At 64.3% G+C, this 41359-nt stretch carries 43 protein-coding genes, 1 tRNA gene and 1 pseudogene; 20 read left to right on the top strand and 25 right to left on the bottom strand.

Annotated features, from left to right (window positions below):
• Positions 1-40 precede the first annotated feature (40 nt).
• On the top strand, positions 41-1453 hold the full coding sequence (gene lpdA, locus RSO01_RS33890) for a dihydrolipoyl dehydrogenase (RefSeq protein ID WP_147155017.1): 1413 nt from the start codon (positions 41-43) through the stop codon (positions 1451-1453).
• A gap of 59 nt (positions 1454-1512) precedes the next feature.
• A complete protein-coding gene (locus RSO01_RS33885) occupies positions 1513-1779 on the top strand; it encodes a hypothetical protein (protein ID WP_147155016.1) in 267 nt (88 codons plus the stop codon).
• A gap of 33 nt (positions 1780-1812) precedes the next feature.
• Here RSO01_RS33885 and RSO01_RS33880 read toward each other — a convergent pair whose 3' ends face one another.
• A complete protein-coding gene (locus tag RSO01_RS33880) occupies positions 1813-2790 on the bottom strand; it encodes a LysR family transcriptional regulator (RefSeq protein WP_170303555.1) in 978 nt (325 codons plus the stop codon).
• Between the two features lie 106 nt (positions 2791-2896).
• Here RSO01_RS33880 and RSO01_RS33875 point away from each other — a divergent pair, with 106 nt between their 5' ends.
• Together RSO01_RS33875 and RSO01_RS33870 are read left to right on the top strand one after the other, a co-directional pair.
• Positions 2897-4441, top strand: a complete 1545-nt coding sequence (locus RSO01_RS33875) for a 4-hydroxyphenylacetate 3-hydroxylase N-terminal domain-containing protein (RefSeq protein WP_170303554.1) — start codon at positions 2897-2899, stop codon at positions 4439-4441.
• Positions 4442-4512: 71 nt separating this feature from the next.
• Positions 4513-5088: a VOC family protein gene (locus RSO01_RS33870; RefSeq protein ID WP_147155013.1), complete on the top strand. Its 576-nt coding sequence runs from the start codon at positions 4513-4515 to the stop codon at positions 5086-5088.
• Between the two features lie 87 nt (positions 5089-5175).
• On the opposite strand, the gene RSO01_RS33865 is transcribed toward RSO01_RS33870, so the two are convergent.
• The 3 genes from RSO01_RS33865 to RSO01_RS33855 all read right to left on the bottom strand — a co-directional run bounded on the left by RSO01_RS33865 (position 5176) and on the right by RSO01_RS33855 (position 6907).
• Positions 5176-5961: an anti-sigma factor family protein gene (locus RSO01_RS33865; RefSeq protein ID WP_147155012.1), complete on the bottom strand. Its 786-nt coding sequence runs from the start codon at positions 5959-5961 to the stop codon at positions 5176-5178.
• Positions 5958-6464, bottom strand: coding sequence for an RNA polymerase sigma factor (locus tag RSO01_RS33860; RefSeq protein WP_147155011.1), 507 nt, complete (start codon positions 6462-6464; stop codon positions 5958-5960). Before RSO01_RS33860 ends, RSO01_RS33865 begins: the two co-directional genes overlap by 4 nt.
• A 62-nt stretch (positions 6465-6526) precedes the next feature.
• On the bottom strand, positions 6527-6907 hold the full coding sequence (locus RSO01_RS33855; protein WP_147155010.1) for a COG4315 family predicted lipoprotein: 381 nt from the start codon (positions 6905-6907) through the stop codon (positions 6527-6529).
• A 105-nt stretch (positions 6908-7012) separates the two neighbouring features.
• On the opposite strand from RSO01_RS33855, the gene RSO01_RS33850 reads away from it, so the two are divergent.
• The 4 genes from RSO01_RS33850 to RSO01_RS33835 all read left to right on the top strand — a co-directional run bounded on the left by RSO01_RS33850 (position 7013) and on the right by RSO01_RS33835 (position 9078).
• Positions 7013-7843 (top strand): dienelactone hydrolase family protein, encoded by an 831-nt coding sequence (locus RSO01_RS33850; protein WP_147155009.1) that lies wholly within the window; start codon positions 7013-7015, stop codon positions 7841-7843.
• Complete coding sequence (locus tag RSO01_RS33845; protein WP_147155008.1) at positions 7840-8364, top strand: dihydrofolate reductase family protein; 525 nt, start codon at positions 7840-7842, stop codon at positions 8362-8364. Before RSO01_RS33850 ends, RSO01_RS33845 begins: the two co-directional genes overlap by 4 nt.
• A 77-nt stretch (positions 8365-8441) precedes the next feature.
• Entirely contained in the window at positions 8442-8627 is a 186-nt protein-coding gene (locus RSO01_RS33840; RefSeq protein WP_147155007.1) for a hypothetical protein, read from the top strand.
• A gap of 142 nt (positions 8628-8769) precedes the next feature.
• Positions 8770-9078, top strand: coding sequence for a hypothetical protein (locus RSO01_RS33835; RefSeq protein WP_147155006.1), 309 nt, complete (start codon positions 8770-8772; stop codon positions 9076-9078).
• Between the two features lie 33 nt (positions 9079-9111).
• Here the strand turns inward: RSO01_RS33835 and RSO01_RS33830 are convergent, their stop codons facing one another.
• The 3 genes from RSO01_RS33830 to fsa are packed head-to-tail and all read right to left on the bottom strand — an operon-like array spanning position 9112 to position 11454.
• Complete coding sequence (locus RSO01_RS33830; RefSeq protein ID WP_147155005.1) at positions 9112-10053, bottom strand: tyrosine recombinase XerC; 942 nt, start codon at positions 10051-10053, stop codon at positions 9112-9114.
• Entirely contained in the window at positions 10053-10784 is a 732-nt protein-coding gene (locus RSO01_RS33825) for a DUF484 family protein (RefSeq protein WP_147155004.1), read from the bottom strand. Before RSO01_RS33825 ends, RSO01_RS33830 begins: the two co-directional genes overlap by 1 nt.
• A 13-nt stretch (positions 10785-10797) precedes the next feature.
• The gene (fsa, locus tag RSO01_RS33820; RefSeq protein WP_147155003.1) at positions 10798-11454 is read right to left on the bottom strand and encodes a fructose-6-phosphate aldolase; all 657 of its coding nucleotides are present in this window, start codon (positions 11452-11454) and stop codon (positions 10798-10800) included.
• Between the two features lie 109 nt (positions 11455-11563).
• Here fsa and RSO01_RS33815 point away from each other — a divergent pair, with 109 nt between their 5' ends.
• From RSO01_RS33815 to RSO01_RS33785, 7 genes are all read left to right on the top strand, one after another.
• On the top strand, positions 11564-13744 hold the full coding sequence (locus RSO01_RS33815) for a primosomal protein N' (RefSeq protein ID WP_246158997.1): 2181 nt from the start codon (positions 11564-11566) through the stop codon (positions 13742-13744).
• A 173-nt stretch (positions 13745-13917) separates the two neighbouring features.
• Positions 13918-14475 (top strand): F0F1 ATP synthase subunit delta, encoded by a 558-nt coding sequence (locus RSO01_RS33810; RefSeq protein ID WP_147155001.1) that lies wholly within the window; start codon positions 13918-13920, stop codon positions 14473-14475.
• 1 nt (position 14476) lies between these two features.
• A complete protein-coding gene (gene atpA, locus RSO01_RS33805; RefSeq protein ID WP_147155000.1) occupies positions 14477-16003 on the top strand; it encodes a F0F1 ATP synthase subunit alpha in 1527 nt (508 codons plus the stop codon).
• 18 nt (positions 16004-16021) lie between these two features.
• Positions 16022-16912: a F0F1 ATP synthase subunit gamma gene (locus RSO01_RS33800; RefSeq protein ID WP_147154999.1), complete on the top strand. Its 891-nt coding sequence runs from the start codon at positions 16022-16024 to the stop codon at positions 16910-16912.
• A gap of 36 nt (positions 16913-16948) precedes the next feature.
• Positions 16949-18373: a F0F1 ATP synthase subunit beta gene (gene atpD / locus RSO01_RS33795; protein ID WP_147154998.1), complete on the top strand. Its 1425-nt coding sequence runs from the start codon at positions 16949-16951 to the stop codon at positions 18371-18373.
• A 4-nt stretch (positions 18374-18377) separates the two neighbouring features.
• Positions 18378-18791 (top strand): F0F1 ATP synthase subunit epsilon, encoded by a 414-nt coding sequence (locus RSO01_RS33790; protein WP_147154997.1) that lies wholly within the window; start codon positions 18378-18380, stop codon positions 18789-18791.
• 143 nt (positions 18792-18934) lie between these two features.
• Positions 18935-19753 (top strand): ferritin-like domain-containing protein, encoded by an 819-nt coding sequence (locus RSO01_RS33785; RefSeq protein WP_147154996.1) that lies wholly within the window; start codon positions 18935-18937, stop codon positions 19751-19753.
• A 41-nt stretch (positions 19754-19794) separates the two neighbouring features.
• Here the strand turns inward: RSO01_RS33785 and RSO01_RS33780 are convergent, their stop codons facing one another.
• The 11 genes and pseudogenes from RSO01_RS33780 to rplU form a co-directional block, all read right to left on the bottom strand.
• Positions 19795-20271, bottom strand: coding sequence for an RNA pyrophosphohydrolase (locus RSO01_RS33780; RefSeq protein WP_246158996.1), 477 nt, complete (start codon positions 20269-20271; stop codon positions 19795-19797).
• Positions 20272-20446: 175 nt separating this feature from the next.
• Positions 20447-21859, bottom strand: a complete 1413-nt coding sequence (locus RSO01_RS33775; RefSeq protein ID WP_147154995.1) for a S41 family peptidase — start codon at positions 21857-21859, stop codon at positions 20447-20449.
• A gap of 133 nt (positions 21860-21992) precedes the next feature.
• Positions 21993-23585: a 2,3-bisphosphoglycerate-independent phosphoglycerate mutase gene (gpmI, locus tag RSO01_RS33770; RefSeq protein ID WP_147154994.1), complete on the bottom strand. Its 1593-nt coding sequence runs from the start codon at positions 23583-23585 to the stop codon at positions 21993-21995.
• The gene (locus tag RSO01_RS33765) at positions 23585-24172 is read right to left on the bottom strand and encodes a PM0630 family protein (RefSeq protein ID WP_147154993.1); all 588 of its coding nucleotides are present in this window, start codon (positions 24170-24172) and stop codon (positions 23585-23587) included. Before RSO01_RS33765 ends, gpmI begins: the two co-directional genes overlap by 1 nt.
• Before the next feature lie 67 nt (positions 24173-24239).
• Entirely contained in the window at positions 24240-24698 is a 459-nt protein-coding gene (gene rlmH, locus RSO01_RS33760) for a 23S rRNA (pseudouridine(1915)-N(3))-methyltransferase RlmH (RefSeq protein WP_147154992.1), read from the bottom strand.
• A 7-nt stretch (positions 24699-24705) separates the two neighbouring features.
• Positions 24706-25761, bottom strand: coding sequence for a nicotinate-nucleotide adenylyltransferase (locus RSO01_RS48530; RefSeq protein ID WP_147154991.1), 1056 nt, complete (start codon positions 25759-25761; stop codon positions 24706-24708).
• Positions 25762-25876: 115 nt separating this feature from the next.
• On the bottom strand, positions 25877-27154 hold the full coding sequence (locus RSO01_RS33750; RefSeq protein WP_147154990.1) for a glutamate-5-semialdehyde dehydrogenase: 1278 nt from the start codon (positions 27152-27154) through the stop codon (positions 25877-25879).
• Positions 27155-27173: 19 nt separating this feature from the next.
• Positions 27174-28289, bottom strand: coding sequence for a glutamate 5-kinase (gene proB, locus RSO01_RS33745; protein WP_147154989.1), 1116 nt, complete (start codon positions 28287-28289; stop codon positions 27174-27176).
• Positions 28286-29299 (bottom strand): GTPase ObgE, encoded by a 1014-nt coding sequence (obgE, locus tag RSO01_RS33740; RefSeq protein ID WP_147154988.1) that lies wholly within the window; start codon positions 29297-29299, stop codon positions 28286-28288. The genes proB and obgE overlap by 4 nt, the downstream gene beginning before the upstream one ends.
• 72 nt (positions 29300-29371) lie before the next feature.
• On the bottom strand, positions 29372-29641 hold the full coding sequence (rpmA, locus tag RSO01_RS33735) for a 50S ribosomal protein L27 (protein WP_147154987.1): 270 nt from the start codon (positions 29639-29641) through the stop codon (positions 29372-29374).
• A gap of 28 nt (positions 29642-29669) precedes the next feature.
• Positions 29670-29963: pseudogene (rplU, locus tag RSO01_RS33730) on the bottom strand (50S ribosomal protein L21); the annotation flags it as partial.
• Positions 29964-30223: 260 nt separating this feature from the next.
• On the opposite strand from rplU, the gene RSO01_RS33725 reads away from it, so the two are divergent.
• Positions 30224-30313: transfer RNA gene (locus RSO01_RS33725), tRNA-Ser, on the top strand.
• Between the two features lie 151 nt (positions 30314-30464).
• Positions 30465-31706, top strand: a complete 1242-nt coding sequence (locus RSO01_RS33720) for a tyrosine-type recombinase/integrase (RefSeq protein WP_147154985.1) — start codon at positions 30465-30467, stop codon at positions 31704-31706.
• A gap of 903 nt (positions 31707-32609) precedes the next feature.
• On the opposite strand, the gene RSO01_RS33715 is transcribed toward RSO01_RS33720, so the two are convergent.
• The 5 genes from RSO01_RS33715 to RSO01_RS33695 all read right to left on the bottom strand — a co-directional run bounded on the left by RSO01_RS33715 (position 32610) and on the right by RSO01_RS33695 (position 35916).
• Positions 32610-32873 carry a pentapeptide repeat-containing protein gene (locus RSO01_RS33715; protein ID WP_147155019.1) on the bottom strand — a complete coding sequence of 88 codons (264 nt, stop codon included), beginning with the start codon at positions 32871-32873 and terminating at the stop codon, positions 32610-32612.
• Positions 32834-32941: a pentapeptide repeat-containing protein gene (locus tag RSO01_RS50275; protein WP_170303553.1), complete on the bottom strand. Its 108-nt coding sequence runs from the start codon at positions 32939-32941 to the stop codon at positions 32834-32836. The genes RSO01_RS33715 and RSO01_RS50275 overlap by 40 nt, the downstream gene beginning before the upstream one ends.
• A 5-nt stretch (positions 32942-32946) precedes the next feature.
• Positions 32947-33384, bottom strand: a complete 438-nt coding sequence (locus tag RSO01_RS33705) for a pentapeptide repeat-containing protein (RefSeq protein ID WP_246158998.1) — start codon at positions 33382-33384, stop codon at positions 32947-32949.
• A gap of 603 nt (positions 33385-33987) precedes the next feature.
• Positions 33988-35124, bottom strand: a complete 1137-nt coding sequence (locus tag RSO01_RS33700) for an MFS transporter (RefSeq protein ID WP_246158995.1) — start codon at positions 35122-35124, stop codon at positions 33988-33990.
• A 180-nt stretch (positions 35125-35304) separates the two neighbouring features.
• Positions 35305-35916, bottom strand: coding sequence for a hypothetical protein (locus tag RSO01_RS33695; protein ID WP_147154981.1), 612 nt, complete (start codon positions 35914-35916; stop codon positions 35305-35307).
• Between the two features lie 509 nt (positions 35917-36425).
• On the opposite strand from RSO01_RS33695, the gene RSO01_RS33690 reads away from it, so the two are divergent.
• Positions 36426-37586 (top strand): T6SS phospholipase effector Tle1-like catalytic domain-containing protein, encoded by a 1161-nt coding sequence (locus tag RSO01_RS33690; RefSeq protein ID WP_170303552.1) that lies wholly within the window; start codon positions 36426-36428, stop codon positions 37584-37586.
• A 549-nt stretch (positions 37587-38135) separates the two neighbouring features.
• On the opposite strand, the gene RSO01_RS50015 is transcribed toward RSO01_RS33690, so the two are convergent.
• The gene (locus tag RSO01_RS50015; RefSeq protein ID WP_373867972.1) at positions 38136-38264 is read right to left on the bottom strand and encodes an ATP dependent DNA ligase; all 129 of its coding nucleotides are present in this window, start codon (positions 38262-38264) and stop codon (positions 38136-38138) included.
• Positions 38261-38407 (bottom strand): helix-turn-helix domain-containing protein, encoded by a 147-nt coding sequence (locus RSO01_RS50010; protein WP_170303551.1) that lies wholly within the window; start codon positions 38405-38407, stop codon positions 38261-38263. The genes RSO01_RS50015 and RSO01_RS50010 overlap by 4 nt, the downstream gene beginning before the upstream one ends.
• A gap of 463 nt (positions 38408-38870) precedes the next feature.
• Here RSO01_RS50010 and RSO01_RS33680 point away from each other — a divergent pair, with 463 nt between their 5' ends.
• Complete coding sequence (locus RSO01_RS33680) at positions 38871-39698, top strand: hypothetical protein (protein WP_147154979.1); 828 nt, start codon at positions 38871-38873, stop codon at positions 39696-39698.
• Complete coding sequence (locus tag RSO01_RS33675) at positions 39673-41232, top strand: phage exclusion protein Lit family protein (protein WP_147154978.1); 1560 nt, start codon at positions 39673-39675, stop codon at positions 41230-41232. Before RSO01_RS33680 ends, RSO01_RS33675 begins: the two co-directional genes overlap by 26 nt.
• Positions 41233-41359 lie beyond the last annotated feature (127 nt).

The raw sequence follows: 41359 nt of genomic DNA, 5'->3' as shown, positions 1-41359 counted from the left end.
GGTCCGGAAGAGCATGAGCGGAAAGAGTGGGTAACAGACCATGGCAAACGAAACCTTCGATCTCGTCGTGATCGGCGCCGGCCCGGGCGGGTATGTGGCGGCGATCCGCGCCGCGCAGCTCGGCATGAAGGTCGCCATGGTCGAGAAGCGCACGACCTTCGGCGGGACCTGTCTCAATGTCGGCTGCATCCCGTCCAAGGCGTTGCTGCAGTCCTCGCACCTGTTCGAGGAAGCGGGCCACGATCTCGCCCAGCACGGCATCCTGCTCGAGCCGCCCAAGCTCGACTTCGCGCAGCTCATGAAGCGCAAGGGCGAGGTCGTCGACGCCACCACCAAGGGCGTCGCCTTCCTGTTCCGGAAGAACAAGATCACCTCGGTCCAGGGCACCGGCCGCATCGACAAGGCGGGCGCGGTGTCGGTGCTGGGCGACGACGGCGCGGTGAAGGACACGCTTGCGACCAAGAACATCCTGATCGCTTCCGGCTCGGAAGTGATGCCGTTGCCCGGCGTCACCGTCGACGAGAAGAAGATCGTGTCGTCGACCGGCGCGCTGGAGCTCGCCGAGGTGCCGAAGCACCTGGTCGTGGTCGGCGCCGGGATCATCGGGCTCGAGCTCGGCTCGGTGTGGCGCAGGCTGGGCGCGGACGTGACGGTGATCGAGTTCCTCGACCGCATCACGCCCGGCGTCGACGACGAGGTCACCAAGCATTTCCAGCGCGCGCTCGCCAAGCAGGGCCTGAAGTTCAAGCTCGGCTCGAAGGTGACCAAGGCCGATGCCTCGGGGCAGGGCGTGACGCTGACCGTCGAGCCGGCCAAGGGCGGTGCGGCCGAGACCGTGCAGGCCGACATCGTGCTGGTATCCATCGGTCGGCGGCCGTTCGTCGAGGGGCTCGGCATCGACAAGGTGGGTGTGAAGCTGACCGAGCGCGGCCGCATCGCCGTCGATGCGCATTTCCAGACGTCGGTGCGGGGCATCTACGCCATTGGCGACGTGATCGACGGGCCGATGCTGGCGCACAAGGCGAGCGAGGATGGTATCGCCTGCGTGGAAACCATCGCCGGCCAGAAGGGCCACGTGAACTGGGATCTCGTGCCCTCGATCATCTACACTCAGCCCGAGGTGGCCTGGGTCGGCAAGACCGAGGAACAACTCAAGGCAGCGGGCGTTGCCTACAAGATCGGCAAGTATCCGTTCACTGCCGATCCGCGCAGCCGCGCGAATGGCGCGACGGAGGGGTTCGTGAAGGTCCTGGCCGACAAGGCGACCGACAAGGTCTTGGGCGTCCACATCATCGGCGCCGAGGCCGGCACGATGATCGCCGAAGCCGGCATGGCCATGGAGTTCTCGGCCTCGGCCGAGGATATCGGCCGCGTCTGCCATGCCCACCCGACCGTCAACGAGGCGATGAAGGAAGCCGCGCTGGCGGCGTGGGACAAGCCGATACATCTTTAGGCTCGGCGCGGGAGGCAAAGATCCCTCGCTGCGCTCGGGATGACAGCGAAGGGAGTCTGATGCGCAAGCCCTTGATGGCCGTCGCAATCGTCGCCTGTCTCATCATGTCGGTGATCGGCGGCCTGGTGCCGATCCTTCAGGGCTGGATCTTCTTTGTGATCGCCCTCTATCTGCTGGCCACCGAGTTCGAGACCGGCCGCCTGTGGGTCAAGGCCGCGCGCCGCCGCTGGCCGTGGCTCAACCGGTGGATCGAGCGCGCCCGCGACCATCGTTGGGCGCCGAGACATCTCAAGGAATTCGAGGATCTGACCGATCCGAAGCGGTGAGGACGACAGATGGGCCGGAGGCCCGCGCTCCCATCAAGGCAGCTCCGCCACCGCCCTTGCTAAAAGCTCGCGGAACCAGGCGCGGCCGCGGCGGCCGTTGGTGGCGAGGCTCCAGTAGGCGTCGATGTGGAGCTGCTTGCGCGGATAGGCGATTTCGACGATGCGCAGGCGCTCGGCGCGGGCCAGTGCGCGTGCCACCTTGCGTGGCACCAGGGCGACGCAGTCGGACTGGGCGACGATCGCGCCCAGCACCAGGAAGTTGGGAACGGTGCAGACCGGCGCGATTTCGAGCGGCGAGGTCGGCTGGACCAGGGTCTGCACGTCCTGCGACATGCGCAGGCCGCGGCGGAAGGCGACGTAGCGCATCGCCTGGAACTGCGCGGGCGTCAGCCGTGCCGGCACCGCGCGATTGGCGGCGGACGCCACGCACACCATCTCGTCGCGCCACAGCGGCAGCGAGCCGATGCGCTTGCCCAGGGTCTGGCCGAAAGCGCGCGGCCCGATCATGAAATCGACGACCGTCAGGTCGTCGGCATTGCGCGTCGGCAGCCAGGTGAACTCGAGCACGACATGCGGCGCCTCGCGGGCACAGATGCCGGTCAGCACCGGCGCCAGGAGCTGGGCGACATAGTCGGCAGTGTTGATGACGAAATGCACCGCTTCGGTCGCCGGATCGAACGGGCCAGCGGGTGTCAGGAGCAGGTCGAGCTCGCCGAGCGTACGGGCCAGCGGCCCAGCCAGGGTCTCGGCCCGATCGGTGAGGCGCGCGTTGCGCCCGGAGGACACCAGGATCTGGTCGTCCAAAGCACCGCGCAATTGCCGCAAGGCCCGGCTCACCGCGGGCTGCGTCATGTTGAAGGACTGCGCCGTGCGCGTGACGCTTCGGGTGCGCAACAGCTCGTGCAGCACCGGCAGCAGGTCGAGATTGACCTTGCGCAGCCGCGCCGCGAGCTCGCGCTCGCCCGTCATCGGCGCCGTCATCGGCTCGTTCGTTTCCGCCATTGTCGCCATCGGCCGCTCCATAACGACTGGTTATGCATCTTATGCTCCCTTTGATTGTTTCGTTATGTCAATGGCGGGCATACGCTTTTGCCCGACGCCGAAAGGGAGGCGGGACATGTCGTCGATGCGAACCGGGGCCGACTACCGGAAGAGCCTGCGCGACGGGCGGCGCGTCTTCATCCTGGGCGAGGGCCCGGTCGAGGACGTGACGACCCATCCGGCGACCCGGGCGATGGTCGAGGAATACGTCGCCTGGTACGACCGGCACTTCGATCCGAAGTGGCAGGACACGCTGTTCACGCCGCCGGACAAGGACGGTTGTCGCTCGCCCGTCGGCTACATGGTGCCGCGCAGCCCCGACGATCTCGCGCGCATGGGGCGGTGCTTCTCCGCCACCACTTTCCTCAGCGCCGGCAACATCACCCACACCCCGGCCTACGGCCATCTGATCGCGATGGGCGTGCAGACCGTGGTCAACCTGCGCAACGCCTCGCCCGAGCAGCGCGCCAATGCCGAGGCCTATCGCGCCCTGATCGCCCGCACCGGCCGCTTCCTCACCTTCGCCGCCGGTGCCGCGACCATCGGCTATCGCCTGCGCGAGGATCCGGCCGAGCGGGCGGCGCTCAAGATCGTCAAGGAGACCGACAAGGGCCTGGTGATCCGCGGCAAGATCGGCATGCACACCAGCCCGGCCTACGCCCACGACGTCTATATCGGCGCCCACAACGGCGCGGACTACAAGGGCCATCGCGCCACCTTCGTCGTCGCGGTCAACGCCCCCGGCGTCACCGTGGTCTGCCGCAAGCCCGCGGCGCGCGACAGCAACCCGTTCTCCGCGCCGCTCAGCGCCCGCTTCGACGAGCTCGATGGCCAGATGTGGCTCGACGATGTGCTGATCCCGTGGGATCGCGTCTTCCTCACCGATCCGTTTCCCGATCCGGTGGCGCGCTGGCTGTTCTGGCATCAGCTCTATTGCTGGCTCAGCAAGGCCGAGTTCACCTTGGGCGTGGCGCTCGCCTGCACGCACGCCATGGGCCTCGCCGCGCATGACGCCACCGTCGACTACCTGCTCGACCTGCTCACCGACGTGCAGACCGTGCGCAGCTGCCAGACGGCCGCCGAGCTCGATCCGGAGTTCACGCCCGAAGGCTATTGCTCGCCGAACGTCTGCCATGTCGCGGCCGGCAGCATCGCCATGCTGAAGGCGCGACCGCGCATGAGTGAGATCCTGCGCACGCTACCGGGCTCATCGCTGGTCGTGGCGCCGACCGACCACGATCTGGCCGATCCGGCGTTGGCCCAGGGGCTGGAGGAATCGTTCGCCGGCGGCGGCTATACCGCCCGGCAGCGCGCGGCGCTGCTGCAGATGGCCTGGGATCATGCCGGCTCTCAGCTCGACCATCGCGAATCGGTCTACGAGCTGCACTCCAACGGCGGCATCCCGTCGTGGCGCGGGCGCCTGCGGCGCGGTTTCAACCGCTATGAGGAGCTGGCCAACGGCGTGCTCCAGCAGCTCGGCCTGCCGATGCCGAAGGTCGACCTGCAGTCGATCCGAAACGCGCCGCTGGGCGCACGCCGGCCGGTGAACCCGACGGTTCCGCCGCCGCCGCCCGCGGCGGAACCGGCAAGAAACCCTGTTACGGCCGGGAAAGTGGCCTGATCACAGGTGGGCCAACGGTTCATTTGAGGGTAGTATCCAATCCAACAACAGATCACTCCGGGAGTGTAGCGATGGACAAGCCGGTAACTCCGCGTGGCGTAAATCACTTGGTGCTCAATGTGCGCGACATCGAGGAGTCGCATCTCTTCTGGACCGAGGTCGTCGGCTTCAAGCAGGTCGGGCAGCTCACGCCGACCAAGGACCGGCCGAACCCGCCGAAGATGCGCTTCTACTCGGGCGTGCGCGAGGACGGCACCAGCCATCATCACGACGTCGCCTTGGTCGAGAACCGCGACCTGCCCAAGCCGCCCGAGAACTGGTCGATGTTCGGCATGCCCTGCGCGGTGAACCACATCGCCATCACCATGCCGAGCCGCGAAGCCTGGCTGGAGCATCTGGAGTACCTGCAGAAGAAGGGCGTGAAGTTCGACCGCCGCGTCGAGCACGGCATGACCCACAGCCTCTACATCCATGATCCCAACGGCTACGGCGTGGAGTTCGTCTACGACCTGCCCAAGGAGGTCTGGAAGGACGACATCAACGCCGCGCTGAATTACGTGAAGGTGCTGCCGACCGAAGGCGCCGAAGCGCTCGACGATCGCACCGACGGTATCCCGCACTTCAAGACGCCGGCGCCGGCTGAGTAGGTCGCGGCGCACCGTCGTCTATCCCCTCAGGCTCCTCTCCCCCTTTGGGGGAGAGGAGCCTGTGGAAGAGGTGTCGCTGCAATTCCCTCACCCCTTCGGCGTCAGCCCCTTGTAGATTGCCTCGGCGATCGGCAGCAGCTCCTCGCGGCTTGCCATGGCCGTCACGGCGAAACCGAACCCCTGGTCGATCCACGCGAAGGTCGCGGCATCGCCGTCCTTCTGGAAACGGAAAGCCGTCTCCGTGCCGTCGGCGGCGCGCACATAGAGCGTGAGGCGCCGTCCCGTCGAATCCTCGTACATGAGCTGCGCAGCCGCGCCGCTGCCGCCCGGCAGCAGCCGTCCGCCGATCAGCCGGTAGCCGAACGGCGTCAGGTCGGGCGCCTCGAGCTTGCGGCCAAGCCGCTTGGACAGCCACTGCAGCAGATGCGCTTCCTGCGCCACGCCGACCTCGACGGGATGGGCAACCTCGACCACGAAGGTGCGGTAGGCCGCCGTAGCCCCCTGGGCGATGCTGGTGGTCGGTGCGGACATCGCAATGCTTGGCCGCTGCTCGTTGGCCAACCAGCCCGCGCCCACGCCGACCACGAAGATCGCCAGCGCCGCTGCGGCGAGTCCGGCCCGTCGCGTGAGGCGGGTACGCCGCGCCGTCTGGATGTTGGCAATGCGCAGGCGCGCCGGAATTGGCTCGTCGGCCTTGTCCTGCAGCTGGCTGCGCAAGGACGCGCGATGGCGGCGCTCGGCCTGGATCCGGTCGCGCAGCTCGGGCGAGCGCGCGAGCTGCGCCTCGACGGCCGCGCGCTGCGGCCCGTCGAGCCGCTCGTCGACATAGGCCTGCAACTCGTCTTCCCCGGGGGCAACGTTGTCGCTGCTCATTTCACTCTCCGCAGCAAGGTAACGCGATCGCCATCGACGATCGAGCGCAGTCGCCGGCGCGCCCTCGACAATCGCGACATCACGGTGCCGATCGGCACGTCGAGGACCTTGGCCGCCTCCTCGTAGGAGAAGTCCTCCACGCCGACGAGCAGCAGCAGCGACTTCTGCTCTTCCGGCAACTGGTCGACCGCCGCCAGCACGTCGCGCGTTTCCAGGACGATGTCCTGACCGGCGGTGATTTCGGGAAGCTCCTCCTCGTCGATGCCCACGACGGTGCCGCGCCGCAGGGCTTGCCGGTGCCGGCTGACATGGAGGTTACGCAGGATGGCGAACAGCCACGCCCGCAAGTCGCCGTCGTTCCGGCGTGACGACCAGTGCAGCAGCGCACGCTCGAGCGTGTCCTGCACGAGATCGTCGGCTGCCGTGTGGTCGCGCAGGAGCGCGTAGGCATAACGGCGCAGCGCCGGGATCAGCGGTTCGATGAGGGGGCCCGGATCGGCCATGGCGTCAGTCTACGCGATCGGGCGCCGGGACGTACTCGGCCGGCGCCCTCCTCGCGAAACCGTCAGGGCTTGGCGATGTGCCAGGCGCCGTTCAGGAAGCCGTCGCCGGTCGTGTCGCCGGGCTTGGTGTCCTTGACCCAGCCGTAGACGGGCTTGCCCTTGTAGGCCCACTGCTTCAGCCCGTCGTCGCGCACGACGATGGTCCAGTCGCCCGCGGCCTTGCCGCCGTCGGCGACGAGCATCGGCGGCCAGTTGGTGGCGCATTGGCCGTTGCATACCGACTTGCCGGAGGTGTCCTTGTCGAAGGTGTAGAGCGTCATGCCCTTGGCATTGACGAACATGCCGTTCTTGGCGGCGGGCGGCGTGGCCGACGAATCGGCGGCGAAGGAAGCGGCGGCGAGCGCCACGGTGGCGATGGCGGAAAACGACACAAACTTCAGCATGATTTCTCCTCGGCAGACATGGACTGCAACAGGGAGACGCCCGCCATTCGGCTTTATTCCCACCAGTGCCGAATATTTCCGAGGGCCGTCTGATAGACTGCCCGCATGATCGCGCGCGTCCTGGTTCTGCTTGCCCTGTTCTGCACTGCGCCGGCGCTGGCGCAGCAGAATGTTCGGGTGCGGGTGGAGCAGGGCGGACGGACGGTCCAACTCGCCGCGCAGCTCTTCCGACCGGCAGGAACCGGTGCCGTGCCAGCCGTCGCAATCTTCCATGGCTGCGGCGGGCCGGGCCAAAATACCGCGCGCATGGCGGGCCTTCTCATGTCGTGGGGTTATGTCGCGCTGGTCGTCGACAGTTTTTCCGCGCGTGGCCTGAAGGATGTCTGCGGCAAGAACTGGCCGACCCAAGCCGACGCCGAGGCGCGTGCGCATGACATCGACGCTGCCCTGGCGTGGCTCGGCAAGCAGAGCTTCGTCGACCCGCGCCGGCTCGTCTTCATGGGGTATTCCTACGGCGGCGGCGTGGCGATGCTACGGGCGCTGTCGCCGCGGCTCGATGATCGCAGTCCCACGGCGCGCGCGGCGATCCTGCTCTATCCCGACTGCGCGCTGGCCGATGCGCTGGGGCGCAAGCTTGCCGTGCGCCAGCCGACGCTTTTCGCCATGGGTGCGCTCGACGACTGGACGCCGGTGTCCCAATGCCAGGTGGTGATCGACAGGGTCGTGCAAGGCCGCGACCTCGTCGAGACGCGCGTCTATGACGGTGCACATCACAGCTTTGATGCGCTGGGCTTGCCGGTCCGCTATCTGTCGGGCGTCGGCAATCGCAGCAAGCCCGGCGGCTGCTGCGGTGCGCATTACGGCGCTAACGAGGCGGCGTGGAAGGCGTTCGTAGCCGACGTGAAGACGTTCCTGGCAAAGGTGTTCGCGACGTGACCGACCCCATTTGGCATTGCCATATCGCCATGTCGCTCGACGGCAAGATCGCGCGGTCCGATGGCTCGTTCGACTGGCTGATGCCCTATCCGCCGCAGGAATTCGACATCGACGCCTACCACGCCGAGATCGATGCGGTGGTGATGGGGCGCGATACCTACGAGATCGAGCGCGCCATGCCGGAGTGGCCGCACGCCAAGCCCGTCTTCGTCGTGACCAGCCGGCCGATCGAGGCTGCGCCGCCGCTGGTCGAGGCACGGTCGGGCGATCTTCTCGCCATCGCCGATGGGCTTTCAGCGCGCGGCTATCGCAAGGTCGGCGTCGAAGGCGGCGGCCAGCTCATTCGTGGGCTGATCGCGATCGGCCGGCTCGACGTGCTGGAGATGGCGATCATTCCGCTGGTGCTGGGTGACGGTATCCCGCTGTTTCCGGCAGGTACGCCCGAATTGCCGCTGCGGATGGTGAAATGCGCACCCAAGAGCGAAGGCGCGCTGCATGTAGTCTATGAGAAGGCGAAATAGGGGCAGCGGGTGCGGCGGATGCGACTGTCTGTGATGATCGGAGTCGCCGTGGCTCGGCAGAACCTCTATGGTCGTTCATGACAAACGAAGTATTCGGTAAGCATATGGTGTGGACCGAGCACCCGACGACCAAACTGCAACTCGGTATCGGCTATTCCAGCTTCAAGGAAGCGGTACACGAATCGGTTAAGCTCGAGCAGGCTGGCTACAAGATCCTGAAGATCACCCCGACGACGTTGCCGGTTCCCAATATTCGAAACTGACGCGTCGCGCGCTCTCGGGAAATCGCGCGGTATCGTCGGCAGCGAGGCGTGGCCCAACGGCGACGTCGCGGACGCTTGCCCATAGTCTGTCGACGCCAAATCAAGTACCACAGGCTCCGCGTGTACAAGCAGGGAGTGAAATATGGCGGAGTTCGAGAAGCGGCTGGCGTGCGTCATTGCGGCAGACGGTTCAATTGCCCGGGGCTACATGATCGAGAGCTGCGAGCTGGTCGGCGCGAACGAGTACGTCATCACCTGGAAGGTGCCGCTGCAGAAGGAAGCGAAGACCAACTTCTCCTGCGTGATCGGCAGCGTCGCCCACGAAGACGTCGAGCCCGGCTTCTGCACCGTCGGCCTTCTGGCCGATCCGCTGAAGATGCGCGTGCGCACGTATGACGTGACGGGCAAGCCCGCCAAGCGGCCGTTCCATCTGGCCGCATTCCGCGATTAGTCTGGGAGCGCGGGCCGGAGGCCCGCGCTCCCATTACCGCTTCGCGCGCGGATGGGCGGCGCGGTAGACGGCGGTGAGTCGGGCGGTGTCGACGTCGGTGTAGCGTTGGGTCGTCGACAGCGAGGCGTGGCCTAGAAGCTCCTGGATGGTCCGCAGATCGCCGCCGGCGCCCAGCAGATGGGTGGCGAAGGAATGGCGCAGCGCGTGCGGCGTCACGCTTTCGGCGAGGCCGAGGCCGCGCCGGATGTCGCGCACGCGCTTCTGCACGATGGCGGGATCGAGAGCGCCGCCGCGAGCGCCGATGAAGAAGGCCTCGTTCGGACCGCGGGCGGCGAGCCACGGACAGGCGTCGCGATAGGCGCGCAGCGCATCGAGCGCCTGCGGCAGCAGCGGCACCAGGCGCGTCTTGTTGCCCTTGCCGGTGACGGAGAGCGTGTCGCGGCCGGTTTTAAGCAGATCCTCGACGACACCCTTGGTTAGGCCGAGCGCTTCGCCGATGCGCAGACCCGCGCCGTAGAGCAGCATCAGGACGGCGGCGTCGCGCAGGTCGAGCCAGGCCTCGCGCTCCTGTTCGGCCGGCGCCTCGAGCAATTCCTCCATGTCGCGTTCGGAGAGCGCCTTGGGCACCGAGCGCGGCAGCTTGGGCGTCTGGATGGCGCCGATGCTGGCGTTGTGGGCGAGTCCGCGCTTGTCGAGGAACTGGAAGAAGGAGCGGACCGACGAGAAAGCGCGGGCCGTCGAGGTGCGGGCCAGCCCCTGGCGGGCGCGCTCAGCCAGCCAGGCACGGAACTCCGCGGGCTTGAGCTTGCTGAGCGACGTGAGCGTAGGAGGACCACCCAGGTAGTCCGTCATGAAGCCGAGAAAGGTGGCGACGTCGTGCTCGTAGGCGATCAGGGTGTGTTGGGCGAGCCGGCGCTCGCTCTTCAGCCAATCGCGCCAGGCCTGCCGTGCTGCCTCGACGCTTGACGCGGCCATCACTCAGGCAGGTCGAGCCAGGCGCGAATGGTGTTCTCCAGCACCTTGGACAGGAAGAACAGGAGCTCGGTCGCCTGCTCGGGCCCGAAGGCCTGCGGATCGCGCGAGCCGAAGCACATCACACCGTCGGGCGAGCCCGACGACACGCGCAGCCGCATCAGCACGTCCGACTTCACGAAGCGGGCGATGTCGCCGAAGAAGGCCTCTTCGCCCGCGATGTCGGCGCGCAGGCGGGCATGCTTGTCGGGGCCGATCGCCGCATCGATGGCGCCTGGCGCCAGTACGTAGACGCCGCGCACCGGCACGCGCTTGGGCGCATCGGCATTGGCCTCGATGGCCAAGGTGATGAAGTCGACGTCCAGAAGCTCGGGCAGCTCGTGGGTGACGACGTGGATCATCTTCTCGAAGGTCGAGGCCTGGATGATGCTGATGACCGCCGCCTGGATGCGGTTCTGGACAATCTGGTTCTGCTTGGAATTGGCGATGATCTCGGTGCGCTCGGTCTTCAGCCGCTCGATCTCGCTGCGCAGGCGCTTCAGGATCGCCTGCTGCATGTCGATCACGCCCGGCCCCTGCACGCGCGGCACCAGGGCCATCGCTTCGGCGAGCTCAGCGTGCTTCTCGAAGAAGTCGGGATGCGCCTTGAGATAGGCGACGACGTCGTCGGCGGTGATCACCTTGACCTGCCGGCCCGAACCGTCGGGCGCCGTCACCGTGCCGTCGCTGCCCATATGTTGCTCCGGGTCAGAGGATGGATTGGCCGGTCTTGGCCCAGTCGTCGAGGAAGGCTTTTAGGCCATTGTCGGTCAGCACGTGCTTGAAGCACTGACGCAGGACGTTGGGCGGCACCGTGGCGACATGGGCGCCCATCTTGGCGGCCTGCACGACGTGCTGCGTATGACGCACGGAAGCGACCAGCACCTCGGTCTTGAAGTGGGGATACTGGCGATAGATCGTCATGATCTCGCCGATCAGATGCATGCCGTCCTGGCCGATATCGTCCAACCGGCCGACAAAGGGCGAGACAAAAGTGGCGCCGGCCTTGGCTGCCAGCAGTGCCTGCGCCGCCGAGAAGCACAGGGTGACGTTCACCATCGTGCCTTCCGAGGCGAGCGCCTTGCAGGTCTTCAGGCCGTCCGGCGTCAGCGGCACTTTCACGGCGACGTTCCTGGCGAGCTTGGCGAGCTTCCTGCCCTCTTCGAGCATCTTCTTGTGCTCGGTCGCGACGGTCTCGGCACTGACCGGGCCGGGCACGATGGCGCAGATCTCCTGGATCACCTCCAGCATCGGCCGGCCGGACTTCATGATCAGGGAGGGGTTGGTCGTTACGCCGTCGAGCAGACCCGAAGCCGCCAGATCCTTGATTTCGGCGACGTCGGCGGTATCGACGAAGAACTTCATATAAACTACCCCAATGGCCAGTGGTACGGACTCGCCTGCCGCCACAATTTCTAGCGATTCCCCCTCGGAGCTACAAGCCGAGGGGCCGGCGTCGTCGCGGCCGGAATCGGTGGAAAACATCAAGCGCACCGTCCGCGTCCTGCTGCCACTGCCTCTGGCCGACGCCTACGACTACAGCGTTCCGGAGGGATTGGAGGTTGCCGCCGGTCACTTCGTCGTCGTGCCGCTCGGCAAACGGCTGACGATCGGCGTAGTGTGGGGCGAAGGCTCAGGCGAGGTCGCGCCCGAGAAGCTGCGTGATATCGAAGAGGTCATGCCGGCCCTGCCGATGGCTGACGCATTGCGTCGCTTCGTCGACTGGGTATCGGCCTACACGCTGGCACCGCCGGGCGCGGTGTTGCGCATGGCGATGAGCGTGCCGTCGGCGCTCGAGGCGCCCAAGACGGAGATCGTCTATCGCGCTGCCGCGACGAGTGATGACGCAGCGCTCAAGCTCACCAACGCACGACGTCGCGTGCTCGAGCAGCTGAAGGATGGGCCGGCGCTGCCGGCGGCAGAGCTGGCGCACATCGCCGGCGTCGGTACGTCGGTGATCAAGACCATGGCCTCGATCGGCCTGCTCGAACCCGTCGAGCGCACGATGCGGCGCTCGTTCGCGCATCCCGACGGCCAGCGGCAGGGACCTGAACTGTCGCCCGAGCAGGCCATCGCAGCGCAAGGCCTGGTCGACAAGGTGCTGGCACACGCTTTCTCGGCGACGCTGCTCGACGGCGTGCCGGGCTCCGGCAAGACCGAGGTCTATTTCGAGGCGATTGCCGCGGCGCTGGCGTCGGGCCGGCAGGTATTGGTGCTGCTGCCCGAGATCGCCCTGACGGCGCAGTGGCTGAAACGCTTCGAAGACCGCTTCGGCGCCATGCCGGCGTCGTGGCATTCCGGCCTTACCAGCCTGGAGCGGCGCGAGACCTGGCGGGCGATCGCCGAGGGCAGGGTGGGCGTGGTGGTGGGTGCGCGCTCGGCGCTGTTCCTGCCCTTCGCCAATCTCGGCCTGATCGTGGTCGACGAGGAGCACGACGGTTCGTTCAAGCAGGATGACGGCGTCTCCTACAATGCGCGCGACATGGCGGTGGTGCGGGCGCGCCTGGTGTCGGCGCCCGTCGTGCTCGCGTCGGCGACGCCGTCGCTGGAAAGCGTCGTCAATGTCTCGACCGGCCGCTACGGCTCGGTGCACCTGCCGGATCGGCATGGCGGGCGCGAGCTTGCGACGCTGTCGGCGATCGACCTCAGGCGCCAGCAGCCGGCGCGCGGCCGCTGGCTGTCGCCGCCGGTCGTCGAGGCGATGAAGCGGACCTTCGAGGCCAAGGAGCAGACGCTGCTGTTCCTCAATCGTCGTGGCTACGCGCCAATGACGCTGTGCCGCGCCTGCGGCCATGGCATCGAATGCCCGCAATGCTCGGCCTGGCTGGTCGAGCATCGCTTCCGCCGTACGCTTGTCTGCCATCACTGCGGCCATGCCGAGCCGCCGGCGCGTGAGTGCAAGTATTGCGGCACTCCCGACCAGTTCGTTGCCTGCGGTCCCGGTGTCGAGCGGCTGGCGGAGGAGGCGCTGGAATTGTTTCCCGAGGCGCGGCTGGAGCTGTTCACCTCCGATAGCCTGATGAACCGCACCGAGGCCACCGCCGCGGTCGAGCGCATGATCGCGGGCGAGATCGACATCCTGATCGGCACCCAGATGGCCGCCAAAGGCCATCATTTCCCCAACCTCACCTTGGTCGCCGTGGTCGACGCCGACCTCGGCCTGAACGGGGGCGACCTGCGCGCCGCCGAGCGCACCTTCCAGCTGCTCTATCAGGTGGCTGGCCGCGCCGGCCGCGAGGACCGGCCGGGTCGGGCGCTGGTGCAGACGCACGCGCCGGAGCATCCGGTGATGCAGGCGCTGGTGTCCGGTGACCGCGATCGGTTCGTGGCCGCGGAACTGGCCGATCGCCGCGCCGCCGGCATGCCGCCCTTTGGCCGACTGGCGTCGCTGATCATCTCGGGGCCGGATCCGGCCGCCGTCGACAATGTCTGCAGCGCCCTGGCCCGTCGCGCGCCGCACCAGGACGGCGTCACCATCCTCGGTCCCTCGACCGCGCCGCTCGCCCTGCTGCGCGGCCGCCATCGCCGGCGGTTTTTGTTGAAAACCTCGCGCGATATCGCAGTGCAACCCTTGCTCCGGGCTTGGTTGGAAAGGATTGGACTGCCCGGCTCAGTGCGTCTGCAGATCGATGTCGATCCCTACTCCTTCATGTGACGATCCGCGCTGAAAAATCGCGGTAATACAGGGCTTTGGCAATCTTGCGCCCCGGAAAACCGCATGGTAGCAACGCGCGCTTTTCCGGGGTTGTGCAGTTGCGCGCTTCGCGAAAATCAAGGGGATTCAACCACTTGCCGGACCGCTAAGGCGGCCTGGGAGAGGCGTTCGACGTGTCAACTTCCGCCACATCAGGCGTTGCTGGGCGCTATGCCAGCGCTCTTTTCGAGTTGGCCGACAATGCCAAGTCGCTTGACCAGGTGGCTCAGGACCTGACGTCCTTCCGCAAGATGGCGAACGAGAGCCACGAGCTCTCCCGGCTGCTCGCCAGCCCGGTGATCGGCCGTGACCTCCAGAGCAAGGCGCTGCTCGCCGTCCTCGATGCCGCCGACATCAAGGGGCTGACCCGCAGCTTCGTCGGCACGGTGGCTGCAAATGGCCGCGCCCGTGAGCTGATCGCCATGGCCACGGCGTTCCTCGCCGAGCTCGCCAGCCGTCGCGGCGAGACCACCGCGTCGGTCACGTCAGCCGTTCCGCTGTCGCCTCAGCAGCTCCAGCAGCTCAGCGATTCGCTGCGCTCGGTGCTGGGTGGCGCCAAAGTTTCCATCGATGCGCGCGTCGAGCCTGAGATCCTGGGCGGTCTTGTCGTCAAGGTCGGCTCGCGCCTGTTCGATTCGTCTATCCGCAGCAAGCTGCAGCGTCTGCAGCTCGCCATGAAGGGGGTTGCCTAAAATGGATATCCGCGCCGCTGAAATCTCGGCCATTCTCAAGCAGCAGATCGCCAACTTCGGCACCGAGGCCGAAGTGGCCGAGGTCGGCCAGGTCCTCTCCGTCGGTGACGGCATCGCGCGCGTCTACGGCCTCGACAGCGTCAAGGCCGGCGAGATGGTCGAGTTCCCCGGCGGCATCAAGGGCATGGCGCTGAACCTCGAGAGCGACAATGTCGGCGTCGTGATCTTCGGCGAGGACCGCACGATCCGCGAAGGCGACACGGTCAAGCGCACCGGCACCATCGTCGACGTGCCGGTCGGCAAGGGCTTGCTCGGCCGCGTGGTCGACGGCCTCGGCAATCCGATCGACGGCAAGGGCCCGATCGCCTCGACCGAGCGCCGCCTCGTCGAAGTGAAGGCGCCCGGCATCATTCCGCGCAAGTCGGTGACCGAGCCGATGCAGACCGGCCTGAAGGCCCTCGATTCGCTGGTGCCGGTCGGCCGCGGCCAGCGCGAGCTGATCATCGGCGACCGCCAGACCGGCAAGACCGCCGTGGCGATCGACACCTTCCTGAACCAGAAGCCGATCAACAAGGGCACCGACGAGAGCCGCAAGCTCTACTGCATCTACGTCGCCATCGGCCAGAAGCGCTCGACCGTGGCGCAGATCGTCAAGACGCTCGAGGACAACGGCGCGATGGAATACTCCATCGTCGTCGCCGCCACCGCGTCGGATCCGGCGCCCATGCAGTTCCTGGCGCCCTATACCGGCTGCGCCATGGGCGAGTACTTCCGCGACAACGGCATGCACGCCGTGATCGTGTACGACGACCTGTCCAAGCAGGCCGTTTCCTACCGCCAGATGTCGCTGCTGCTGCGCCGCCCGCCGGGCCGCGAAGCGTACCCCGGCGACGTGTTCTATCTCCACTCGCGGCTCCTCGAGCGCGCCGCCAAGCTGAACGAGAAGAACGGCTCAGGCTCGCTGACGGCGCTGCCGATCATCGAGACGCAGGCCGGCGACGTCTCGGCCTACATCCCGACCAACGTGATCTCGATCACGGATGGCCAGATCTTCCTCGAGGCCGAGCTGTTCTATGCAGGCATCAAGCCCGCGATCAACGTCGGCCTGTCGGTGAGCCGCGTCGGCTCGGCGGCCCAGATCAAGGCGATGAAGCAGGTCGCCGGCACCATGAAGCTCGAGCTCGCGCAGTATCGCGAGATGGCAGCGTTCGCGCAGTTCGCCTCGGACCTCGACGCCTCGACCCAGCGCCTTCTGTCGCGTGGCCAGCGGCTCACCGAGCTCCTGAAGCAGGGCCAATACCAGCCCATGCCGGTCGAAGAGCAGGTCGCCTCGATCTACTCCGGCACCCGCGGCTTCCTCGACAACCTGCCGGTCAACCGCATCGGCGAGTTCGAGCGCCAGATGCTCGACGCGCTGCGCGCCGAGGGCTCGATGCTGACCTCGATCCGCGACAAGCGCGAGATCGTCAAGGAGACCGACGACAAGCTGAAGGCGTTCCTGACCGACTTCACCAAGAAGTTCGCGTAAGGGGGTCGTCGGCTTCCCATGCCCAGTCTCAAAACCTACCGGCTGCGAATCCGAAGCGTCCAGTCGACGCAGAAGATCACCAAGGCCATGAAGATGGTGGCCGCGGCCAAGCTGCGCCGGGCGCAGGAGCAGGCCACCGCGGCCCGCCCCTATGCCGAGGCCATGGACAACCTGATGGCCTCGCTGGGCGCCTCCTTCAAGGGCGGCACCGGGCCCAAGCTCCTAGCCGGCACCGGCTCCGACCGGGTCCATCTGCTGATCGTCGCCACCGCCGACCGCGGCCTGTGCGGCGCCTTCAACAGCTCGATCGTGCGCGAGGCGCGCCGCGCCATCCGCTCGCTGATGGCCGAGGGCAAGACGGTCAAGGTACTGGCGGTCGGCCGCAAGGGCCGTGACCAGCTGCGCCGCGACTTCGCCGGCAACATCGTCGAGACCATCACCGATCTCGGCCGCCCGCGGATTGGCTTCACCGATGCCCAGAAGGTCGCCAAGCGCGTCATGGAGATGTTCGAGGCCGGCGAGTTCGACGTCGCCTCGGTGGTCTTCAACCGCTTCAAGTCGGCGATGACCCAGATCGTCACCCGTCAGCAGCTCATTCCGCCGCCGGCCCCCGAAGCCGGCGCCGCCGCGACCCCGGCGCCGTCCATGGGCGGCGCAATCTACGAGTTCGAGCCCGACGAGGGCGAGATCCTGACCGACCTGCTGCCGCGCAACCTCACCGTCCAGATCTTCCGCGTGCTGCTGGAGAACGCCGCGAGCTTCTACGGCTCGCAGATGACGGCGATGGACAGTGCCTCGCGCAACGCCGGCGAGGTGATCAAGAAACTGACGCTGCAGATGAACCGCTCGCGTCAGGCCTCCATCACCAAGGAACTCATCGAGATCATCTCGGGCGCCGAGGCCCTCTAGCCCGCGCCGACTGCAATCGAAGGAAGGGATACCGTCATGGCCACCAACAATATCGGCACGATCACCCAGATCACGGGCGCGGTCGTCGACGTGCGCTTCGACGCCGATCTGCCGAACATCCTGAACGCGCTCCATGTGAACGCCGACAACCGCCTGATCGTGCTCGAGGTGGCGCAGCATCTGGGCGAGTCCGAGGTCCGCACCATCGCCATGGACACGACCGACGGCCTGGTGCGCGGCGAGAAGGCGGTCGACACCGGCAGCCCGATCGCCATGCCGGTCGGCCCCGAGACGCTCGGCCGCATCCTGAATGTCATCGGCGAGCCGGTCGACGAGCGCGGCCCGGTCAACAACAAGCAGACCCTGCCGATCCATCGCAGCGCGCCGGCGTTCGTCGAGCAGTCGACGGAAGCCGAGATCCTGGTCACCGGCATCAAGGTCATCGACCTGCTGGCGCCCTACGCCAAGGGCGGCAAGATCGGCCTGTTCGGTGGCGCCGGCGTCGGCAAGACCGTGACGATCATGGAGCTGATCAACAACGTCGCCAAGGCGCACGGCGGCGTGTCGGTGTTCGCCGGCGTGGGTGAGCGCACCCGCGAGGGCAACGACCTCTATCACGAGATGATCGAATCGGGCGTCATCAAGCTCGACGGTCCGGGCTCGAAGGTGGCGCTGGTGTATGGCCAGATGAACGAGCCGCCGGGCGCCCGCGCCCGCGTCGGCCTGTCGGGCCTGACCGTCGCCGAGTACTTCCGCGACGCCGAAGGCCAGGACGTGCTGTTCTTCGTCGACAACATCTTCCGCTTCACCCAGGCCGGCTCGGAAGTGTCGGCGTTGCTCGGCCGCATTCCCTCGGCGGTGGGCTATCAGCCGACGCTGTCGACCGACATGGGCGCGCTGCAGGAGCGCATCACCTCGACCAAGAAGGGTTCGATCACCTCCGTGCAGGCCATTTACGTGCCCGCCGACGACTTGACCGATCCGGCGCCCGCGACCTCGTTCGCCCACTTGGACGCGACCACGGTGCTGTCGCGCTCGATCGCCGAGCAGGCGATCTTCCCGGCCGTCGACCCGCTCGACTCGACCTCGCGCATGCTCGATCCCCGCGTCGTCGGCGAAGAGCACTACACCGTGGCGCTGTCCGTGCAGCGCGTGCTGCAGCAGTACAAGTCGCTGCAGGACATCATCGCCATCCTGGGCATGGACGAGCTGTCGGAAGAGGACAAGCTGGTCGTAGCGCGCGCGCGCAAGATCCAGAAGTTCCTCAGCCAGCCGTTCCACGTCGCCGAGGTCTTCACCGGCACGCCGGGCGTGTTCGTGAAGCTCGAGGACACGATCAAGGCCTTCAAGGGCATCGTCGCCGGCGACTACGACGACCTGCCCGAGCAGGCCTTCTACATGGTCGGCACGATCGACGAGGCCGTCACCAAGGCCAAGAAGCTCGCAGCCGAGGCGGCCTAAGCAGATGGCCAAGGTTGCTTTCCGCCTGGTCATGCCCGAGCGCGAGGTTCTCGCGACCGAGGCTGACATGGTCGTGGTGCCGGGCAGCGAAGGCGACTTCGGCGTCCTGCACGGCCATGCGCCTTTGATCTCGACCGTCCGTCCGGGCGTGCTGGAAGTGCTCCAGGGCAACAAGGTCGAGCAGCGTTTCATCGTCGTCGGCGGTTTTGCCGAGGTGACGCCGGAGCGCTGCACGGTGCTGGCCGACGAGGCCATGCCGTTCGACGAGGTGACGGCCGAGCAGCTCGCCGAGCGCGAGCGGCAGGCCCAGAACGAGGTCACCGACGCCGGCAACGACGCCGAGAAGGCGGCCGCGGAGAAGGCCCTGGCCGTCGCCAAGGACCTGCGCCGGGCCCAGGCGTACTACGCCAGCCGCTGAGCTGGCCGCTGAATTTGGCGGCTCTTTTCAGCGGCAACGCGAAATTATTTCTGTTCACTTTTGCACGGTCCGGCCATTGCAAGCCGGGCCGTGGCTCGCTTTAGTATTACGCCTGAGCGACACGTCGCCGAGGGTTTTCGCCTATGGCTAGCTGGACACTCGAAACGATCTCGTGGGATCGCTTCGATGCGTCGAAGGTCGATCCGGAGATCCTGCGTAACATCAAGGCTGCGGCCCTGGTGGAACGTAATGGCGGGGATTACCGCATCTACCTGAATCGCGTCTTCGCCGACGATCCTGCGTTCATGCAGGCGGTCGACACCTGGGCGAACGAAGAGGTCCAGCACGGCTTGGCGCTCGGGCGTTGGGCGCAGCTCGCCGATCCATCGTGGGACTTCGAAGCGGCGTTCGCGCGCTTCCGTGCCGGCTACAAGCTGCCGCTCGAGGCATCGGAGTCGGTGCGCGGCAGCCAGGCCGGCGAGATGATGGCACGCTGCATCGTCGAGACCGGCACCAGCTCCTATTACAGTGCGCTTAAGGACGCGACCGAGGAGCCGGTCCTGAAGCAGATCTGCGGCCGCATCGCGGGCGATGAGTTCCGTCACTACAAGCTGTTCTACGACCATCTGCAGCGCTGCCTGGGGCGCGATCGGCTGAGCCGCTGGGGTCGGCTGCGCATCGGCTGGGGCCGCCTGGCCGAGAGCGAGGACGACGAGCTCGCCTACGCCTACTTCGCCGCCAACGAGCCCGAGGGCACGGTCTACGACCGCAAGCGCAGCATGCAGGCTTATGCCCGGCGCGCCTATCCGCTCTACCGCCGCTTCCACGTCCAGCGCGCCATGGCCATGGTACTGAAGGCGATCGGGCTCCACTCGACCGGCCGCCTCAACGGCTGGCTGACCAGGGTCGGCCTCTGGTTCCTCCGCCGCCGCGTCGCCAAGCTCGCCAATCAAGGCGCTTAGCGAAGCGCGGACCGCGGGCGGGACGCCCGCGGCCCGCGCTTCTACTTCACCAGATCCCGGAATTCCTCGACGACCGCGACATAGGTTGCGCGCTTGAAGGGGATGATGCGCTCCAGCATCTCGCCGGCGCTCATCCACTGCCAGGCGTCGAACTCCTGGTCGTGCGCGGCGATGTCGATATCGGCATCGCGGCCGGTGAAGGCGAGCGCGAACCAGCGCTGCGCTTGGCCGTGCCAGCGGCCCTTCCAGTGGGCCGGCCGCATGCTTTCGGGCACCTCGTAGGTCAGCCACTGCGCGCTTTCGCGCAGCAGCAGCGCATTGCTGGTTCCGACCTCTTCCCACAGCTCGCGGCAGGCCGCCTCGACAGGCGTCTCGCCGTCATCGACGCCGCCCTGCGGCATCTGCCAGGAATCCCTCGGCTTGATGCGCCGACCGACGAAGATCCGCCGGTCGGGCGAGATCAGCATGAGGCCGACATTGCGGCGGTAGAGATTCGGGCTGTCCGCTGCGGTCTTCACGCCGGCCTCGCAAAAACATCACCTCCCCCGTCACACGGGGGAGGCAGGGAGGGGGAGAGTCTCACAGAGGGTTGGGGAAGGACAAAGATCTTGATCTGCAATGATCAAGCAGCGCCGCCGGGGCCTTCCCCCTCCCGGCCTCCCCCGCAAGACGGGGGAGGTGACGGCATGGGCGTCAGTTCGCCTTGCTGCTGTAGAGCGAGATGCCCTTGATCAGGTCGACGGCGCGCAGCAGCTGGTAGTCGGCCACGGCGTCCTTCGGCGGCTCGTCGGGATCGCCCGACTGTGCCGGCGGCGTAGTCGCCGGAGCGGCCGACTTGTCGTCCTTCTTGTCGTCCGGCTTGGCGGCTTCGGGCTTGGCGTCAGCCGGCTTGTCGGCAGGCTTGGCGTCGCCCGGCTTGGCGTTGGGGTTGGTGATCGAGCGGCGCAGGTTTTCCTCGCGGAAGCCGGCGCGCGCCTGAAGGTTCTCGATCTTGGCGGGCTCGACCTCGATGTCGGGCTTGATGCCTTCCTTCTGGATCGAGCGGCCCGACGGCGTGAAGTAGAGCGCCGTGGTGAGACGGATGGCGCCGCCGCCAGTCACCTGCATGATGGTCTGGACCGAGCCCTTGCCGAACGAGCGGGTGCCGAGAATGATCGCCCGCTTGTGGTCCTGCAGGGCGCCGGCGACGATCTCCGAGGCCGAGGCCGAACCGCCGTTCATTAGCACGACGATCGGCAGGCCGCCCGCGACATCACCCGGCTTGGCGTTCCAGCGCTGGACGTCCTCGCTCTTGCGCGCCTTGACCGAGACGATCTCGCCCTTGTCGAGGAAGGCGTCGCTGAGAGCGATCGCCTGGTCGAGCAGGCCGCCCGGGTTGTTGCGCAGGTCGAGGATGTAGCCCTTGAGCTTGCCGCCGGCCTCCTTCTTGAGCTTCTCGACGGCGTCGAGCACGCCCGAGGTGGTCTGCTCGGTGAAGGAGGTGACGCGGATATAGCCGATGTCGCCCGCCTCGAGGCGGAAGCGCACCGACTTCACCTTGATCACTTCGCGCGTCAGCGACACGTCGAACGGATCCTTGCCGGCGCGGCGGACGCCGATCTTGATCGGGGTGCCGGGCTTGCCGCGCATCTTCTCGACGGCCTCCTGCAGGGTGAGGCCCTGCACCGGCTCGCCGTCCAGCATGTAGATCAGATCGCCCGACTGGATGCCGGCCTTGGCCGCCGGCGTATCGTCGATCGGCGACACCACCTTGATCAGGCCGTTGTCCATGGTGACTTCGATGCCCAGCCCGCCGAACTCACCCTTGGTCTGGACCTGCATGTCCTTGTAGGTCTTGGGGTTCATGTAGCTGGAATGCGGATCGAGCGCGCTCAGCATGCCGTTGATGGCGTTCTCGATCAGGGTCTTCTCTTCGACCGGCTCGACATAGTCGCGCCGCACGCGCTCCAGCACGTCGCCGAACAGGTTGAGCTGCTGGTAGAGCTCGCTCTTGTCGCCCCCCGCGGCCTTGGGATCGGCCTTGTCCTGCGACCAGGCGGTGTAGGCGACGGGCACGGCCAGGAAAGCCATGATCGCGGCGGCTGAGGCTAGGCGCAAACGGGTCATTTTGGTGCCTTCACAAGAAAATCGCCGGACGTCCGAGTCCGGTCGATGCAGGGGTTCCGGGCAGTTAAGCGAGAATACAGGGGCTTCTTTGGCAGTATCAAGGCGAGGCCCACGACGCCTTCCTTAAATAAAATCAATCGGAAGCTGCCGCCGTCGCGTGGGGTGCGGCCAAAACGACCGGCCGCGCCGTTTCGGACAGCAGCGAATGGCCGGTCATTTCCTGGGGCTGAGGCAAGCCGATCAGAGCCAGCATGGTGGGTGCAACGTCGGCCAGCTTTCCGTCCGACAGGGAGCGCACGTTCGCAGGGGCATTGAACAGCAGCGCCGGTACGCGATTCAACGTGTGCTGGGTGTGCTTCTGGTGCGTCGTCTCGTCGTACATCTGCTCGGCATTGCCGTGGTCGGCGGTGACCAGCATGACGCCGCCCGCCTTCTTCACCGCATCCATCAGCCGGCCGAGGCTGGTGTCGACGGCCTCGATCGCCTTGATGGCGGCATCGAGATTGCCGGTGTGGCCGACCATGTCGCTGTTGGCGTAGTTGACGACGATCAGGTCAAACTTGCCCGAGCCGATGGCGTCGACGAGCTTGTCGGTCACCTCGGGCGCGCTCATCTCGGGCTTCAGATCGTATGTCGCGACCTTGGGCGAGGGCACCAGGATGCGCTCCTCGCCATCGAACACGCGCTCCTCGCCGCCGTTGAAGAAGAAGGTGACGTGGGCGTACTTCTCGGTCTCGGCGATGCGCAGCTGCTTCAGCCCGGCCTTCGACACGGTCTCGCCCAGGCCCATCTTGATGACCTCGGGCGGATACAGCGTCTTCAGGAACGGATTGAGCGCAGCCGAGTATTCGACCATGCCGACCGCCATCGCGAACTTCACGACACGCCCGCGGTTGAAGCCGTCGAAGCGCGGATCGAGCAAGGCCGTCAGGATCTGGCGCGCACGGTCGGCGCGGAAGTTGAACATCAGGAGGCCGTCGCCGTCCTTCATGCCCCTGTATCCGTCGATCACGGTGGGCTTCACGAACTCGTCGTCCTGGCCGGCGGCGTAGCCCTTTTCGACGGCTTCCTTCGGCGTCTTCACCGTCGTCTCAGCTTTGGCATCGACGATGGCGTCGTAGCCCAAGGTCACGCGCTCCCAGCGCTTGTCGCGGTCCATCGGGTAGTAGCGGCCGGAGACGGTGGCGAACCTGATCGGCAGGTCCTTCTTCAGGCCGGCCTCGATCGCCTGCACGCATTCCAGCGCACTGCGCGGCGGCATGTCCCGGCCGTCGAGGAAGGCATGGATCCACACCGGCACGCCGGCGCCCGCGATATGGTTGGCGAGGAAGACAAGATGATCCTGGTGCGAATGCACGCCACCCGGCGAGGCGAGCCCCAGCAAATGGCAGGCGCCGCCGCTCTTCTTCAGGGTCGAGATCAACTCGGCCAGAAGCGGATGCTTGGCGAACGAGCCGTCCTCGATGGCGTTGTCGATGCGCGGCAACTCGGGCACGGCGACGCGGCCGGCACCCAGGTTCATGTGGCCGACTTCGGAATTGCCCATCTGGCCCTTGGGCAGCCCGACGAAGGACTCGGAGGCGTCGATCAGCCCCTGCGGACAGGTCGCGATCATGCGATCGTAGTTGGGCGTGCGCGCATCGAGGATGGCGTTGTAGGACGGGTCAGGGCGATGGCCCCAGCCGTCGAGGATGCAAAGAAGCGCGGGACGCAAACGAGAGGCCATCAGGACGCCGCACCGGGACGCTTGGGTGCGCGCTGCACCGCGTTGAACTTGTTGGGGCAGCTAAGGTCGCGCGGATCGGTGTTGACGTTCTGGTCCGGCACCTCGATGGCGCAGAACACGAACTCGCCGCGCGGCTCGCCGTCGATCGTGATGTCGTAGGTGTAGGTGCCCGGCGGATCGCCCGGGATGATGCACCAAGAGCGCTGCAGCACGCCGTCCTGCACCGTCTCGAACATGCGCGTGGTGGCGCGCGTCTTGTCGGCGCTGACCTCGGTCTCGGGGCCGGCGATCACCTGCTCGGCCGGCTGCGAGGTGGTCAAGACCTCCTTCAGCGAGACGACGCGGTTGGGGCCGCCGAGATACATGCGCCAGCCGAAGCAGGCGCGGTTGAACAGCAGCGGGATGGCGTTGGTCTCGTAGTGCCGCTGGCGGCCGTCATCGCCGGTGATCGAGACGTAGGGGATGCTTCGCACGGGCTTGACCGCCGGCTTGTCGGCCGGCGTCGCGGTCTGGGCCATGGCGGCCGACAGCCCCGACAGGACGATGACGGTCAGGCCGGCCAGAAGACGGTTGGCGATGATGCGCATGGGCCCAATGTAGCCCCGGTTTTTCGTCAGAACAGAGGCAAAATCGACGCCCGTCGCCTCCCGCATACTATGCCCGATGATAGGGATGGCCGGCCAATAGTTGCTGCGCCCGGTAGATTTGCTCGGCGAGCATGGCCCGGGCCAGCAGATGCGGCCAAGTCATGGCGCCAAATGACAGCACGAGATCGGCTTTTCTCAGCAGGGGCTCGGCATGGCCCTCGGCGCCGCCGATCAGGAAGGCTACGTCCGACACGGAATTGTCACGCCAGCGGGCCAGGCGGTCGGCGAAAGCCTGGCTGTCGAGCACTTTGCCGCGGCGGTCGAGGGCGACCAGCGTGGCGCCGGCCGGGGCCGCCTCGAGCAGCAACTCGCTCTCGCGCAGCATGAGCTGAACAGGCGGCAGCTTCTTCTTTTCCTCGAGCTCGCGGAGCGCGAGCGGCCAGCGGATGCGGTTGGCGTAATGGTCGTAGAGATCGCGCTCGGGGCCGCGGCTCGCGCGGCCGATGCAGGCGATCAGAAGCTTCACGTCAACGTTACGCCGGCTTCCTGACGCGGCGGGCGCGCACCGCCGCCTTGGGCTTGGCGGCGGCCTCGGTCTCCAGTGCCCACATCTTCTCGAGCGCATAGAAGGCGCGCGGCTCGGGGCGGAAGATGTGGACGACCACGTCGCCGGCATCGACCAGCACCCAGTCGCCGGTCTGCTTGCCCTCGACCGGCGTGTAGCCGTGGCCAGCCATCTTCAGCCGGTCGGCGAGATGCTCGGCGATCGCCACCACCTGGCGGTTCGAGCGGCCCGAGGCGATCACCATGTAATCGGCGAAGGCCGACTTGCCCTTGAGATCGATGACGACGACGTCCTCGGCCTTGTCGTCGTCCAGCGAACGACGCACCAGCGCAAGCAGCGCCTCGGCGTCTTTGCTCCGGTCGGGAAGCGTGCGGGTTTCGGGGATGGTCTGTCCTTTCGCTTTGCGTTTGCGCGGCTGCACGGCGCGAATCGCCGTGGCGGAATGGCTGTCGAGTCGGCTTGGGATGAAGCACCAGGCCGGCGGCTCGCAGGAGGCGAGCATGCGGGCGTGGCTCGCGTCCAGTCGGTAACGGGCAAAGGTGCGCGGGGCTGCTGCGCTCAGCGCCGGATAGCTCCAGCCGGGCCGGGCGAAGGCCGCGATCGGTATGGAACCGAACAAATCGCGCCAGCCGCGCCACTGAGAGAACTGCGGCAGGATGTCGGCGCCGGTCAGCCAGACGAAGCGCGCCCTGGGGTAGGCGCGGCGCAACGCCCGCACCGTGTCGAGCGTGTAGCGTGTGCCTAAAACCAGCTCGGGCGCGTCGATGCGGATGCGCGGATGGCGGCCAACGATCTGGCGCGCGCGGGCGACGCGGGTGGCCAAAGGCTCCATGCCGTCGTCGGTCTTGAGCGGGTTCTGCGGCGAGACCAGCCACCACACCTCGTCCAGGCCGAGCCGCTTCAACGCCTCGAGGCTGATATGGCGATGGCCCTCGTGCGCGGGATTGAACGAGCCGCCCAAAAGGCCGATGCGGCGCGTCGTGTCCCGCGGCACGCCGGGCATTGGAAGGAAAGTTGAAGTCACGATGTTCGTTGTCCCGGGGTAGTTTGCCCTCTCTCATCCTGAGCGCAGCGAAGGATCTCATGCCGTATCAAGCGGCGATGAGGTCCTTCGCTGCGCTCAGGACGACAGAAACCCCTCATGGGCGCGTTGTGCCCTTGCCGCGCACGATGTTCTTGTAGGTCGTGAGCTCGACCAGGCCGACCGGGCCGCGCGCATGCATGCGGTTGGTCGAGATGCCGATCTCGGCGCCCAGGCCGAATTCGCCGCCGTCGGCGAACTGGGTGCTGGCGTTGTGCATGACGATGGCGCTGTCGACCTCGGCCAGGAAGCGGCGCGCGGTCGCCTCGTTGCCGGTGATGATCGATTCGGTGTGTTGGCTGCCGAAGGTCGCGATGTGACGGATGGCGCCGTCGACGCCGTCGACCGTGGCGACCGAGATCACCGGCGCGAGATATTCGGTGCGCCAGTCCTTCTCGGTGGCGGCCGTGGCCTTGGGGTCGCGCTTCTGCACCTCGCTGTCGCCGCGCACCTCGCAGCCGAGCTCGTGCAGCTTCGACAGTACCGGCATCAGGTGCGTATCGAGTGCGGCCCGGTCGACCAGAAGCGTCTCGGCGGCGCCACAGACGCTGACGCGGCGCATCTTGGCGTTGGCGACGACATCGGTCGCCATGGCGATGTCGGCGTCGCGGTCGACATAAACGTGGCAGATGCCGTCGTAGTGGCGCAGCACCGGCACGCGGCTTTCCTCGGTGACGCGGTCGATCAGCGAGCGTCCGCCGCGCGGCACGATCAGGTCGAGCCAGCCGGTGGCGCGCAGCATCTCGCCGACGGCGGCGCGGTCGGTGGTGGGCACGAGCTGCACGCAATCCTCGGGGAGTCCGGCGTCCTTCAGCGCGCGGCGCAGCAACTCGACGATGGCGCGCGAGGAATGGAAGCTGTCCGAGCCGCCGCGCAGCACCACGACATTGCCCGACTTGATGCAGAGTGCGCCAGCGTCGGCGGTGACGTTGGGCCGGGCTTCGTAGATCACGCCGATGATGCCGATCGGCACGCGCACGCGGCTGATGGCGAGGCCGTTGGGCCGTGTCCAGCTCTCGATCTCCGCGCCGACCGGGTCGGGCAGGGCGACGATGTCGTCGAGGCCCTTGGCCATGCCTTCGACGCGCGCGTCGTTCAGCAGCAGGCGATCCTGCAGCGCCTCGGTCATGCCGGCCGCCTTGGCGGCTTCGATGTCCTTGGCGTTGGCGGCCAGGATCGCCGCCGTCTCGGCGCGGATCAGGCGCGCGGCATCGGCGAGGGCGCGGTTCTTGGCCTCGGTCGAGGCGTTGCGCAGTGCCACGGCAGCCTCGCGCGCGCGTCGGCCCAGCTCGGCGACGATGGCCGCAGCGTCCTCGGGCTTGGTCAAAACGTTCATCGGCCGCTCCAGTATAGCCCTATTCGACCACCAGGTCGTCGCGATGGACCATCTCGTCCCGGCCGCGGAAACCCAGCAGGCGCTCGATCTCGGCGCTCTTGCGGCCGGCGATGCGGCGGGCGTCGTCGGCGGCATAGGCCACGAGCCCGCGCGCCAGCAGGCGGCCCAGCCGGTCCTTCACGTCGACAACGTCGCCGCGGCGGAATTCGCCATCGACGTTGGTGACGCCCGCCGGCAGCAGGCTCTTGCCGGCCGACAGCGCACGCACGGCGCCATCGTCGACGGTGAGGGCGCCCGCGGTCTTGAGCGAGCCCTTGATCCATTTCTTGCGCGCCGACAGAGGCGAGGCCTCGGGCAGGAACCAGCTGCAGCGCGCCTTGCCGTCGATGAGGTTGCCCAGCGCGCCGACGCCGCGGCCGTCGGCGATCGCCATGCGGCAGCCGGCGGCCATGGCGATGCGGCCGGCGATCAGCTTGGTCACCATGCCACCGTTGCTGAGCTCGGAGGCGGCGGCGCCTGCCATCGCCTCGATGGTGGGCGTGATCTCGCGGATCTCGGGAATGAGGACGGCCGAGGCGTCGCTGCGTGGATCGCCGGTGTAGAGGCCGTCGATGTCCGACAGCAGCACCAGCGTGTCGGCCGAGATCATCTCGGCGACGCGTGCGCTCAGGCGATCGTTGTCGCCGAAGCGGATCTCGTCGGTCGCTACCGTGTCGTTCTCGTTGATCACTGGCACGGCCTTCATGCCGAGCAAGGTGCCCATGGTCTGGCGGGCGTTGAGATAGCGGCGGCGCTCCTCGGAATCGTCCAGGGTCAGCAGCACCTGGGCCACGGTGATGCCGTGCCGCGCCAGCGCCTCCTGGTAGGCATGGGCGAGCTGGATCTGGCCAGTGGCCGCGGCGGCCTGGCTTTCCTCGAGCTTGAGCGGGCCGGGCGGCAGCTTGAAATGCGTGCGGCCGAGCCGGATGGCGCCGGAGGAGACCAGCACGATCTCGCAGCCGCCCTTGTGCAGGCGCGCCACGTCGTCGGTCAGCTTGAGAAGCCAGTCGCGGCGGATCTCGCCCCGCGTCTCGTCGACCAGGATGGAGGAGCCGATCTTGATGACCAGCCGGCGGGCCTCCTCCAGGGGAGTCACGCAGCTTCTTTCGCGGGGTCGCGCTGCCGGTCGACCAGCTTCATCAGCTCGTGCAGCAGGGGCTGCACGCCGTGGCCCGAGACGCCCGAGATCACATGCACCGTCTTGCGGCTCGCCTTGGCCAGCAGCGCGCGCTTGGCCTCGATGTCTTCTGCCGTCATGGCGTCGGTCTTGTTCAGCGCCACGATCTCCTTCTTGCGCACGAGATTGCCGCCATAGGCCTTGAGCTCGGCGCGCACCGTCTTGTAGGCGAGGGCGATATCGTCCTGCGTGCCGTCGACCAAATGCAGCAGCGCGCGACAGCGCTCGACATGACCCAGGAAGCGCGTGCCCAGCCCCGAGCCCTCATGAGCGCCCTCGATCAGACCGGGGATGTCGGCCATGACGAACTCGCGCTCGCCCACCTTCACCACGCCCAGGCCGGGCGTCAGGGTCGTGAACGGATAGTCGGCGATCTTGGGCCGGGCGTTGGAGGTGGCGGCGAGGAACGTCGACTTGCCGGCGTTGGGCAGGCCGACCAGGCCGATGTCGGCGATCAGCTTCAGGCGCAGCCACACCCACAGCTCCTCGCCGGGCCAGCCCTTGTCGGCGCGGCGCGGGGCCCGGTTGGTCGAGCTCTTGTAGTGCAGGTTGCCGTAACCGCCGTCGCCGCCCTTGAGCAGCACGATGCGCTGGCCGATCTCGGTCAGGTCGGCCAGCAGGGTCTCGTTGTCCTCGGCGAAGACCTGGGTGCCGCGCGGCAGGCGCAGCACGATGTCCTTGCCGGCGCCGCCGGTGCGCTGGCTGCCCATGCCGTGATGGCCGGTCTCGGCCTTGAAGTGCTGGGCGTAGCGGTAGTCGATCAGCGTGTTCAGCCCATCGACGCATTCCAGGATGACGTCGCCGCCGCGGCCGCCGTCACCGCCGTCCGGGCCGCCGAACTCGATGAACTTCTCGCGCCGGAATCCCACGCAGCCGGCGCCGCCGTTGCCGGAGCGGAGGTAGATCTTGGCCTGGTCGAGGAACTTCATGGGTTGGGGTCCAAAAACGAAAAGGGGGAACGGCGAGCCGCTCCCCCTCGAAATCCGATCGGTCGGGAACGGCTATTCGGCGGCGAGCGCCGGCGGGAGCACGTTCACCTCGACCTTGCCGCCGGTCCGCTTGCGGAACGACACGACGCCGTCGGCGGTGGCGAACAGGGTGTGGTCGCGGCCGATGCCGACATTCTCGCCGGCGTTCATCTTGGTGCCGCGCTGACGGACCAGGATGTTGCCCGAGAGGACCTTCTGGCCGCCGAAGCGCTTCACGCCCAGCCGCTTGCTCTCTGAATCACGGCCGTTACGCGACGAGCCGCCTGCTTTTTTGTGTGCCATGACTAACTCTCCAGCCGCTCAGTTAGGCGACGATCTGTTCGATCTTGACCACCGTCAGGTCCTGACGATGGCCGTTCTTGCGCCGCGAGTTCTGGCGACGCCGCTTCTTGAAGACGATCAGGTGCGGCCCGCGCGCCTGCTTGACGATCGAGGCCACGACCTTGGCGCCGGCCACGGTCGGCGCGCCGACCTTCTCGCCGACCATCAGCACGTCGTCGAACTCGACCTTGTCGCCGGCGGAGCCTGCGATGCGCTCGACCGTGAGCTCCTGCTCTGCGGCGACCGTGTATTGCTTTCCACCCGTGCGGATAACGGCGATCATGATGACACCCGACTGAGGCCCCCCGGTTTTCGGATAGACCCACCACCCTTAGGGGAAATGGTGGTTCCAGGCCCAAAATGCCGGAAGGCATGAAATAGCACGGCGGGCCTGACCGACCCGCCGGAGGAGGGCGGAATATACGCAGGAAGCCCACCGAGTCAACGGCAGAAAGCTTGGAAAATCAGGCCGTTTGGCCCAAATCCATGGTCCAAGACGCCGCGGTTGCCCGGGAAGAATCGGCCTCTTATAAGCGGGGCCCCGGAGAGGTGCCAGAGTGGTCGATCGGGACGGTCTCGAAAACCGTTGTGCGTGCAAGCGTACCGTGGGTTCGAATCCCACCCTCTCCGCCACTGCCCGTCCGTCGCCGTCCGCGACCGTCTCCTGAGGGTGGTGGAAAAGCCAATTATATAAGGATTTGATGAACTCGTCGTCCGCGGGCGTCCCCTTCCGTTCGCCCCCATTCTCGTCTATGATTAGGGGATAGAACAGGGGATTGTGAAGATGCCTAGACGGGCGCAGGGGCTGTCATCGGGCAAAGTAGAGAAGGCTGGCCCGGGTCGATACGGCGACGGGGCGGGGCTCTACCTGCTCGTGCGCAGTCCCGAGGCAAAGTTTTGGGTCTTTCGGTACGTGCGGAACGGCCGGATGCGAGAGATGGGCCTGGGGCCGGCGACGGGCCGCGCCAAGGTACTGCTGAACGACGCCCGTACGAAAGCCCGGACCCTCTACGAAGCGGTGCGCGACGGCCGAGATCCGCTGGAGGAGCGCCAGGCCGCCCGTACGGCCCGGTCCGTGGCGGTAGCAAAGGCAACGACGTTCGCCGAGTGCGCGAAGGCTTACATCGCGTCCCACTCGGCGGGCTGGAAGAACGAGAAGCACGCTCAGCAGTGGGAGAAGACCTTGGAGACCTACGCCGCGCCCATCATCGGCTCGCTGCCTGTGCAGGCGGTCGATACGTCGCTAGTGCTGAAGGTCCTGGAGCCGATCTGGACAAAGAAGCCTGAGACGGCGAGCCGCCTGCGGGGCCGGCTCGAGGTCATCTTAGACTATGCCAGGGCACGTCACCTTCGCGACGGCGAGAATCCCGCCCGATGGAAAGGCCACCTGGAGGCCCTGCTCCCGGCTAAGAGCAAGGTGCGGCGCGTCGAGAACCACGCTGCGCTGCCCTATGCCGAGATGGCCGCCTTCATGGTCGAGTTGCGCAAACAGCCTGGCGTGGCCGCGAGACTTCTTGAATTCACGATCCTCACTGCCGCGCGCACCGGCGAAGCCCTCGGAGCAAGATGGTCTGAGATCGCCGAGGACCAAAAACTGTGGACGATCTCTGCCGATCGTATGAAGGCCAAGCGTGAGCACCGTTCGCCGCTGTCTGTCCGTGCGCTTGCGATCCTCGACGAGATGAAGCCGCTTCGACATGAAGGCTGCGACTTTGTTTTTCCCGGAGCGCTACTAGGCAGGCCGCTCTCGAACATGGCGATGCTCACCCTCCTACGCCGCATGGAGCGCGGCGACCTGACCGTCCATGGTTTCAGATCGTCATTTCGTGATTGGGCGGCAGAGCGCACCAACTTTCCGAGCGAGGTTGCCGAGATGGCGCTGGCGCATGCGGTGGGCGACAAGGTCGAGGCCGCGTATCGCCGCGGCGATCTTTTCGAGAAAAGGAGGGGCCTCTCCGACGCATGGGGGGCCTTTTGTGATGGATATGCCGAGTCGAAGATCGTGGAACTACGAGGCCGTGCGTGACCCTGAGAAAAGATGGGGGCAGCGAAATCAAATCTCCACATCACCGACGACAACGTTGGAAAGAGTGTAGCGAGAGGGTTTCGGCCACCTGAAACGCAAGTCTCAAAGTATCCAGATCTATGGCAACGTGCTGGCGATGGGGCCATTGCGGCACCCTTGCCCGCCTGTGCTACCGGGCGTCCCTCGCGTCCATCCTCGAGTTGTCGGCCGACCAGGTGCCACACTTCATCGATGCTCGCCGTGAGGCGCCCGAATGGGGGCGTGGCCCGTGGCTTCGAATCCATCGTCATGGCCCGCAGATCCCGCTGCCTGAGCTATTGGCCTGCAGGGGCAGGGGCAAGCGCCGGAGTGCTTTACACCATCGGCGGCACTGCGGAGAACGGGCAGCGTCATTGCGTTGTGGCCTGCGGCGATCAGCTCGTGCACGCGCGGCATAGGAATCGGTGGCCCGATTGATGAGCATCGCATTCTCACTTTCGTGGCCAGCACCATTGTGCTCTCTCTACACTCGACTTTTCAATTTGCTTACCCAAATGGGTCCAGTCGCTCAGCGAGAGTAATCCAGCTCCGGCGCAATTCGACTTAGATTTAAAGGTGAAAATCTGTTGGATCCAAGAAGGCTCCCGAGCCTGCGATGCCATCCTAAGTTCGGCCAACCACGTAGCCGATGCTCTTCGGGCAGGTTGCGGATTCGATAGGTCGCGATCGCTTTGGCTACGAATGGCGCGCCGGATTCGGCACATGCCAATGAAGTTAGAGCAGCCGTAAGTAGGGTAGGTGTTATCGGCGTCTCAAGCTTCCAAAAAGTCGGATCTAACGCACTGAACATACGGATTATCTCCAGGCGGTGTTTGTTAAAAGGCGCATCAAAGTCCCTAATTATCGAGTCGAGACATTTGTCGCCTAATTTGGCGAGCATGATGCAGGGATCGTCGCGGTGCAGGTTGGTAAGGTCGACTTGTTGAAGAGGGGCAGGCTGGCCGCGAGCGCCCAAACGTTTGCTGATCGAAGCGAAGCCGCGGCAAAGTTCGCCCCGTCCAGTATCGCTTCATAAAGCTGTGCTTCGTCCAGTATGGTGGCTTGCAGATTGGCTTTAGAAAGGCTCACGCGGTGAAGGTAGGCTCTCCTTAGGGTTGCACCTTGTAGGTGCGCCCTGTTAGGTTGGATGACTGCAGACGAGCGCCTTCAAATGTTGCCCCTTGGAGCCAAGAAAAATTGAGAGTTACACCTTGCATCGTTGTCATCCTGAAACGGGCACCTTGTAGTTCGGCTGATACGAGAATTGCCCATTGCATCTTAGCTCGGTCAAACGTGACCCGGTCAGCCACGCACCGGAGAAGTCTGCACTGGTTAGTACCGCGTTATCAAAATTGACCTGACGCAAATCAGTGTTGCGAAGCATGGCGCTCGCGAGGTGTCGATTGCTCAGATCGAGAACGAAGGAAGGCCGCGCACTCTCTCCTGTTGAATTGTCTGCAACCAGGCGACGAAGCTTTTCATCGTCAACAAGATCCTCGTTAAGCAACCAAAGGCGGTTGGGAATGAAGCCGCGCTCGGAGGATCGCGTATTCAACTCGTAAAAATATTGACCCAGCAACACGCCGTCTAACCAGCCTAAGGTTAGGTAATTACGTAAGAATTCGCCGGGAAACGCTGCATAAAGGGAGAACGAGATCACCAATTTGGTTCGAGGCCGATCGCCGGCTGCGTGAAAATCTAACTCTGCGCGACCTTGGCGTCTGGAGTCACTATCGCGGTGATGCGTTCCAACCCCTCCATGTGTCGGTCCACTTCAACGGCTGGGGAAAGTATCCGAACCCGGAGGGCTACATGGACAGCAAGATCCACGCCTACTTCGAAGGCGAGCTCGTGAAGCGTAATCTGCAGCGAGCAGCGGTCGTCGGCGCGGGTCGGACTCTATGAGTCCTGCGGCTGCACGATCGAGGAACGCACCAAGGCGCTCCTCCTGGTGAGCCTTGCCCAGGTTGGACCGCTCTACGCCCTCGAGAAGGAGGGCGGGATCAAGCGAGGCGAGCAGCGGGGCGTCGCGTTCGCGACGGAGCGCCTGGCGCGCCTGTTCCATATTTGATGACATTCTGGTCATATCGGGTATCACCCGAAATCACCACAGAACGCCCATCGTACTCGACGCGATAACCCACCGCGGGCATGATCGCGCGGCCATGATCGACGGTGAACGCAACGACCCGCACCCCAATCGACACCCGTCTTCAACGACAAGTCCCGTGACAAGTGCCTGAGCCTGGAGTGTGCGGGGGACTCAGCCGCGACTGGCTTCGCTTTGCGTTCGTCGGTGCCGAAAAAGAAGCATGACCATCGGCAGCATGAGCAACGGTGCAATAGTGGAAGTCGCGATGCCCCAATGCAGATCACGCTCATCTCCGACGAAGCCGATTACCCACGGCATGAAGATCCCGCCAGCGTTTCCGAACGCCGCGAGAGCAGCGAACATGCTGGCTCCGCCGTTGGGATACCGGTCCGCCGTCACGGCTAGCATTGTCGGCCACAGGCTGCTGCCGGTGAAGCCCGCAGCCACGCAGGCGGCAAGAGCCAAGACGGGGTTTTCGAGGAATGCCCCAAGCAGAAAGAACACGCCTGAGAGCAGGCTCCCGGCAGCCATGATTGCATAGGAGTTTGCTGACTCCTCCATCATGCCGACGGCTATCCGCCCCATGGCCATGGCGATAGAGAACATCAACAATCCCGCACCCGCCACTGTCGGTGAGAACCCCAGCGATGTCTCCGCGTAGGCTGGCAGCCATTGCGCCATACCGAGCTCAGTGGCGCCGCCCATGAAAATGGCTGCCAAGGCAATAAGAAACCAAGGCTTAGCGCACAGTTCTTTGATTGACCTTCGCCCAGAGCATTCGGAGACCAGGGCCGGAAAACGCAAGGGCAGAAATGCCAGCGTTAATCCCAAGGGCAGTGCAATAGAGAACCAACATACTGCTCGCCATCCGACATCAAACGCCAGCGCCAGCGTGCCGGCGAAAATAGTCATGACGGCGCCCAGGGGATAAAAGGAATGCAGCCAGTTCATCGCAGCAGTACGGCGCCCCGGGTGCAAAGCGGCGACCACGGGGGAGACAGTTAGATCGAGCATTCCAGCCCCGAGCCCGACTACGAACACTGTTGTCAAAAGCAACGCGAACGTCTGCGAGGTTGCCATCCCTGCTAACCCTGCCACGGCCAGTACATTGGCCAGAATAATGAAGGGCTTGGCGCCATAACGATCTGCTAACGGTCCTGCGGCCACGGTTCCGACCACGAGGCCGGCAAAAGCCACGGCCCCCAAGCGACCCAGCTCCTCACGGGTGAGCGAGCCGTCTTGGCCAAAACTTGCGCCGATACTTGTGAGGAACACTGGCAGGAGATTGATGCCGATGGCCAGGGACATCATAGCCACGTAGCAAAGGCCTGTCAGCAGTCTCGGCTGGACGCCTCGGTTCATGAGCACGACGTTCCTGATGGTCGCGGGGAAGATACCTTACCTTAGTGGTCAGAAAGGAGGTCGGAGAAGGACGAGACTTCCAATAAGGAGCCGCTGCTAAAGGTAACGGAAGCCACTAATCGCCTCCTATTTGTCGACTTTGCTGCAAGGCTCCTTCGCTACCGCCAACGTCTTGCGGTTATAGCCAGCACTTTTTTCCTTTAGGATTTCGCACACCAACGCACTTCTGAAGTAGGTCTGCTGAACATACCGGTGCCAAAGGTCTTTATCCTGCCCCGCTTCCAAGAAACCTTCACCCATCGACGGCAAGCGATCCGACGTAACGATTGCATAATCCACAAAATCTACGACGTACTGTGCCGTAGCTTTGGCCTCCGAGAGATGTTTTTCGGCTACTTCTTTCTCTCCGTTGTGAAAATGCGCGTGCAAATGAGGCCTCTGAATGAAATGAAGATCAAGCTTCAGCCACTCAGTGGAAACAGTAGTGAACGCCGCGACGTCTGAGTTCTGTCGCAATTGAATCAATTGCTGCAGACCAACAAACACACCTACTGTCACCACAGCGAACTGAAACAAATCGAGGCATCTCTTCCACCAGTCCGTGACAGGTCGCGCGGTCTGCTTTGCAATTTTATCGATGGCAGCCCCAATCTCTCCAAAGTTGTCAGCCGTTCGCTTTTCTAAGGCAGCCAGGCGAGCTTCAAGTAACGGGTGACTTGAATTCGATGGGTCGGACATTCGGCTTCTCCCCGCGTCTTTATTTTCATCGTAATTCGGCTCAAACGCGACTAGACACCAAACTACTCCTCGCTGTGGCCTTGCAAAGGCTGCTACGCCGCGAACGCCCGCTAGGCACACCAAACAGACAGCGTCTCGACGGTACTAAATCAGGAGGGCAAGAGGTTTAACTAACTTCTCAAGGCCTAAAATTCGAAGGGCCTACCCAACTTTCAGTACTACCAATAATAACACCGTTATGCGTTTTTGCAACCGTCCTTCAACGGAGACGCGCGCATTACACCCAGGCGGGAGATTCAGGGACGACGGTCGCTGAGACAGGGGGGCAGACCGTCATCTCTATGTGCGTTCTCTCACAGACGAATGCGGCACAAACAGCCGAAGCAAGAAGCCTGGGAATCGAACTGTCGAAACCTGTTTGACCGTCAAGGGGGCGGTCTGCCCGGGCTCGGTTCTAATGTTTTCGTGCAATAGTACGTCCAAGAATGAATTCAAAAGGGGGAGACAGTATGAAGCGCATTGTTCTTTGCCTTGACGGCACTTGGAATCAAGTTGGGAAGGGAAATCTTCCGACTAATGTTGTTCGGATCGCGCAATCGGTTGCCGACCAAGGTGACGACGGAGTTCCGCAGATAGTTTACTACAACGCCGGTGTCGGCACTGACGGCCCTGTCGATAGATTTTTGGGTGGAGTGTTTGGAGTGGGCTTACGGCGCAATGTCCAGCGCGCCTACGCATTCTGCGCCTTGAACTATTGTAAAGGCGACGAGATCTACATCTTCGGTTTTTCTCGCGGTGCTTATACTGCACGTGCGGTTGCGGGCATCATCAACAAGGTCGGCTTGGTTCGACCCGCTCATTTTGAACGGTTTGACGAAGTCTGGAACTCGTACCGAAGCAAGAAGGACAGGCTGGCAGGGAACATGCCACCAGCTGAGATCGATCAGCTTGCAGACACAACCGTCCCTGTCCGCTGCGTGGGCGTCTGGGACACAGTAGGCTCATATGGCATTCCGTCCGGCTTTGGCCTCGGTGGGTTGGCACGGTTGTTCACTAGACGCACACTTCGGTTTAGCGATACTGGCCTCGGAAAGAATGTAGAAGTTGCCTTGCACGCGATCGCCGTCGATGAACGACGGCGTCCTTTCGCACCTACGTTTTGGACAAAGAAGAAGACGAAGGCCCTGAAGGAAGGCAAGGTTTGCGAACAGGTTTGGTTTATGGGGGCCCATAGCAACGTTGGCGGCAGTTACGCCGACCATGCGCTCTCCGACGTTGCTCTTATCTGGATGATGGCGCGGGTGGAAGAGACCACAAATCTTCGTTTTGACCTGGAAGCGCTTGAGGGCAAGGTTACGCCAAATGTTTCGGCAATGCCGATTAACTCGACTGCCTGGTTCTATCTTGTCAGCCGACTACGACCTCTTCATCGAAAGCTGATGAATCCATGCGCGACTGACGTGGGAGTGTTTTGGGACAAGCGCGATGAATCGCGCGAGAACATCAACGAACGGGTTCATTGGAGCGTCGTCAATCGGTATACCGTGGCGGCTCAGCCGCTTTATCGCCCGAGGGGCTATCCTGCAGACTTCAAACAAGACTGGCTCGCAAGAGTCTCGGAACGTGAAAGACAACTATGGGGAACGTTTGGAGTGCCGTTTCCCCAATAGCGCCGTTCCACACAAACACATCTTTGGAACAGCCCATTATCCGCAAAGAGGGTTTACATGACCATGTTTCCAGTGTCTGTGCCCATCGACGCCGATTTGCGCTGGGTGGACAGGTGGGCGCCTCCTTATGTCCCGGAGGTTCTGCTTGAGGCAAACACACCGTACAGGTTCAGCGCGGTCGGAACCTGGCGCGACGCAAGTATTGCTTCGAGCCCAGATGGATACTCAAGCACAAATCTTGTCCTGCGACTTGCCGAAAGCTGGCGTCGGGTTCCTACCGCTCCTTGGTTCGCACTCGTGGGCACGGTGGATCGCGACACCTCGCTTCTAACGCCCATCGGCGCCGGAGCTAAGATTGCCTTTCCAAAATCCGGCAAGCTAAGCTGCTTCGCAAACGACGTCTGTTTCATGTATTTCAACAACCGTGGCTCGGTAATGCTCACGGTCGATCGAGCGTAGGACGCGCTATGCCTTAGGGTGGACGGTTTGGCTGCCAACGGGAAATTGAATTCTCATGTCCGAGGTCAAATATGTCGTCGATGTGCCGGGCTACGGGATGGCCCGCACGAGTTGTCGCGCTGGCTTGTCTTCTCGCTGCCCCCGATACGAGACATGCCGCAGCAGATTGTCCTCCGTCCAGGTCAGGTAGGTCACTTCCACGACCAACTGGGTCTTCACCTAGTGCGCCTTTGATAGCTTCGCAGCCGCTTGATACCCCGGCATACGGTGGCGCGGTTGACGCCGAGTACCGTGGCAATCTTCTCCTGCGATGGCCACGCAACGCCGAAGCGGTCGGCATGGATCGGCAGGTAGCCAAGCACACGCTCGTAAGACGCCGTCAGCGTTCTGTCCGCTATGGCTCGCGCCGAGAGCTTGGCTCAGTGGCCGTCAGTTGTCGGCGAGATTGCCTCAGCGTCACGCAGGACCGCGATGTTGTCGTCGGCGCTGCTGGAGACCGTAGCAATCACGGGGTTTGGCTCGACCGGCCGGGGATGGCCGTCCTGGTACCGACAATGCGTCTTTGAAATTCGACGCCGTGACTTCCAAGGTCTTCAACGCACAACGTTCAGGAAGCGTCGGCCTATTCCTGCTTGACCGCCTTCTTGGGCTGCGCGGAGTCGGGAGCATACGCTTGGCGGCCGATTCAAAAGCTGGATCGATTCTGGGTGCCCGGTGGGATGGCTGGTTTTTGCAGTGGAAGAAGCTTAAGCTGGCCCTCTCTGGTTGCATCGAGCACTTGATGTCTCTAGCGTGGGTGGGTCATACGGGGAGAAAGGACGATCCATGGCGTTTTGGTCGTTGTGCAGGTCCGATCCTCTGCTCGATTGGATTCGCGAGACCTACGGTGCCATACCGTTGCGAATCCCCGACCAGCGTTTCCAACCGCTTGCTTTGTTCACAAGTCAGGAACGGCGGGTACGCTATCTCGGCACCTTGTCGGAACTGGCTCTTGATTCAGCTTGGTCGGTGCCACGAACGTCTACAAGTGAGCTGGGACAGGTCTCTAGGAAATCGACGAACCAAATTGGATGGTCGGCGGCCGCCGATTTGCTTGGCCCTTTTATTTCAAGCGTTTTGGGAATTGAGCTGGACCCCGTCAAAGCCGATCTTAAGGGCGCAAGCCGTGGTACAGAAGGGGTAACGATTACCATCGGGCCTACAAGGCGTACGATAGTAAATCCCTTGGCTATTTCGCATGCAATAGATGGTAAGACCCATCGACTTCCAAAAGCCATCGAGAAAAGCTTCGGTCGCGAAGGAGGCCAAGATCTCTACATCATAGATGGCGTGTTCGCGTCCCGTGAGTTGAGCTTGGAACTTGTTGGCTCGAACGCGACAGATGCTGCCATTAACCTCGAAGCGAAGCTCGTTGCCAAGGCCAAGGCAAACCAAATGCTACGCGCGAACTCCAAGCTGACAATAACGGGCAGTAACCGTACGCCGTTTGCCTTCACTTGCCTGCGAATTCAAGCCACACCCGCTGGTTACGTAGACAAGGTGTTGCTGGGTGGCCAATCTCCGCGCCTTAACGCCACGGCGGTCGATTCACTGACCAATTTTTCGCACGCGAACCTGGGAGGCGCACATGAGCTTCTCGAATTTGACGAGTGATTTTCTCTCTGCGCGTACAGCTCTCAGCAAATTGCAACGCCAAGCATATCAGGAACTCGGGATGGAGGTTCCGGACCATGTTGATGATCGTGGCGCCGACGATTACCGACGATATCTCGAAACGAATCCAGATATTACGCCTGATAAGATGGCCGAGGCGTTGGCTGAATTCGAACGCCGGTCCGCGGAGACGCTTAGACCTAATGTCGTAGATCTTTCTTCACCGCCCCATGCGTCGATACTCAACCATAGAGTGAAGGACCTTGAAAGCGTCGTGCAGTCGTTCGACGAACACCAACGCTTGGCTCGAACTTGTTTTGGGACGATACCGGGAGGTGGGCTTGATGCGTCTAGTTTCCGGGTTGATGGCACAGATCAATATGCAATCGTGATACCCGAAGGCTTCTTTCACCTTACCAATCTTCTGTCTAAGCTAGTCATCTTACTTCAACCCATGATCGGCACGCCGCAAGGTCCGGTGTTCATGCCGACGGCTTCTTTCGACCAATGGGGTCTTATGGGTCACCCATATATCAAGTTTCGGCATCGGGATCTCTTAGAGGCCTTCTTCCTAGAGGGGGATCCCATGGCTGCTCTTCCGTATCAGCGTGCTCTTCCGTTTCAAGACCGGTTCACTTATCTCCTTATTGGGACCGAGCTTTTTGTATTGGCCCACGAAGTTGCCCACGTTCTCCTAGGCCACCTGGATGACGCATCGGACCAGGCTGATGCAGAGCAGCGAGAGATCGCTGCTGATGAGTTGGCTCTACGAATCGTCACGAGCTTTTTCGCCCACGAGAACATGAATCTTGCAGGCGCCCGTGCGAGCATGTGTGGCTTGCTGTTCTTGTCCATGGTCAGTCTTTGGGAGACTGGAATAGGTCGTGTGACCGGCAACGCCCAACTCGCGATCTCCCATACCCATCCAGCGTTCAAGTCTCGAGTAGAGCGCTTTGGCAAAGCCGTGACAAAAGGGTCTTCCGGAGAAAAGTTGCCGTCTTGGTACTTACTTAGTCATAACGCGATTCGCTTTGTGACTGGGTTGATGTTGAAAGATGCTTTCGACCTTGTCGCGGTCAAAGCTGGTTGTAGTGACGGCCTTAGCGCTCGCGTTTTACCGCGAGCGCATCAACACCTTGGACATCCAAACGCGCCTAATCACAATCGTTGGTGGCTGCAAATTGCAGATCTCTTGGCGAGTGCGAATCTTGCGGATCGGCGTCTCGGATTGTGGTTCCTTCTAGAGTGCGCTCCGTACGCCGCAATGAACCTTTATCGTGGCCTATTGAGTGAAGACGAATCAATACAGGCGAAATGCGAGAGGGCGCTACGTACAGTCGAACCTTTGTATGCAAACTACTTACCGCGGCTGCGGGAGCGATTTCGCGAAACGGCTCAGAACGAAGAACTAGACGACTATCTTCTCAATCTTGCATCGTGGCTAGATGCTACGGCAGCGCACACACTTGGCGAGAATGCAGCCAAGGCTGGGCCAATGAGTCCCGAGTTCTTTGCGCCCAACGATGAGCGGTAAGCACCTCCACGGCCAAGTCAGGCTTCACCCAGTTAACCTTGGATAGCTTAAACGGCTGGCCAAATAGGCTGCCACGCGGCGGCGGCTCGGCTAAGGGCATCTTCGGCACGGCCGACGGCTTCAGCGT

Source organism: Reyranella soli (genome assembly GCF_007992495.1).
GTDB classification, from domain to species: Bacteria; Pseudomonadota; Alphaproteobacteria; order Reyranellales; family Reyranellaceae; genus Reyranella; species Reyranella soli.
The sequence above is the reverse complement of the archived record's forward strand: the minus strand, read 5'-3'. Positions and strand labels throughout refer to the sequence as shown.

Bases quoted from the DNA above. Each gene is read 5' to 3' on its own strand.
- lpdA (WP_147155017.1), top strand. From the start codon at position 41: ATGGCAAACGAAACCTTCGATCTCGTCGTGATCGGCGCCGGCCCGGGC.
- RSO01_RS33885 (WP_147155016.1), top strand. From the start codon at position 1,513: ATGCGCAAGCCCTTGATGGCCGTCGCAATCGTCGCCTGTCTCATCATG.
- RSO01_RS33880 (WP_170303555.1), bottom strand. From the start codon at position 2,790: ATGGCGACAATGGCGGAAACGAACGAGCCGATGACGGCGCCGATGACG.
- RSO01_RS33875 (WP_170303554.1), top strand. From the start codon at position 2,897: ATGTCGTCGATGCGAACCGGGGCCGACTACCGGAAGAGCCTGCGCGAC.
- RSO01_RS33870 (WP_147155013.1), top strand. From the start codon at position 4,513: ATGGACAAGCCGGTAACTCCGCGTGGCGTAAATCACTTGGTGCTCAAT.
- RSO01_RS33865 (WP_147155012.1), bottom strand. From the start codon at position 5,961: ATGAGCAGCGACAACGTTGCCCCCGGGGAAGACGAGTTGCAGGCCTAT.
- RSO01_RS33860 (WP_147155011.1), bottom strand. From the start codon at position 6,464: ATGGCCGATCCGGGCCCCCTCATCGAACCGCTGATCCCGGCGCTGCGC.
- RSO01_RS33855 (WP_147155010.1), bottom strand. From the start codon at position 6,907: ATGCTGAAGTTTGTGTCGTTTTCCGCCATCGCCACCGTGGCGCTCGCC.
- RSO01_RS33850 (WP_147155009.1), top strand. From the start codon at position 7,013: ATGATCGCGCGCGTCCTGGTTCTGCTTGCCCTGTTCTGCACTGCGCCG.
- RSO01_RS33840 (WP_147155007.1), top strand. From the start codon at position 8,442: ATGACAAACGAAGTATTCGGTAAGCATATGGTGTGGACCGAGCACCCG.
- RSO01_RS33835 (WP_147155006.1), top strand. From the start codon at position 8,770: ATGGCGGAGTTCGAGAAGCGGCTGGCGTGCGTCATTGCGGCAGACGGT.
- RSO01_RS33830 (WP_147155005.1), bottom strand. From the start codon at position 10,053: ATGGCCGCGTCAAGCGTCGAGGCAGCACGGCAGGCCTGGCGCGATTGG.
- RSO01_RS33825 (WP_147155004.1), bottom strand. From the start codon at position 10,784: ATGGGCAGCGACGGCACGGTGACGGCGCCCGACGGTTCGGGCCGGCAG.
- fsa (WP_147155003.1), bottom strand. From the start codon at position 11,454: ATGAAGTTCTTCGTCGATACCGCCGACGTCGCCGAAATCAAGGATCTG.
- atpA (WP_147155000.1), top strand. From the start codon at position 14,477: ATGGATATCCGCGCCGCTGAAATCTCGGCCATTCTCAAGCAGCAGATC.
- RSO01_RS33800 (WP_147154999.1), top strand. From the start codon at position 16,022: ATGCCCAGTCTCAAAACCTACCGGCTGCGAATCCGAAGCGTCCAGTCG.
- atpD (WP_147154998.1), top strand. From the start codon at position 16,949: ATGGCCACCAACAATATCGGCACGATCACCCAGATCACGGGCGCGGTC.
- RSO01_RS33790 (WP_147154997.1), top strand. From the start codon at position 18,378: ATGGCCAAGGTTGCTTTCCGCCTGGTCATGCCCGAGCGCGAGGTTCTC.
- RSO01_RS33785 (WP_147154996.1), top strand. From the start codon at position 18,935: ATGGCTAGCTGGACACTCGAAACGATCTCGTGGGATCGCTTCGATGCG.
- RSO01_RS33775 (WP_147154995.1), bottom strand. From the start codon at position 21,859: ATGACCCGTTTGCGCCTAGCCTCAGCCGCCGCGATCATGGCTTTCCTG.
- gpmI (WP_147154994.1), bottom strand. From the start codon at position 23,585: ATGGCCTCTCGTTTGCGTCCCGCGCTTCTTTGCATCCTCGACGGCTGG.
- RSO01_RS33765 (WP_147154993.1), bottom strand. From the start codon at position 24,172: ATGCGCATCATCGCCAACCGTCTTCTGGCCGGCCTGACCGTCATCGTC.
- RSO01_RS33750 (WP_147154990.1), bottom strand. From the start codon at position 27,154: ATGAACGTTTTGACCAAGCCCGAGGACGCTGCGGCCATCGTCGCCGAG.
- obgE (WP_147154988.1), bottom strand. From the start codon at position 29,299: ATGAAGTTCCTCGACCAGGCCAAGATCTACCTCCGCTCCGGCAACGGC.
- rpmA (WP_147154987.1), bottom strand. From the start codon at position 29,641: ATGGCACACAAAAAAGCAGGCGGCTCGTCGCGTAACGGCCGTGATTCA.
- RSO01_RS33720 (WP_147154985.1), top strand. From the start codon at position 30,465: ATGCCTAGACGGGCGCAGGGGCTGTCATCGGGCAAAGTAGAGAAGGCT.
- RSO01_RS50275 (WP_170303553.1), bottom strand. From the start codon at position 32,941: ATGCAAGGTGTAACTCTCAATTTTTCTTGGCTCCAAGGGGCAACATTT.
- RSO01_RS33700 (WP_246158995.1), bottom strand. From the start codon at position 35,124: ATGTCCCTGGCCATCGGCATCAATCTCCTGCCAGTGTTCCTCACAAGT.
- RSO01_RS33695 (WP_147154981.1), bottom strand. From the start codon at position 35,916: ATGTCCGACCCATCGAATTCAAGTCACCCGTTACTTGAAGCTCGCCTG.
- RSO01_RS33690 (WP_170303552.1), top strand. From the start codon at position 36,426: ATGAAGCGCATTGTTCTTTGCCTTGACGGCACTTGGAATCAAGTTGGG.
- RSO01_RS33680 (WP_147154979.1), top strand. From the start codon at position 38,871: ATGGCGTTTTGGTCGTTGTGCAGGTCCGATCCTCTGCTCGATTGGATT.
- RSO01_RS33675 (WP_147154978.1), top strand. From the start codon at position 39,673: ATGAGCTTCTCGAATTTGACGAGTGATTTTCTCTCTGCGCGTACAGCT.